Origin of the sequence: Saccharopolyspora phatthalungensis (genome assembly GCF_014203395.1) — a bacterium.
In the GTDB taxonomy this organism is placed as follows: domain Bacteria; phylum Actinomycetota; class Actinomycetes; order Mycobacteriales; family Pseudonocardiaceae; genus Saccharopolyspora; species Saccharopolyspora phatthalungensis.
This window is the reverse complement of sequence record NZ_JACHIW010000002.1, coordinates 913074-970744: the sequence shown is the minus strand read 5'-3', so window position 1 is coordinate 970744 and position 57671 is coordinate 913074. Positions and strand designations below refer to the sequence as shown.

The following is a 57671-nucleotide window of genomic DNA, read 5'->3' as shown; positions in this document are numbered from 1 at the left end:
TCCAGCAGCATCCTCTGGGCGATGCGGCCGGAGTAGCGCAGGAACGCGTGCTTGGTAAGCGCGCTCAGCACGCCTGCGCCCGCGTAGCCGGCGATGATCCATGCCAGGGGTGCCCAGTCACCGGCGTGTGCCGCCGGCAGGCCGATGTCGATGCCGGCGGCGATGAGCAGGGGAGTGATAACGCCCAGGGCGTTCTCCACCAGGGCCAGCGTCATAGCCGCCGCGACGCGGCCCCGGTAGGGCCGGACCAAGCGGACGAGCAGATCCCGTGAGCCGCGCTCGGGGGTGCTCAAGCGACCACCCCCGGCGTGCTCGTCTCGGCGAACAGCTTCCGGTAAAGCGGCTGGGTGCTCAGCAGTTCCTCGTGCGGGGCGCAGGCCACGATCCGGCCGCCGTCCAGGAGCGCCACCCGGTCGGCGCGCATGGCCGAACCCGGCCTGTCGGTCACGACGAGAGTGGTCACGCCTGCGGTGGCCGCGTCCCACGCGCTCGCCACTTCGTGCGCCGTGGTTGCGTCCAGCGCGGAGAGCGGCATGTCGAGGACGAGCACTACCGGGTCGGCCAGCAGCGCACGGGCCATGGCGAGTCGCTGCCGCTGGCCGCCGGACAAATTGCCGCCCTGCTCGCCGAGGGGAGCATCGAGTCCTCCGGGCAGATCGCGGACGAAGTCATCGGCGCGGACCACCCGCAGCGCGGCCCACACCTGGTCATCGCCGAGCGGCTGGCGGGCGCCCAGGCCCACGTTGTCCCGCACCGAGGCATCGAACAACAGCGGCTCGTCGAAGACGTGGATCACCGTTGACCGCAGCGTGTCCTCGTCGAGTGCGCGCAGGTCGACCCCGTCGAGAGTCACCCGCCCCGCGGTGGGGTCGGCCAGCCGCGAGGCCAGCGCGGTCAGCGTCGACTTGCCGGAGCCGGTCGGGCCGGTCAACGCCACCGTCTCGCCGGGACGCAGGTGCAGGTCTACCCCGCACAACACCTCCGCGTCCTGTCCCTCCGGCCGGTAGCGCACGGCGGTGAAGCGCAACTCGCCCCGTGGCGGACCCGGCAGCGCAGCCCCGGGATCCGGCGCGGGAATCGAATTCCGGACATCGCGGATCTTCCAGTACCGGTCGCCTGCCGCCGCTGCGGTGTTGGCGTCGGCGATGAGCCAACCGAGGGTATCGGCGGGCCAGCGCAGGTAGGTGGTGGCCGTGATCGCGGCGACCAGGGTGCCCATGCTCAGGGTTCCACTGACCACGCCGTGCGCCCCGACAGCCAGCAGACCGGCGACGGCGAGTTCGGGCAGCGCAACGATGACAGCCCACAGCAGCGCCATCTGGTCGAGCTTGCGAACCTCTGCGCCCCGCAGCGCACGCGCCAGCGCGTCGAACCTGGCTGCCATCGCCGGGCCCCGGCCGAACGCCCTGATCAGCCGCGCTCCCAGCACCGACTCCTCGACCGCGGTGGCCACCTCGCCGTCGAGGTACTGCGCGGAGCCGGCGGCCGCACGCAGCCGGGATTCGCAGATCACGGTCACCACGACCATCGGGCCGAAGGCGATCAGCACGACCAGCGCCAGCCGCGGCGACAGCACGACCAGCAGCACCACACCGACGACCAGGGCGAACACGTTGACCACCAGGTAGATCGCCGAAAACGCGGCAAAGCGGCCGATTTCGGCGATGTCACCGACCGCACGAGAGATCAGTTGTCCGCCGCTGTGGCGCTCGTGGAAGGACATCGGAAGCCGGTGCAGATGGCGTAGCAGATCCGCACGCATCCCGGTTTCCAGCTCGGTCGCCGGGCGCACGACCAGCCGCCTGCGCGCGGCCACGAGCAGGCCCTCGCCGACACCGACGACCGCCATCGCCGCGACCACCCAGACAAGACCGGACCAGTCGCCGTCGGCGAGCGGACCGTCGATGGCCTGCCGCAGCAGCAGCGGCAGCGTGAGGCCCGCCGCTGTGGCACTCGCCGCCGCCAGTCCCGCCGCGATCATGCGGACTCGATTGGGCCGCAGGTAGTGGGCGCAACGCCACAGCACGGCGGCGGTGCTGGTGGTTCGCCTGCCTTCAGGCATCGGACTTCTCCCGGCCTAGGTGGCTGGTGTTTTGGGTTGCTAAGGATCGGGGTGTGTCGGTGTTCCGTCGGGGTGATCGTTTGGCAGGATGTCGGGGGTGACGTTGGGACGCGCGCCGCGGCAGGGTGATCTGCTGCGATCGACGGTGGATTACTGTGAGGGCCGGGTCGCGGCGGGTTCGATTTATGGGGTGTTGCATCGGGAGTGCTTCAGTCTGTTCCCGGATGAGATGTTCGCGGATCTGTTCACCGATGTGGGTCGCCGGTCGGTGCCGCCGATGATCGTGGCGGTGGTGATGGTGTTGCAGCGTGTCGAGGGCCTGTCGGATCGGGAGGCGGTGGAGCGGTTCGCATTTGACACGCGCTGGAAGTACGCCGCCGGTGGCCTGGATTTCGACTATCCGGGGTTCGTGCACACCGTGCTGGTGGACATGCGGGCCCGGTTGGCCCGCTCGGCTCGGCCGGACCGGATCTTCGAGACGGTGCTGGATGTCGCGCGTCAGGCGGGTCTGGTCGGGTGCAGGAGGGTGCTGGACTCGACCCCGTTGTATGACGCGGTCGCGACGATGGACACCATCACCCTGATCCGCTCGGCGATCCGTGGTCTGCTGGCCACCGCTGAGGCCGGACTGGCCGCCCGGTTGCGGGCGGTGCTCACCTCCGGAGATGACTACGCCGGAGCGGGCAAACCCCTGATCGACTGGGACGACCAGGCCGCCCGGGAGGCGTTGATCGACTCCCGGGCCCGGGACGGGTTCGCGATGCTGACCCTGATGGAAGGCCAGAAGTGGACCAAGTGCGTGGATGAGGCCGCGCGCCTGCTGGCCACGGTGCTGGGCCAGGACCTGACCGAAGACAGCGACGGGGTGTTCCGGATCGCCCGCCGGGTCGCCCCGGACCGGGTCATCTCCACCGTCGATCCCGAAACCCGCCATGGCCACAAAACGCAGGCCCGCGGTTTCGACGGCTACAAAGGACATCTCGCCATCGACCCCGACAGTGAGATCGTCACCGCCACCGAAGTCACCCCCGGCAACAGCGGCGACGCCGAGACCGCCGAGACCCTCCTGTCCGACATCCTGCCCTCCGAAGCCGAAGCCGAAGCCGAAGCCGAAGCCGAAGCCGAAGCCGGGGATGAGGGTCAGGCCGCGGTATATGGGGATGCGGCCTATGGGGCGGGGGAATTGCTGGAAAGGCTGGACGAGAATGGGATCCACAATGGGCTCAAGGTGCAACCGCCGGCTGCGGTGAAAGGCCATTTTCCCAAGGACCGTTTCGATATCGACCTTGAGCAGCAGACCGTGACCTGCCCGGCCGGGCATACCGCACCCATTCGCGCCCGTGAGCGTCACGCTGGGGCGGCCAACTTCGGCGTCGTGTGCGCCACCTGCCCGCTGGCCGCACAGTGCACCACCGCCAAGACCGGCCGCACCATCACCATCAGCCCCCACGAAGCCGCACTGGCCGCCGGTCGTGCCCGCCAGACCGACCCCGCCTGGAAGGCTGACTACCGCGCCACCAGGCCCAAAGTCGAACGCAAGATCGGCCACCTGATGCGCCACCGCCACGGCGGACGACGGGCCCGTGTCCGAGGACTGCGGAAAGTGGCCGCTGATTTCTCGCTGCTGGCCGCCGCGGTCAACCTCGCTCGACTGGGCGTGCTCGGGATAACCCGCAAGGCAGGCGGATGGGCCGTGACGACCGCCTGACCAGACCAACGCCCAGCCCATCACCAACACCACACGTCCTCCCCACCGATAACCGGCACACGCGACACACAAACCCACCGACCACACTCGAAAACGATCGGCAATCACACCCACCGCCCGCCACGCTAAGACCAGAGCAAACACCTCAAAACCCCGTTCGACACCAGCCACCTAGCACGCGTTCGTAGTGCTCCAGTGCGCGCTCGACGCTGCCTCGCAGGCCGAAGGACTCCGCCAACCACGGCCGTCCCGCGCGCACCTCGGCGCGCACGGCATCGGTGTCGGAGAAGACTCGGCCGACGGCCTGCGCCAGCGCCGCGACGTCACCGTTGGGCACCGCGAGGTCCGGGGTCACTCGGCCGACGGTGTCGCACAGGCCGCCAACGGCGTAGCAGGCGACCGGGGTGCCCGCGAGCATGGCTTCGATGGCGCTACCGCCCAGTTCCTCGTGCCGCGACGGCATGACCACCACGTCGGCCGCCGCCATGACCGCCGGAATTTTCTGGTTGGGCAGGAAACCGGTGAAGATGAACCGCTCGGACAAGCCGTGGTCGGCGACCATGCGACGCATGCGGTCCCGCTGCGGCCCGTCGCCCACGACCGCGAACACCACCCGGGCGTCGGCGGTCGACGAAGCGTCGATCATCGTGGCCACGCGCACGAAGTCCGACCAGCCCTTCTCGTGCGCGATGCGACCGACGAACGCCACCACCCTGCCAGAGGAGCCCGCACTCGTCCTGGCGCGGAAGGCCGCCGCCGCAAGTGGATCCGGCGTCGCCTCGGCGAGGTCCACGGCGTCGGGCACCACGTCCAGCCAGTCGCGGGCGAGGCCGGAACGGCTGGCGACCAGGTCCGCGGTGCGCTCGGTCAGCGTGCACACTCCGGCCGCGCCGCGCAGCGTCCGCCGCTCGACCTCCCGGATGATGCCGTGCTGCCACCGGTCCATCGCCGACATCGGTTGGTAGACCGCAAGACGCGAGCAATGCAGCGCGACGGAGTACGGCACGCCGAGGACACGAGAAGCCAGCGGCCCGGCCAGCAAGGCCCACAGCTGCCCGTCGGCGTGCACCTGGATCAGGTCGGGCCGCCAGGTTCGGCGCAATCGCACGCACTCGGCCAGGGCGGCGGCCAACCACGCCTGGTTGAGCCCGACCAGCCCGGTCAGCTCGGAACGGATCCGCGGCAGCGGCGCCCGGGTGATCCGCACGGTGAGCCCGGGGCGGTCCTCCCGGACCCGGGGCAACCCGGGAAAACCGACGGTGAGGACCTGCTGGCGCACGCCGCGCTCCGCCAGTGCCCGCGACAGCCGTAGGATCTGCACCTGCATGCCGCCCACCGAGTCGAACTCGGCGGGCCAGCTGTCGACGCAGTCGTGGTGGAAGAACGGGGTCAGCCGGAGCACGCGCATCGGGATTAGACTCCAGCCGCCGAGGCCGGCGTCGCGGTCCGGGAGGCGATGCCGTCCACCGCCGCGTCGGCGAGACCCACGGGGACCTCGGTCAGCGGGTGGCCCTCCGTCCACAGTGGCTTGCCGGGGGCGGACAGCAGCACCATGGCGCACGTGTCCGCGGCCAAGGAGAGGTAGCCGCGCTTGTTGTCGAACCGGAGCCAGCGCTTCACGTTCGCAATGTCCACATCGGACGTGATCGTCGTCGGCACGCCGATGCGGCCGATCAGATCGTGATGCAGATCCACCAGGTCATCGCCCGCGCCTCCCAGATCGCGCGATATCCCGGCGGCGGCGAGCATTCCCAGCGCCACACCCGCGCCGTGGGCGACGGTCCCGGCGGCGGCGTGCTCGATTGCATGCCCGATGGTGTGCCCGTACTCCAGCACGAGCCCGGTGCCGCGCTCGAACTTGTCCGCCACGGTCACCTGGGCCTTGGCGGCGATGCTCTCCCCGATCAGCCAAGCCATGACCTCGTCGGGATAGCGACCGTCGGGGCGCAGGTTGTCGGCCAGGTAGTCGATCATCGCCGGGCGGATGGCGAGGGCGTTCTTGACCACCTCGGCCGCGCCGGAGCGGACTTCCCTGGCGGGCAGGGTGCGCAGCAGCGCGGTGTCGGCGAGGACCTCCACCGGCGCGTAGAAGGTGCCGATGAGGTTCTTGCCCACCCCCGCGTTGACCGTCTGTTTGAGCGAGAGCACCGAGTCGAGCATCGCCACGACCGTGGTGGGAACCTGCACCAGCCGCAGTCCCCGGAACATCAGCGCGGCCAGCAGGCCGGCCATGTTGCCGGTGACGCCGCCGCCCAGCGCGACCACCACGCTGCGCCGGTCGAGCCCGTACCGCAGCGCCTGCTCGGCGAGCGCGGTCAGCGTGGTCAGGTTCTTTCCCGCCTCCCCGCACGGGTGGGTGAGCAGATGGGTGGGTGCCGCCGCCCGGTCGAGCCGCGCGGCCAGGTCGTGCCCGTACAGTTCGGTGACGGTGGTGTCGGCCATCAGCAGCACGCGGCTGGGCAGCAGCGCGGCGATGTGCTCGATGATCCGGTCCATGCAGTCGGTGCCGAGCCGGAACGGGTAATCGACATCGCCTAGCGAGATGGTGGTGACTTGCATTGTTTCCCCTGTCGAGGTCTGGGTGGCGAAGCGGTGTCTCACCCCACGAGTGCGGGAGTGTGCCGCAGAACCTTGTCGAATGCGGCGGCGATATCGTCCACATCGGACTCGTCACCGAGCAACGCCGCGTGATGGAGGGTGACCAGGCCGCGGCACACCCGATCGCAGACGGGGAGCCGGAAGCGGGACCGGTCGAGCTTGCGCCGGTGCTCTTCACCGAGGGAGTAGCGAGGCCGGCCCTCCGGTGCGTAGAGTCGGTTGGCGGGTAGCGGCGCATACGCCGGGCTCGCCGGGAATCCCAGCTCCGCGGTGATCGCGGCGGTCACCGCGGCGATGTCCGCTCCCGCGAGCAGTTCCTGGGGGATCTCTACAGCATAGGTGTAGTAGGTGCGTTCCGTGGTGGGGGAGGACGTGCTCTGCGGCCGCAGGCCCAGCGCGGACAGGCGCCGGTCCAGCAGGGCCGCATTGGCCGCGCGCAACGCGTTCTCCCCGTCGAGTTCGGGCAGTTGGGTAAGCAGGACGGCCGCCTGGAACTCCGACAGGCAACGGTTGCTGCCCATCAGCTCGCCGGTTTCGACCAGCTCCATGGCTCCCGGTGCCGGCGGGCGCGCGGAATAGCAGCGCCCGTCCGCCCGAAGGTGCTCCATCCGACGAGCCAGCGCGGCATCGGAGGTGATCGCCGCACCGCCCTCACCGCTGGTGAGTACCTTGCTGTTCTGCATGCTGAACGTGCCGACATCGCCGAAGGCGCCAACCTTTCGGCCGGCGTATGACGCGCCGTGGGCCTGCGCGCAGTCTTCGATGATCGGAATGCCCCGCCGTCGCGCCACCGAGAGCAACCCGGACAGGTCGGCTACGGCCGAGTACAGATGGACGATGCAGATCGCCTTCGTGCGCTCGGTAACCGCGTCCTCGGCCGCGGCGGGGTCCAGGCACAGCGTGTCGGGCTCGATGTCGGCGAAAACCGGGACCGCGTTGACGCCCACCACCGTGGACGCCGACGCCACCCAGGAGACTCCGGGAACGATCACCTCGTCGCCCGCGCCGACGCCACACGCCTCAAGGGCCAGCATCAGACTCGCGGTCCCGCTCGCGGCCGGGACGCAGTACTCGACCCCGTGGTAGGCGGCGAACTCGGCGGCGAACCGTCGCTCGAAGGAGTCCACGCCGCGGTACGGGCCGCTGATCGCCCACCGGCCGGAGCCCAGGACGGTGTCCAACGCCGCCGCCGTGCCCGGGGCGGATCGGGGCCATACCGGCCATGGTCGGGTGCGGAGCGCGGGCCCGCCGTGCACAGCCAGCGCCGTGTCGACGGAGTTGGTTGCGGGCATGATGAACTCCCGGTTCACATTCGTGGCCGCTGGGTAAGCGGCGGCGGTGTGCAGCTGCTCGCGGGCGGCGGACGGCCGGCGCTGCACTGTCTATAGTGGAGTGTCGAAGGTGCCTGTTTCAGTCGCCGATGTTGAACACCGAGCGCGTGTTCGCATCCGCCCGGCGCAGCGCGACGTCGAGCGCGGAGTCGAAGTCATCGAGGCCGAACTCGTGACTGAGCAACGGTTCGACGCGCACGGCTCCCAGGGCGATCACGTCGATCGCCTCGGCGAACCGGCCGCCGGGGCCCATGAGTCCGCGTAAGGTGAGGCCCTTCAGCACGGCGTGGCAGGGGGTCATCGGACTGGTCTCCTCGATGCGGTAGCCGACCAGACCGACTCGGCCGGTGGGCCGGGCGATCTCCATCGCTTCCTGCACCGCGACGGGGTAACCGGAAGCCTCCAGCACCACGTCGGGCTCCAGCTCCGGGCGCTTACGTACCAGGGCAGCCAGCGAGCCCGCCGATCCGTCCGCGACGGCGATGGCGCCCATTTCCTTCGCGACGGCGCGGCGCTCCGGCACCGGGTCCGACGCGAGCGTGACCGTCGCGCCCAGATATCTGGCCACTTCCCCCAGCAGCAGGCCGATCCCGCCCGCTCCCAGTACGGCCACCCGGTCGCCGGGGCAAATGTTGATCGTGGCCGCGGCATGCAGCGCGACCGCCAGGGGTTCCACCTGGCACCCCGCACGCAGTGACACCGAGTCCGGCAGCCGGTGCAGATTTCCGGCTGGGATGGTGAGGTATTCCGCGCAGCCCCCGTCCCGAGTGAACCCCAACTCCTGCAGGTTGGCGCACAGCGATGGGCTGCTGCGCGCGCAGGGCGGACAGGCACCGCACGGCACGGTCAGGTCGCCGACCACCCGGGCACCGATCAGGTCGGCGTGGCCGGAGTCGGCGACATCGACGACGGTGCCGCTCCACTCGTGGCCGGGCACGACGGGATAGGTGAAGCCGTGCCACACGCCGCGGTAGAACGACAGATCGCTGCCGCACAACGAGTTGTAGGCAACGCGGATCAGCGCCTCTCCCGCCCCGGGGCAGGGGATGTCCTTGGTCGTCAGGCGGGCGTGCTCCGGAGCCTCGAAGACGATTGCTTTCACCAGACCCCCAGTCTTTGGCCTTGGTTCACAGCTGGAATGCGAAGATGTTTAGTAATTGTCAATAGTATCGATGTGTTCGTTGTACCTTAGTGATCGTTGCCGATCACGCAGAAGCTACCGATCGAGTGAAACTCACCGAGGGTTTTTGTTGAAGTGGAAAGGAAAAGCGGTTCGCGGGCCGTGGGTATGCGATCGGCGACCAGGGAGTTGATCAACTTTCCGGTGAAGTGGCGGTCTTTCGACCGGACGAGTGGACCAGTGCATCCGGAGCTTCGGATGGGGCATGATGGCGCTGCCCGCGCCGCGCGTCGCCTGCACGGAAGCCGCGCGCCCAGGGCACCTATGCGTGCTATGTAGCCGAAGAGATGACTGGGAGAAGGCCAGAAGTGAACCTTGGGGCGGAGTGGGAATCGGCCTACGGAGTCAAGTGCGCACGTCTGCTCGCAATTGCCTCAGACACCGAGATCGGTGCCATCGCACTGCCGGTCTTTCCGGTGAGCCCGGACCCGGCGCGGCGGTTCGCGCGGGAGAGTGAGGAACGGGAACACGCCGATCTCGTGCGGGAATATGCAAAGGACTTGCGTCAGCGTGAACCCGACCTTGCGGCGCAAGTAGCGGCCGAATGCGGGCCCGCGCCGTGGATCGTCCGCAGTTCCGGCGACGAAGACACCGACACCAACGTCAACGCGGGTGGGTACAGCAGCCTGGTCTGCCAGGACCCGGACCTGCTGGCGGATGCCGTCGCGGCCGTGGTGTTCAGCGGCTACTCGCCCGCGGCGCTGGCGCAGCAGCGGTTGATCGACCCGGCATGCCGGCCGCATCCGATCGCCGCGTTCGTCCAGCCGCTGGTCACCGCCGAAGGCAGCGCCGACCCGGGTGAGAGCCCGCTGCTCGCATCCCGGGACGTGGCGGAGATCGTTCGGTGGATTCGGCTGCTGCACCGGCGGCTTGGAATGTCCACTATGGATGTTGAATGGGTCCTGCGGACGGATGCGGGCCTGGTCTCGGGTACTTCGCTCACGCGCCTGGCCAACGGCTCGGTCGCCGGCCGACTCGCGCTCGGCTTCGGCTTCGGAGGAGCGCAGAAGGTGGTCGGCACGGGCAACAGTGTCGTGCTGCTCACGCAGGATTCGGACGGCGCCGTCCTGCCGCTGTGGGAGGGGGATCTGCTGCGACGGGTCACGGTCGATCGAATGTGGACCGTGCAGGCCAGGCCCGCGCCCGGGTTCGAGCCACGTCAGCGGGTGGAAGTCCTGACCGAGGACAGCCGCGCGCAGTGGCGGCGCGCCGACCCATTGCCGGTAGAGGTCGTGGTCTCGCCTTCGGCGGTCGTGCCGGGCGATTTCCTGTCCGCCGTCACGGTGGACGACGCGTGGTCTGCCTACCTCGCACTGGGTCCGGACGAGCGCGAGCGGGTGCGGTACGTCTTCGTCGAGCGTGGTAGCGCCGAGGAGCACGCGGGGTTGATGTTCCGCCAGTGCGAGGTGGCCGTCCTGCGCACCCGCCTCGCCGACATCCCCACCGCGGCGGGCTTCACCTTCGTCGACCCGTGGACCCAGACCTGCTACTTCGGCGATGGCGCCCCCGCCGCGGCGGCCGACCGGGTGCGGACCGAAATCCGCGAGGTGCTGACGGTGCCCGCTGGTGCCCGGCTGCTCATCGAGCGCGCCGATGTCCGCAGCACCGCTAACGGGCATCCGGTGGACGAATCGGACCTTCCGGGCGTCGCCGGGCTTCGTGCGCTGCCCGGACTTCCGCCGTTGGCACTGGCCGGAATCCTTCGCCGCAGCACGCTTCCTGGTGCGGGCTATGTGCGCGACGCCAGTGGAGTCACCTCGCCCGCGTTCACTGCCCGGCTCGCCGAGGAACTCGTGGCCAAGGGGGCGGACGAGCATGCGCTCGCCGTCGTCCTGCCCGCCCACGCGATGCCCTACGCCCGCGCGGTCCTGGCGGCCCGCGGTGGGCTCGACCCGGCGAGAGTGCTGCCACGCATAGCGGCTGCCGCGCCCGATGCCGTCGCGTCTCTGCTGACCGAGCCCGACTTGCGGATCGCGCTCGCGTTGGTCGAGGCAGAGGCGGGGCCGGTGACCGGATCCGTCTTGGGCGTGGTGGCGCAAGCCGCGCTCGCCGCGCCGGTCGAGGTGCTGTCGGCGGTCGCGCACCTGGCACGACTGGCCGACGACCTGGCCGTCTACGAAGACCAGGAGCGCGACGCGATCATCGAGCGGTTCGTCCGATCGCTACCCGCCGATCCGAGACCGGTGTGCGGGCTGGTACTGCGGTCCTCGCTGGCCCCGGCCGAGACGGTGGACCTGGCGCTGGCGACCGTCGACGATCCCGAGCTGGCGGCTGCCTACGACGCGCTCCGTACCGCCATGCACCAGTTCTCGGCTCGCGCCACGTTGTCCAGCGTGGCCGCCGCAGGGCAGACGCTCAACCGCGCCTACGACGCGGTAATCGCCATCGGACGGGGAAAACCAGAGCTCCAGCCCGTGCTCGACTTGGTGCGCTGCGACCTCGTCGAGGTCTACGACGCCGCGGCCAAGGCGGTGCTGTTGACTCTGGTCGACGACCCGGACCCGGTCCGCCACCGCATCTACCTCGACGGCCTGTCCGCGTGGCTGGATCTCGCCGAGCGGTTCGAGCTGGATGCCCGCGAGCGCAGCGCGGTAGCGGCCTTTAATGGTTTGATAGCCTGCTGGCGGTCCGAGCCTCCGGCGACCGATTACCTGATCGAGGAACACGTGCCCTGGCAGGTCGTCCTCGACGATGCCGGCACTTACCGCCCGCCCAATCCGCACCACCTGCACAACACCCTCCACCAATGGCTGCTGGCCAGGGTCTCCCGGTTCCCGGTCGATCGCGCGCCATCGCGACTGGCGGCGCTGCACGAATTCGCCGATCGATTCTGCCAGGGCGGGCCGAAGCTGCTGCGGTTCGGGGGCGAGGGGTTCGAGATCGAGATCCCGCTCTCGGTGCACAAGGCGAGCCTGGTGTTCCGGCCCGCCGTGGTCGAGGTCGAGTGGGCGGAGCAGCCGGGTGTGCCCGACGACGAACTCGCCCGGCTGGCGGCGTTCGAGTTGATCCTGAGCCGCTTCACGCAGTGGTTCCCCGATGTGGAGTTCGCGGCGGATCGCGCCTGCCAGGCCGGAACGTGGACGCTGCGTATCCGGGCCCGCAGGCCCGGCGACGGTGGCCGGCTGGGCATCGACGGGATGACCGCCGCGCTCGTCCGGCTGCGCACCCTGTTCGACACGTCCTTCGACTTCGCCTACATCCCCAACGACGACATCGCCGACCTGACCTTCGCCGATCCGCGCTGGCGCACGGTGTTCAGCGCGCTGTTCGACCTGCGGGCCGAGACCGATGACACCGACCAGTACGAGATGGTCGAGGTCCTGCCGCTCGGCACGTTCTTCACCGGGCTGTGCCTGCACCCGCGCACCCGGGCCGCCGTCCTAGCCGCCGTGGACGCCGGCCCGGCCGCGGCGGTGGACGAATTTCTCCGGCTCCGCCGGGAGTTGGATGTGCAGACCGACCCGGAGACCTGGGCGGTCGACCACTTCGGCGTGGGGCACCTCGGTGTGGCCATCGCCGCGCTGTGGCCCGTCGAAGCCTTGGCCGCGGTGCGGGATCACCCCGGAGTCGACGAGCTCGCGGCGACCGTGCTGCGCCGACGGGACTTGCGCGACCGGATCGCGAGCGACCCCGCGCTGCGGCGAGTCGCCCTGCGGCACACGCCGCACCTGGTACTGGAGGCGCGCAACGCCGAGGCCACCGGCCGTGAACTGCTGGCCGCACCCAAGGCACACCGAAGGGCCAAGCAATACCTGGTCCACCGCTATGCCGACCGCCTGGACGCGACAACACTGTCCGCCCTCGTCGCCGACCTCGAAGTGGTGCCATTCGGACACACCGACCGTCAGGAGAGCGTGCTGGCTCGCTGCGTCAAAGAGGTCGGTGACCGGCGCCGGGTCCCCATCCGCCGGTTGCTCGATGAGACCGCGCTGAGCGTCGGCTGAACGCCGCCCCGACCCTCAACCGCGGTGTGTGGCCGTCGGCTTTTCGCCGACGGCCACACACCGCGGCCACTTAATGGGGCCACTTGATGGCTTGGACAGCGATCACCAAGCGCCGCAACCGTTTTCACGCTTCCCGAAGGTTTTAGGAATTTTCCTTGAGTAGAGCCGAAAACATCGGTTGCCGCGCGCTTTTCATTCACCATTCGGCGGATCCCCCGACAATGTCTGCGATGACTATGCTCCGGTGGTGATTCCAAGGAGGATCGATGCCGGCCTCAGGATCTGATGAGAAGTCCCATCGCCACGCAGCGCCGGCATGGTTGGCGCTTATCCTCTCCGGTGCGCTTCTCGTTGTCGCGTATGGGTATTCCCTGTGCTGGGCCTTCGTCCAGGGCGTGGGTATCGATGAACCACTCCAGTACGACCTGGACATCTACCGTTCGGCGATCGCCGAACGAGCGGCTGGCAACTCCCTTTACGACTATGCCAATGCCGTGCACGACTCCTTCAACTATCCGCCGTTCGCCGCGCTGGTGCTGTGGCCGCTCTACTGGCTCGGGAAGCACCCGAGCGCCATCGTGTGGACGATCATCACGCTGGCCGCGACCACGCTCATGGCCGTGCTGCTTGAGCGTGCGGCGCGCGGTCCCTGGAGGTTCAATGGGAACTCGATCCGCCAGAAGTTCCCCGCGTTCGCGATACTGCTGGCGCTGTTGCTGGTCAGCTCCGCAAGCCTGTCGAACCTGCTCTGGGGCCAACTGGGTGCCCTGCTAACGGTGCTCGTGCTCGTGGACGTGCTCGGGCTCCTGCCGAGATCGCTCACCGGCGGGCTCGTCGGCCTTGCCGCCGCCGTCAAGCTCACGGCGCTGCTGTTCGTCCCTTACCTGCTTGTCTGCCGGCGGTATCAAGACGCCTTCCGGGCATCGTTGGTATTCGTCGCTGCCGCCGTGGTCGCCTGGGGCGTGTTCCCGGATGATTCATGGCGCTTCTGGTCGTATGAGTTGACGCATATGACCAGTCGGGTGTGGGACATCGGGCATCTTGAGAATCAGTCGCTCTACGGGCTCGTGTCCAGAGTTGGCCTCGATGCGTCCGTCACCAGTGCCGTGTTCGGTGTTCTGGCGGTTGGCGTACTGGCTTTCTGGGCGACCCAGACGCGGCGCCTTCTCACGCGTGATCCGGTGTTGTCGGCGATGGTCACGGGATGCGTGTCATTGCTGCTCTCGCCCATCACGTGGGTGCATCACATGTACTGGGTCGTCCTGCTCGGGGGCTGGCTCGTGCTGAAATATCGAAGCCTGTTGCGCCTAATCGGGGCGATGACGCTCCTGCTGATGCTACGGCCGATGGCGTGGGACGAAGTTCTCGTGCAGGACGACATTTTCGCCGTAATCAATGGCAATAGCTGGCTACTCGTGGTTGTCATCGGGATCTTCGTGGTGCCGTTGTTGATCCGGCAAGGGAAACGTGAACGCGCCGACGCCGTCGCTACCTGATCGTCCCAGCAGGGAAACGCCAACCCTGCACGGGTTCACATCTCGTCGAGGTCGATCGGCCCGGCACCCCAGACGTTTTGGTCGTGCTTCTCGTCGCTCGCCGGGCGGTAGGCGAGTTTCGACTTGACCTTGACGGGGTCCAGCGTGGGTTCCTTCTGGAGCAGCAGCGCGACCACGCCCGTTGCGCTTGTCCATGAGGTGGTAGAGGTCGATCTCCCACCCGTCCAGTTCGTTCGTCGTGTACTGCTTTCCCGCGTGATCACGGATTGGAGCGGTGTCCGCTTCCCGCTGGGTGCCTCGAACGCGATCTCGATCTCGTCCTTGCCGGCATACCAGCCGAACACGCCGAACGAGCCGTACTTCTTGTCGAAGCCGTAGTTGCAGGGAATCGACGTCTCGTCCTTGCTCACCTCGGCTTCCGCCCGGATGGGGTTCGAACCGTCGTTGCCCGTGGAGCAGCACACGATCACGCCCGCACCGCCGTCTCGAATCCCGCGAGGTCGTGCTTGTCGACGCGGTCGGCGAGGCCCTCTCGGCCGGATTCCACGTACGTGTCGTAAGCGCGCGCAAGTGACGGAGCAAGTTTTGCGTAGTCCACGGTGCCCTCCGCGGGAAGTCCGGTGTGGTGGCCCTTTCGTTCACCGTGGCCGGGCGACATTCGATTCGCTCTCCGGGAAGCCGAAATCCACCCATGCGGCGACGTTCACACGACCGGAAAAAGTCTACTGTGTACAGACGATGCGCGCGGTCGTTGGCGACTGGCCATCCTCGATCTCGGTCGGCCTCTCCATGGCGTTCGCCTGAGCCGATCCTGCCCGTTGACCACATGGTTCGACGAGCGATCCGGACGGTGGCGGGAGGGTACCGATCTTGCGCGCATGAATCCAGCGCGAAGTCGGGTTCCTTCCCTACTTAATCAAATCGGGTGATCATGAGCGTTGCGATGGGGTGATCGGAGCGGGCTGAATGCGGAACCTGAGCCACTTTCGGTCGGTTTTTCGCAGGTCATGGGTGAAATGCGCGCCATCGCATCCGGCTTCGGGTAGCGGGTCCGGAGGTTTCGCTGGGGCGCTATCGTCCTCACAGACGGCACCCCGAGTGCGGTGGGCCGGCCGTCGGAGGATTAGGGGATCGGCTCAAGTTCGGGGTCCGGTTCAAGTTCAGGGGGAGGGCAATGCGAATCCTTCGTGTGCGCAGGCTGCGGCCTGTACCACGCGACCTTGGCGCTGATCGGGAACATCGGGGCGTCCGGAGCCGGGCTCCAGGACGTGAATCATGCGCCCGTGGTGGATAGCGAATCGTGGTATTCGGGCAAGGCAAGCCGCAGGTTTTGATCTCGATCCTGGCTGCCTTGGTGGCGCTGGTGAGTGTTGATGTGTTGTCCGCGAGGAACGCGCGGGGACAATGAAATCCGCGCATGCCAATGGTTTGCGACGTACCGAAGAAAATACGTACCAACAAGGAAAATCACCGAGCGTGACCTGTTCGGGTGACCTTGATCCAGACCATCGCCAAACCCTTACCCGCTAGATAGCATACAGTTTAGTTATTCAATCTTGGGAGGAAGTCACGATGCGTAGAGTCGGTTCTGCCTTGATCGCTGGTTGCGTTGCGGTCCTCGCGATTGTTGCCACCGCAATTCCGGCCGCGGCGGCCACCGGCGAAGTCGTCGTATTCGAGAACGAATTCACCAAGCTGACGAGGTACCAGAACCCCGACGGATGCAAGAAATTGCCCGCGGCGGCGCACGTGCTGAACAACGAGACTGACCAGCCCGTCAAGATCTACGGGGATCCGTTCTGCCTTGGCCCCAGTCTGACGGTCCCGCCCGGCATGGGTTCGCACGTCGCAGCCGGTAGCGGCAGTTTCTCCGCCTGATTCGGCTGACCACCACCACGATTCCTGGCGGCGTTTCGCCGGCGTCGCCGGGAGTCGGCCCCTTTTCGTTCGGTAAGGCGGGAACGATCTTCCCGCGAGGAGTATTCAATGCCTGTTGATCTCGTCGTGGTCGGGTTAGGCTACGTCGGGCTTCCGCTTGCGCGGCGGTCCTGCTCGGCGGGATTGTCGACCGTGGGTTACGACGTTTCCGCCTCGGTGGTGGACGGCCTGAACGCCGGTCGTTCGCACATCAGCGACATCAGCGAAGCGGATATCGCCGAAATGCGATCGGCGGGCTTTCGCGCCACCTCGGATCCCTCGGCCATCCACGGTGCCGAAACGGTCGTGATCTGCGTGCCCACCGGGCTTTCGGCGGACGGTCAACCGGACCTTGGGGCGGTGCGGGCGGCGTCTCGCAGCGTGGCTGCCCACCTGCGGGCGGGCACCCTCGTGGTGCTGGAGTCGACCAGTTACCCTGGTACCACTGAAGAAATCGTGCGCCCGATCCTGGAGCGGGAGAGCGGACTGCGGGTCGGCGAGGATTTCCACCTCGCGTTCTCCCCGGAACGGATCGATCCGGGCAATGCGCACTTCGGAATCCACAACACTCCGAAGGTGGTGAGCGGCTGCACACCGCTGTGCGCCAAGCACGCCGTCGCTTTTTATGGTCGGCTGGTGGAAACGCTGGTGGTGTCGCGGGGAACTCGTGAAGCCGAGATGGCGAAGCTGCTGGAGAACACCTACCGGTACGTGAACATCGCCCTGGTCAACGAGGTCGCCCTGTTCTGCGATCAGATCGGGATCGACGTGTGGGATGTCCTGCACTGCGCCGCCACGAAGCCGTTCGGGTTCGCTCCGTTCAGTCCGGGCGCCGGGGTGGGCGGTCACTGCATCCCGGTCGATCCTCGGTACCTCGCGGCCAAAGCCGATGTCGAGGGCTTCTCGTTCCGGATGCTCTCGGCGGCCCAGGACGTGCTGTCCCGAATGCCGGAGCACGTCGTCGGCCGCGCTACGGCGCTGCTCTCCGAGCTCGGAAAACCGTTGCCCGGAGCCAGGGTCGTATTGCTCGGTGTCTCTTACAAGCCGGACGTCGCCGACACCAGGGAATCACCTGCCGCACCGGTGGCGAGGGGACTCCGGGAACGAGGCGTCGAGGTCGTCTACCACGACCCGCACGTGCCGGAGTTCGGGGTGGACGGCCTGCCAATGAGCCGCGTGGCCAGCCTGGTCGCGGCGTTGGCCGGCGCGGACCTGGCGATCTTGCTGCAAGACCATAGCTGTTTTGATATGTCGTTGCTGGCGCGAGCGGATTGCACGCTGCTGGACACCCGCGGAAAAGTGGCCGGCGCACGGGTCACGCTGCTTTAAATGTATGCCCCGGAAGTACAAATCAATTCGGGGAAATTCCGATCTTGCGACGAGCTCGACCGAGCTCGCGTGGGACGACGTCCAAGACATCCTTGGCGTCGTGTTGAGTAGTTGAATTCTGATAGGGAAGGAAATCGCGACGATGACTACTGCCATCGCCAACGACCGCCTGCTCAAGCGCTTCGAGAAGTGGGACTCCGACGCCAGCGGGACTCTCGAGCGCGGTGACTTCGAGATGGAGGCCATCAAGGTCGCCCGTGCCTTCGGCAAGGACCTCGCCTCGGCCGAGGCGAGGGCGCTGACGGATGCCTTCACCGGGCTGTTCGACTACCTGGCGCAAGAGGCGGGCACCGCAGACTCGATCTCCCGGGGCGACTTCGTCCGCGTCAACGAGAACCTGATCTTCGAGCAGGGCGAGGCGAGCTTCAACCGCGTCCTGGGCCCCGTGGTGCAGGCCATCGTTGGTCTCTGTGACAAGAACGACGACGGCCAGATCAACGCGGAGGAGTTCGCCTCCTGGCTTTCCGGGGTCGGCATGAGCCGTGCCGAGGCGCAGGACGCTTTCGCCAAGGTAGACACGAACGGCAACGGTGAGCTGTCGGTCGACGAGTTGCTCGCCGCGGTGCGAAAGTACCACTTCGGTCAGCTGGACGTCGAGCTGCTGGGCTGACATGCGTGATTAAGCGGCCGGTGGCCCCCAGCGGGGGTCACCGGCCGCGACGCATATGCCTGGTGGTGTAGGGGGTTCACGGACACGGGCCAGTACGGCACGGTACGACGCTTCTGGCGTCCGTCGTCCCACAACCGCGGTGGTACAACTGTCGTTGTTGCGCGACACGCTTGGGTGCGTTACAGGTGTGATGGTTTCCAGAATCCACCTGTTTTCCCAAATTGTGAGGAACTCTCGAATGCGGCGTCGGTGCACCGAGTGTGGTTCGTGTTTGCGCGCAGGCAATTCCGATTCGACATGTGCCCCGTGCAGCCGGACAAAGCCGGTGGTTCCGGCGGGCTTCTACGACGCGCCCGAGCTCCAGCGCGCTCTCGGGAATTACGAGTTCTGCCAGGTGTTTCGGGCCGTGCGCAAGGCCGCAGGGCTGTCGCAGCAGCGGTTCGCCGAACTCACCGGCCTCACCCAGCAGATGGTCTCGCTGGTTGAACGAGGCAAGCGAAATCTGCGGGACGTACTACTTGTCGCACGACTCGCCAACACGCTACGGATACCGCCTCATCTGTTGGGTTTTGGCACCGAATCTGGCAACCTGGACCTCAATAGGGAGGTGAGCCGAGTGGAACGCAGAGATTTCCTCTCGATCGTCCTCGGGATCACGATGAGCTCCACGCTCCATCCCGATATCGCCCGTCTGAGTGAGATGCTGCCCTCTCAGGCCGAATCGGTACCGCGACGCCGCATCGGGGTAGCCGATGCCGAAGCAATCGAGAACACGGCCGACTGGTTCCGCCAAACCGTCGGTGCACAGGGCGGCGGGTTGATCCATTCGGCCGCCCTGGCACAGCTGCAAGCGGTCCGTTCCTTCGACGACGCACTCTGCACAGAGGAGGTCCGGGCACGGGTCGACCTGGCGATCGGGTACCTGGCGTGGATCGCGGGCAAGGCATCTTGGGACATCGAAGCGCTCGATCAGACCAAGCAGCTGTTGCTTTTCGCCCTCAACCGCGCCAAGCGCGCCGAACAACACCCTCGCAGCACCGACCTGACGATCGCGGTGCTACTCGACGCCTCGTACCATGCCCTGCGAGAGGGCCACGACCCCAGCCACCAAGGGCGCTCGGCGCTGCGCCTGGTCGAACACGGCTTCAACGTCGCTAACACCAGCCTCCACGGCGCGAGCACGAGCGTACGCGCCGATCTCTACACCAATCGGGCTTTCTGCCACGCTACGCTCGGCAATGCTGACCAGTGCCACGACTCGTTGAACATGGAGGGCGAGACGTTCGCGACGATCCAGCCGGACACCGTGCCGCCCTGGCTCCGCCACATCACCGAAGCCGAAATCGCGTCGCACCGGGCGTATTCGATGCATCTGCTGGCCCGCACCCAGCCCGAGTTCGTGCCGACAGCGGTCGAACAGCTGGACGTCGTTGTCAACGATTCCGATCTCACCTACGCTCGAACGCGCGCGGTCCAACTGACGAACCTGTCCGAGCTCTACATCCGCGGCGGAGACCTCGACGCCGGCATGCGGATCGGCCAGGAAGCGATCGCGGCGGTCAACGGGCTTTCGTCACGCCGGAGCCGGAACCGTCTGCAGGCCATTGCCGACGCCGCCGAGCCGTTTGCCGCGAAATCATCAGACATGGCGCAATTGCGCACGGAAGTTCACGCCGCCGTGCACGAGACCCGGGTATAACCCAACACTGGGTTGGAGATTGGAAATCAACGTGCTGATTTCCATTGAAATCGCCCGTCTGTTGGGTTTTGGGTGATCAGGAGGCGGCGACCAGAGCCGGGTTGAAGCCGACCCGCATCTCCGGGCGCAGGCCCAGCTCGCCACCGGTGAGAAGGCGTTCGGTCCGGATGAGGATGTTGTAGTGGTTGGGGAAGTGGCAGGCGTCGAAACCCAGCACGGTGCCGATCAAGCTGTCGTCGATCCAGAACTCGTCGCCGCGATCGATGACTCCCGCGCAGCCGAGTTCGGCGAAGCCGAGGAAGCCGACGCGGTCGATGCGAGAACCCGGTGCGGTCTCCCGGTGATCGGTCGTGACCAGCTCGTGGACTTCGCCGCGGCGCACACAGCGGCTCGCATGCGGTTCGAGCGACATGCCGCGCTCGGTCCGCCGGTGCAGCAGGACTTTGACGAGGGTCCCTCGCACCGCTCGCTTGGCGCCGTCCTCGTCGTAGTTTGTCACGATCACTCCTGGACTATCGTTGTGGACCGTTGTTTGCGATAGCTCGCCTCCACCAGCTCCAAGGCGGCGAGCCCGTCGCTCGTGGTGGACCCGGTCGAGACGGTGTCGGCGAAGTCTTCGAGGATGCCGACGTACTCGTGCCACAGTGAGGATTTGAACCCCGAGTGGTGTGCCAGCATGTCGGCCCGCAGCACGGTTCCGTTGTCCAGCCGCACTTCGACGTCCTTAATTTCGCCGGGGTACGACCAGTCGAGTTCGACCGTGGCGGCGTTGCCTTCCGCCGACCGCAGCTCGATGAGAGCATGGCGGTCGATCCCCGCCTCGTCGTGCCGGACATCCGCGCCGGACACCTCGACGTCGCCGAGAAACTGGCGGACGAGGTCGAATGCGTTCGGACCGTTGTCCGCTACGCATCCGCCACCGCAGCGCTGCGGATCGAGGTACCAGGTATCCGAACCGATATGTTCCTCGATGCGTTCGAGATACCGGACACGCAAGGATTCGATGCGAGCATCAGCGGGCAGCTCCCGTCGCAGGGCGAGCACATTGTCGTTGTAGCGCCGGTGAAACGCGGTGAAAAGTGGGATTCCTCGTTCGCGAGCCAAGGCGTCCAGCTCACGCCCTTCGATGCCGGAGATGGCCAGTGGCTTCTCCACGCAGACCGGGATCCCGGCAAGCAGCGCGTCCCGGCAGACCTCGGCATGCGCGTCATTGGGAACCGTGACAACGACGGCGTCGAGGTCCGCCGCTGCCAGCATCGACCGGTGGTCGCGGTAGCAGGGGGCGTGTTCGCGGTGCGGCGCCAGTGCGGAATCGCGCACATCACACACCGCGGCCAACTCCCAGTGCGGCAACCGGGTCAATGCGGCGAGGTAGAACTTCGAGATGACTCCGAGCCCGACGATGCCGATGCGGCGTGCCGACATCAGATGGCTCCGTTGGCCGGGCCGACGACCCCGAGGTCGCAGAGTTCTTGGTAGAGGCGAATCGGGATCTGGATGCCGTCGCGCAGCCGAGTCCGGGCGCGTTCTGCCTCGTGCCAGCCCGGATAGCGCACCGGGGCCCCGTCGTCGCCCGCGGGGCAGGCCAGCAGGGTGCCGAACAGCGAGCGCACTATGTCGTGGAAATCGTCCTCGGGCCGCAACTTTTCAGGTGCGATGGCGAGGAGGAAGAATCCAATGTCGTCGTCGCGGCCATGTGGGCGACCGTCGCCATTAAGCGCTTCGGGGGCGGGGCCGAGTGCCGCTCCCGATAGTGCGGCGGCGAGCAGTTCGACGGCCAGTCCCAGGCCGAACCCCTTGTCGGCGCCGGTGCTCGGGTCGCCACCGAGCCAGCGCAGGTGGGCGTCGCCGCCGTCGAACGCGGTCGGGTCGGTCACCGCATTTCCGGCGTCGTCCTGGAGCCACCCCTCGGGAATGCGCTCGCCGCGATGCGCGTAAAGGCGGATCCGCCCGGTTGGGACCACCGTCGTGCTCATGTCCAGGACGAACGGGTAGCCGTCGAGAGCGGGTGCCGCGACGCTGAGCGGGTTGGTGCCGAGCATGGTGACGGCACCTCGGGGCGGCCGGGCGATCCGCTGGCCGCCGCAGTTGCTCGCCACCACACCGATCATGCCTTGCTCCGCGGCGCGGGCCGCATGGAACCCGGCGCAGCCGAAATGCGTCGCGTTGCGGACCGAGACCAGCCCGATGCCGTGTTGCCGGGCGCGCTCGACCGCGGAGTCCATCGCCTCGGCGGCCGACCACAGCCCGAGCGCGCGATTCGAGTCGATGACCGCACAGGCACCCAGATCCGTGACGATCCGGGGTTCCGCGACCGGGTCGACCCGCCCGGAGTCGAACAGTGGCAGGTACAGCCTTCCGAGGTTGAACACGCCGTGCGACTCCATCCCGGCCAGATCGCCGTAGCAGAGGGCGGTCGCAGCGGTGGCGGCGCGTGCTCGCGGAACCCCGCGGCGGACGAATAATTCGGCTACTGCGGAGAGGAGGTCGTGGTAGCCGACGACCACCGCCTCCGCCGCCGCGACATCGGTTCGCTGGACTGTCATGCAGGTCTCCCCATTTCGGAAAAGGTGGTGAGCAGTTCGGCCACGGTGGCGGCGAATGCCTCCAGATCCACCAGGTCGACGAACTCGCCCGACGCGTGGGCGTTGTTGTTCTCCAGGCAGCCAGGTCCGAGCACCGCGGTGAAGGTATCGGCAATGCCGTCCATCCAGATCGCGTCGCAGGTGAACGCGGGTTCCTCGGCGGGCCACCGGACAACCCCGACCGACCGCAGGATCTCTTCGGCCCACGGGTCGTGATTGTGCAAGCAGGGCATGCCGCGCTTGGTCCAGGAGAGCTGGGTGATGGCAGCCGCGTCGGCGGCGGTGCGCGCGAACTCCCTGGTGTTGCCGAACCGGTCGGCGAATTCGCGGACACCGGAGTCGACCGCTTCGGCCACCGCTTTCTCCAGCGCCGCGCCCGCTGCCGATGACGCGTACGAGAGATTGAGCAGCAGTCGTCCTCGACCGTAAACCCGGTTGTGCATGTCGCCGGTGTGCAGTCCGGCGACACATACCCGGCCATCGCGCACAGCGGAATCCAGCTCCTTGGCCAGGTGTTGCGCGAGGAAACCCAGCAGTACGGTGGCGTTGTGCCCGGCGTCTGGCCGGTCGTCGATCGAGCCCTCGCCGTCCACGGCGATGCACGCGGTCATCGAGGCGGTGGACCGCGGAAGGTACCGCAACCCGGTCGGCTCGCAGAAAACGTTGACGCGGCCGAAGAAACCGGCCTCGACCAGTGGCCGTGTCCCGTACGTCCCCAGCGCGCCGCCTTCCTCACCCGACACGGCCTGGATCAGCACCGCTACCTCGCGGCCGATCGCGCTGTTCGCCGTTGCGGCCGCTCGCACCCCGGCCAGCAGAGCCACCGCGGGCCCCTTGGCATCCACCGCCCCGCGCCCGGTGAATCGGGAGCCGTCGAAACCGACGGATTCGAGCCCGGCAACCGTGTCGAGATGCACGTTGAACATCACCGTCGACTCACGCGGCAGTTCCGGGCCCAGGCGAAGCACCAGGCTCGGCTGCTGTGCCAGGAACTCGCGTTCTTCAGCGGCGACGCGCACCGCCGTCGGCACATCGTCGCGAAGCATCGAATCGACAGCGGGAGCAGCATGGTGCACGACCCGCATGCCGAACGCCCCGGCGGCAGCCGCGTAAGCGCGCTGTGCCTGCCACAGCTGCGGGGGGCCATCGTCCGGTCCCGCCTCCAGCGGACCGACGGTCGGAGTCCGCAGCAGTCGCAGCAGGAGTTCGTGGTCAGTTTCGCGCAGTAGGGCGGGGTGCCTCATCGGCCGGTACCGCAACCGGACAGCTTGGGCAGCACCGCATGGTCCAGCAGGCGGCTCAGCCGTTGACCGGCTCGGATGAACAGCGTTGCCGCATCGCCGACGGCTTGCAGGTTCTCATGGGGCCGTGTCGCCAGGTGGGGTTCCAGGGACAGCACGCCCGAGTATCCGGCGGCCAGCAGGAGTCGAAGGCATTCGGCTACCCGAGCGTCGCCGTCACCGGGCAGCGTGTACGCGGTTCCTTCCGGTGTGGACACGGCATCCTTGACGTGCACGTGAGCCACGTGCGGAAGAATCTTCACCAGCAGATCGGATGCGTCGTAGCCGTGTGGCACCCCGTTGCCCGTGTCGAACAACAACTTCAGCGCGGGACTGCCGACTTCATCGAGCAGGCGCAGCATCCGGTCGGCGCTATGGCCGGCCCACCCGGCGCAGTTCTCGTGCAGCAGCGTGACGCCCAACTGCTCGGCGCGGCGGGACAGCGCGGCGATCCTTTCGAGCACTCGCCCGGCCCAGTCAGCCTCCGTCAGGCCGTCATTCGGATAGGACATGATCCTGATGTACCGGCAATCCAGCGCGGCGCACTGGTCGGCAAGCGTGTCCAGCTCGGCCAGCTCCTCGTCGAACGGCACGCTGATCGGCCGGGCCCAGTTACCGATCCGGGAAGCCAGGCCCACCACCTCGATCTGTTCCGCCCGCAGCCGGTCGGCGACCCTCCGGAAGGCATCGGGATCGAGGTCGCCCATCGCCGTGGCGTCCACGGCGCGAAGTTCCACCGCGCGCCAATCAAGGGCGCGGATCGCGGCCACCTGTCCTTCGAAGTCGACGGCCGCCTCATCGCCGATTCCGGCGAGCCGCCTCACCGGGAAGCGCAGTTCACTGTGCATGCTCAACCTCTCCGGGCGATCGCGGTGCGGCACCGCAGTGCTCCTTGGCCTCGCACAACAGGCGGACCACCTCGCAGTGCAACGCGAGGTCGGATCGCCGGCCGCGATGAAAGTCCTGGTACGTGCGCCGCATGAAGGCGGTTAGCGCGTCGTCCCGGAAAACCTCGTACCGAGGCCGATCGCCTTCGACGATCAGCTGTGCGTGGTCATCGTTCTCGCTCAACGGGTAGTGGCCGGTTACCCGGCCGTTCTCGAATTCCAGGGTGATGCTGCGTTGCTGGACGGGTGAGGTGAGATCGGAGGTGATCTCGGTTCGCACGCCGGAGCCGTGTCGCAGTGCCAAATGTGCACTGCCGAGTCGCGGGCGAATGACGTCGGTACAACGCATGTCGGTGCATCGCGCGTCGAGGAGTTCGGCGGGGCCGGCCAGGTCGATCGCGACGCCGAGGGAGTGCGGTACCTCCACGTCGAAGGCAGTCGGATGTCCCTGGGTGGTCGATGACCGCAAGAAGCGTGGCTTGTGCTGGACGGCCCGGATCGAGCGCAGCGCTCCGAGCTCCCGGCCCTGCATCAGGGTGCGCAACTCGCCGGTCAGCCGCGCGGTCAACCAGTGTGAGACCACCGCGAGGTCGAGTTCGTGCCGCCGGCACAACCACAGGATCTCATCGAGTTGCCCGCGGTCGACTGCCAGCGGCTTCTCGACGAGGAACCGGCGGAACCCGTGCTCGACCAACTCGCGGAGCACGGATGTCCGCGACGACGGCGGAGTGCAGATGTGGACCACGGTGGACGACAACGGGACCAACAACGACGCGTCGCTGATCGAGTCGGCGATCGTGACGCCGGCGAGGCCGTGGCCCGCTTCTGGCCGCGGATCGCAGGCGACGGGTGTGCCGCTCAACAGCGGGCCCTCCGGTGCGCTGGCCATTCGCGAGAGGACTTTCAGGTGGAGCCCTGCGCCGGATCGGCCTAAGCCGATCACGAGGGGTTGCAGCAATTTTTCTCCGTCAGCGGGTCGTGCGGCCGTCGCCGTGCGCCGACGCCGGGCGTGGTCCACGGTGTGGTCCACGGTGTGGTCCAAAGGGGACGACTTCAGCAAAAGATCATCCTAATCGGCGACAACCTATCGGGGGCGGGGGAGAGCGCGTCAAGTGATCCGAACGGGTTATAACCGCAAAGAGTGAAAAAAGATCATGTACGGCCTCCTGGCTTTCGCAATCGAGTCGTCGTCGGCTAACTTCGCGCAGCGTGAACTCCGGCCAACGGAATTTGGGGGTGTGGCAGCAGTGTCGCTCGAACGAGTGCCTGGCGGGACAGGGGCGGCAATACCAGGATTCACCCGAGAGGGGAGATCCGGGGAGGTTCCGTTCTTTTCCCAGGCGGCGACCTTCGAGCGGCTGTGGCCGGTGATCGAGGCCAACCTGACGGCCGTCTTCGACAACGGGAAGTTCTCGCATGGTCGGCAGGTCGCCGAGTTAGAACGAGCGCTCGCCGAATACACCGGCGCCGCCCATGTCATTGGCGTGAACAGCGGCACTGACGCGCTGGTGTTGTTGCTCCGAGCCAGCGGGATTCGGCCAGGTGACGGCGTTCTCGTCCCGGCCTATTCATTTGTGGCCACGGCCACGTCCGTGGTGCTCGCGGGCGGTCGGCCGCAGTTCGTCGACATCGATCCCGTGAGCTATGCGTTGCATCCGGACGCGCTGGCCTCCGCCGTCACCGCCGGCAGCCGTTTCGTCATGCCGGTGCACCTGTTCTGCCGGATGGCCGACATGACGGCGATCTCCGCGGTGGCCGACCGGCATCAACTGACGCTGGTCGAGGACAGCGCCGAGGGAATAGGCATGTGGCAGAAAGGTGCTCACGCCGGGCTGCACGGTGTGGGCGGCGTGCTGTCGTTCTTCCCCAGCAAGACCCTGGGCGCCATCGGCGATGCCGGCGCCGTGCTGACCAACGACCCGACGGTCGCGGAACTGGTCTCCGGTCTACGCCACCACGGCAGGTTCGCTCCTACGCTCGACAACTTCCCCGGCATTTCCACCGAGACCGGGATGTGCGGGACCAACAGCAAGATGGACGACATCCAGGCCGCCGTCCTGCTCGCCAAGCTGACCGAACTGGACCGCGACATCGCGCGGCGCGCGGAACTGGCCAAGGCATACCAGGAGCGGCTTCGGGGCGTGCCCGGCATCGTGCGCCTGCCCGAGACGGTGGACCGGCGATCGGATGCGGCGGACGTCTTCTACGTCTACCTCGTCGAGGTCGACCGCCGCGATGAACTAGTCGAACACCTTGCGCGACAAGGTGTCGGCACCGAGGTCTACTATCCGACGCCGCTGCACCTGCAGCCCTGCTTCGCCGAACTCGGCTACCGCCGGGGCGATTTCCCGAACGCCGAGGCGGCCAGCCAACGCGCCGTCGCCCTGCCCCTCTACCCGGACCTCGACGTCACGGAGCTCGATCGGGTCTGCGAAGCGATCCGCGAGTTCTACCTGGGGAGGGCGAAGTGAGTTCCGGACACCAGATCCCGTTCTTCCCACCGGATCTGTTCGAGGGCGACCGCAAGGTCATGATCGACCTGATCCGGGAGATCGGCACCGGACCCGCGCAGCGGTTCATCCTCGGCGACCACACCGCGCGTTTCGAGCAGTTGCTGCGCGATTCCCTCGGTGCGGCCGACGTCGTCGCGTGCGGCAGCGGGACCTCCGCACTCGGACTGGTGCTGGCGGCGATGGGGGTGCGCGGGGGCGACGAAGTGGTGGTGCCCGCCTTCGGGTGCGCGCCCTTGGCCGCCTCCGTGGTGAACCTCGGGGCGACACCGGTGTTCGCCGACATCCACCCGCACAAGATGGTCGTCGACCCGGACGAGGTGGACCGGCGGATCACCGACCGGACCAAGGCGATCCTACCCGCGCACATGTTCTCGATCATGGCCGACATGCCGCGGTTCACCGAACTCGCGCAGCGCCGCGGCGTCCGGCTCGTCGAGGACTCCGCGGTCGCGCAGGGCGCGGTGCTCGGCGGCACACCGGCGGGCATGTGGGGCGAGGCGGGCGTCTTCTCGTTCGTGCAGGTGAAGTCGTTCGGGATGCCGGGCGAAGGCGGTGCGATCGTCACGCGTGACCCCGAAATCGGGCGGCGGGTGCGGATGCTGCGCAATCACGGGCAGGACGGCAAGCAGCGCTTCGTGCACCACGTCGTGGGGCACAACAGCAGGTTTGACGAGATCCAGGCGGCGTTCCAGACCTACCGCTTCGACGGTTTCGCCGAGCGGTTGCAGCGGCGCGCGGCAATCGCCGATTACTACACCGAGCGATTCGCACCGCTGGCCGAACGAGGTGTGGTGCCGCCGCCACCGGACCGGGATGGCCGCTGCTACTACGTGTATTCGTTGCAGGTCGAGCGGCGCGACGAGTTGCGGCAACACCTGCTGGAGCGCGGCATCAGCACCCATGTCTACTACCCGTCGCCGCTGCCGGCGCAGCGCGCGTTCGCCCGGTTCGCGGGGCCGGGTGATCGGTGGCCGAACGCGGAGCGGGCCAGCGGCCGGATCCTCGCGTTGCCGATTTACCCGCATCTGACCGACTCGCAAGTCGAGTACATCACGGCTGCCGTTGGCGAATTCGCCCGCAGCTAGTCGCCGGGGCCCGAAGCCGATCGGGCCCGCGGTGCCAATTAATCCGAAGGAGACTGTGTGCAAGCCATGACTGGGGAAGCGGCCTGTCCGACCGATGAGGAGGTCGCGGCGGAATGGGCTCGCCGGGCTGAGCGCAACGGTCTGGCGCGCGTGATGCGCGCTTCGCAGCCTGCCGAGCTCAACGCCGGGACCACCGGTGTGACCCGCGGCATCGTCGACGAATACCTGCGACTCGTGGCCGCGGACCTGCGGCGGCCGGTGGCCACCGCGCTGGAGGTCGGTTGCGGAGTCGGCAGGTTGACCCCCACCCTGGCCACCCACGCGGACCGCGTCACCGCGATCGACATGACGCCGCAGATGCTCGACAACGCCCGGCGAAACTGCGCTGACCTGACCAATGTGGACTTCATGTTGGCCCGGGCGGAAGATATTACCTGGCAGGCAAGCATGTTCGACGTCGGCGTCTCGGTGTGGGTGCTGATGCACCTGCTGGACGATGAGCAGTTGGCGAAGGTGTGCACGTCGCTGGCCGAGTCGCTCCGGTATCTCGTGCTGATCGAGTACAGCGGCGCCCAGATTCCGGTCAGCCGGTGGTCGCGGCTGCGCACGCTGGAGGACTACCTCGCAGTGTTGCCCGGTGCACAGGTCCTCCAGGAACGATCCCTGGACTACGGCGGCGACGCATCGACCGCGGCGCTGATCCGCTTCCCGGATCACGCATGACCGCCCGCAGAGCCGAAGGAGCGCCGCGATGACGAGCAGCACCGATACCCTAACGCCGACGGCAGTTCGGCCGGAGAGCAAGTTCCGCAGCTACACCAGGCTGGGCAAGCTCGACGTCTACGACTACTACCTCAGCATCCTCGTGGTCCTCTCCGCGGTCATCGTGCCCGCAGGGCGGTTCGGGCCCGCCACCGCCGCGATGCTCGTCGCGTTCCTGCTCGGCGAGATCTTCGTGATCATGGCGCTGGTCGCCTTCGACGACCTGACCGGCTTCCGGGACGGCAGTGACATCGCGAACTACGGCCCGGACAACCCGTTGCGGATGAAGCTGCGCAAGCCGCTGGTCGCCGGCACGTTGACGGCTCGCGAAGCCCTCGGCTTCGGCTGGGTCACCGCGGCCATCGGCGGGGCGTTGTGGGTCGGCGCGATCGCGCTCGGGCCGCACCGAGCCATGTGGACGGTGCTGCTGATCGCGGTGTTGTACGTGATCTCCCTGCAGTATTCCTACGGAATCAAGATCAGTTACCACGGTTTTCAGGAAGCCTTTATCGCCGCACTCGGAGTGGCGCTGGTCGTGGCGCCCTACGGCCTGGCGACGGGGACGTTCTCCTGGTTCGTGTTCGTTCAGGCACTGCTGTTCGGGGCGGGCCCGCTGATGTTCGGCGTGTATTCCAACACCAATGACGTCGAGGGCGATCGCGCCGTCGGTCGCCCCACGGTTGCGGCCCTGGTGTCGCCGAGGGGCAACGCGATCTTCGTCGGGTCGCTGTCCGCGGCAGAATTCCTGATCGGCGCGGTCGCTTCCGCGTCCGGGATCGCGCCCTGGTGGTTCGTGTTCCTGATGCTGCCGGCCACGGTCCTTCGAGCGCGCCAGTACTTCCTCGGATTCCGGCGGGACGACATCATGCGCGCCCGCAAGCTCGGGTTCGTCGTGCACCGGGTGTCCGTGGTGCTGCTGATCGCCGCGAACCTGCTCGCCGGTTGGGGTGCCGCCGCATGAGTACCGATCTCGATGTCGCGGTGGTGGGTGCCGGCGTCGCCGGGCTGACCACCGCGCACGAGCTGCACCGCGCCGGGTTGCAAGTCCGAGTTTTCGAACAGCAGGACCACGTTGGTGGCCGGATGCACAGCCTCCGGCACGACGGCTACACCATCGACGAGGGTGCCGAGCAGATCCCGCTGCACGGCTACCGCGCGACGTGGGAACTGCTCAACCGGCTGCGGGTGCCGATCACCGACGTGCCGTTGATCGGCAAGTCCATCGGGATGTGGCGCGACGGCCGTGCCCATGCCGGTGTGGCGGAGAAATCCGCTGCGTTCTCCGGGGCCGGGCTCTCGCCACGCGCCCGGCTCGACCTCGTCCGGTTCCTGGCCTGGTCGGCGCGCCACCGCGACGAGTTCGACTGTGACCACCCGGAGCGCAGCCCGCTGGGAACCGCTACCGTCAAGGAGTTCGCCGCACGCTACCACCGGGATCTGCACGACTATCTCCTGCAACCGGTCGCCGGCAGTTTCTTCGGCTGGAACACCGCGCGCTCCACGGCGGCGCCGATGGTGAGCCTGTTGCTCGCGGTGGGTGACGTGGGAACCTGGCGAACCTACCGGGACGGCATGGACCTGCTCGCCCGCCGGCTCGCCGACGGGCTCGACGTCGTCACCGGCAGTGTGGTTCGCCAGGTCGTCAGCGACCGTGGTGTCGTCCGGCTGTTCGTCGGCGGCGACGTCGTCACGGCGCGATCCGTGGTGCTGTGCGTGCCCGCCCCGATCGCGGCCCGGCTCTACGCCAACCCCTCCGGTGAAGACTCCGCGTTCCTGTCGGCGTGCACCTTCACGCCGACATTGAAGGTGAGCTGCCTGCTGGACCGGCCGCTCGCACCGGAGTCCAGCAAGCCGTTGTACGTGCTGCTCACGCCCGAAGCGGAGGACGACGCGCTGTCCGGCATCATCGTGGACCATGCCAAGCATCCCGGGCGAGCTCCGGCGGGCAAGGGCTTGCTGAGCCTGATGGCCAACGCCCGGACCATCCCGGAGCTGCTGCAAGCACCGGAGCAACAAGTCGTCGAGCGGCTCACCACGGCGGCGCGGCGTTACGTGCCCGGCCTGGAATCGGCCTGCCGAGAGCATTTCGTGCATTCCTTCGTCCACGGCCTGCCCGAAGCCACCCCAGAGGCGCTGCACCGACGCGCGCGTTTCATGGCGCGCCCCGTTGGGCCCGTGGAGTACGCGGGCGACTGGGTGATGCTGCGCCCGGCGAGCGAGGGCGCGGTGCGCTCGGGCGCACTCGCCGCAGCACGCGTCCGCAGCCGACTCCGGGCCTCCCAGCCCATCGTCGCGTAGAGAGTGCTTCAAGAGTGCTTTGCGTAGCGGTGCGGGTAGCGGCCCCCTGCGGGAGTTGCCGTCGCCGCCTGGCGGTCCAGACGCGATGGGGGATCCCCGACTTACGTAGGCACAAACCCTAGGAGATTTTCTTTTGAAACCGCATGACATGGGTGTTCTGTTCGACGAGTGCGCCGAGCTGGGCGCCGCGACGCGGGTCTATCTGGACCGGCCGTTCGACATCGCCGCGGACGCCAAGACCGACTACAGCGTTGCCGAGCTGGCCGTGCTGGTCCAGGATGCCGCGGGCTGGCTGGCCGCCGCAGGCGCCGGTCCCGGTGATCGCGTGGCGATCGTGAAGGACAACCACTGGGACTACGACCTGCTGGCCTGCGCGGCGGTGCGCATCGGTGCCGTTCCCGCGCAGCTTTCCGCCCACCTCTCCGGGGACGCGCTGGAGATCCTGCTCAAGCGTCTGGAACCCAAGCTCCTCGTCAGCACCGCCGGGCTACTGGAGCGTTGCCGACAGGTTGGGGTGGACCTCGCGTCGTTCGCTGACACGGCCGTGACGTTGGACTCCGCCGCGGTGTTGGACTGGGCCGCGCCGGGCAGCGTCGCGTTGGACGATCTGCGCGGGCATCGTGCCCCCGCCCCGGTGCGGCGGCACGACGACCAGCCACTGGTAATCAACCACACCTCGGGCACCACCGGGGTGCCCAAGCTCGTGGTGCATTCGACCCGCACGATAATCGGCAAACTCGCGCGGTTCGAGACCATTCGCTACCCGCGAATCGGGGTGCGGCGGACCGACACAGTCGTCAACGCCAGCGCGTTCGCACACGGCCGTACGTTCTGCTGGACAGCGAGCGTGATGTGCCTGGCGCCGAAGGAAGTCTCGATCATCACCCAGCAGGACCCGGACGTCGTGGACCCGGTGCTGCGGGCGCACCCGCCGACCATCATCGAAGCGATGCCCGCTTCGTTCGTCCGCTTCCGGCCGCTGACCGACCGACTGGACAACCCGTTCCGGCAGGTTCGCTTGTTCGTCAGCACCTACGACGCCATGCATCCGCCCACCATCCGGGCCTATCTGAGCGCGAGCCGGCACCGCAGCCCGTTGTGGATGCAGGGGTGGGGGCAGACCGAAACCGGACCGTTGACCTTCCGTTTCCACACCCGCCGGTCGGTGTCCGCGGCGTTGCCGCAGTCCGACACCCGCCACCTCGGGAACCCGGTGCCCATCAAGACGCGGCTGCGGGTGGTCGATCCCGACACCTTCGACCCGCTGCCGCCGGGACGGGCCGGTCTGGTCCTGGCGAAGACCGGGGCCCGCGCGCTCACCTACGTCGGAGAACCGGACCGGTGGGCGGCCAAGCAGGTGGGCAGCTGGTGGAACACCGGAGACATCGGGATCCGCAACCGCAACGGGAGCGTGCAACTGCTGGACCGTGAGGTGGACCGGACACCGCAGCTGAGTTGTCTGGCGACGGAGGACCTTCTCGAAGACCGCCTTCCGCAGGCCGTCGAGTGCATCGTGCTCGGCTGCGCGGGTGAGGAGCCGCTACCGGTCGTCGTCACCGCGGATGGCGAACTGGAGCAGGACTGCTGGGAGCAAGCGGTCCGAGGACTTCCGCGGCTCAAGTCGCCGGTGGTCCTGACCTGGGACCAGGTTCCGCGCACGGGAACCGGGAAGGTGCGGCGCGCTGCCCTACTGGAACAGCTCACCGGTCGCACCAAAACCAGCGGATCCGGCCGCTGGACCTAGCGAGTGCTTACGCCGCTGATAAAACAGACTTTAACGAAGAAGGAACATGCAATGGGACAGCCCACGGTCGAGGACATCGGTTACGTCTTCGACAACCACAATGTGCACAGCCGTGAACAGCACCGCTGCCTCGCCGCGGCTTATGACCCGATGACCCTCGAACGGCTCGCGGAGACCGGTGTGACCACCGGATGGCGGTGCCTGGAGATCGGCTCCGGCGGGGGCACCGTGGCTCGGTGGCTGGCCGAGCGCGTGGGCCCGACCGGTGAAGTGGTGGCCACCGACGTCAAGCCCGCGCACATCGCCGAGCGTCCGGGACTGGTCGTCGTCGAGCACGACGTGGTCACCGATCCGTTGCCCGACAACGCCTTCGACCTGATCGTCGCCCGCCTCGTGCTCCAGCACGTGCCGGAACGGCTCGCGGTCCTCGACAAGCTGGTGCGGGCGCTCAAACCGGGCGGCTGGCTGCAGATCGACGAGTTCGACACCTCCTACGAACCGCCGCTGCTCGCCCCGGACGCGCGAGCCGAGGAGCTGTACCGGACGTTCCTGGCCACGAAATCGGCCGTCATGCGGGCTGGCGGCGGCGATCCCGAGTGGGGACGGCGAGCCCCGGCGGCCATGCGGGCGGCGGGACTCGTCGACATCGACCCGCGACCGCGCATCCAGCTGCGGCACGCGGCGTCGGCCGGTCTCCAACTTCAGCTACACCACACCTACCACCTGCGGGACAAGCTGATCGCCGCCGGCATGACCGACCAGCAACTCGACGATGTCCGGGCCCTGATGCGGGATCCGTCGTTCCGCGCGACGTCCAGCATCATGTACTCCATCCAGGGCCGCCGTCGGCAGGAGGACCCGAGCCGGTGACGCTTTCGGTTGCACGCGTCGAATCCGCGGTCGCGGCCCAGGTCGCGGCCCGAGCACTGGATCAGGTGGACGATCCCGCCGTGCACGGCGTCGGTCGCGAGATCGACTGGGCCGGCCCGGTCGACCTCCCGCTGTCCGACGAGCACACCGTCCAGGCGGCGTGCGGCATCATGCACGTCCACGGGCGGGCGAGCGGGGCACCCGTAGCGCTGGCCGTGGACTACGCGTCCGCGACCGCAGGAGTCCTTTGCGCGCAAGGAGTTCTCGCCACGCTGATCGCACGGTACCGGGGCATGGCCGTGACCGGTGTCCGCACTTCGGTGAGCCAGGCGGCACTGCTCGCCCTCGCGCAGTACCTCGCGGCCGCGACCGCCGACGACCCGCCGGAACCCATCGAACCCGGCACGTCTGCCTTTACTTGCGCGGACGGGCGCCGATTCGAGCTGGAGACCCTGGAACCCATCCGGTGGCTGGACTTCTGGACCCGGCTCGGGGCAGAGCCCGCCGCCGTCGGTCGCGGGTGGCGGGCATTCCAGCAGCGCTTCGCCACGGCGACCTGCCCCATGCCCGACGCGCTGCGTGCGGAGGTTCGGCGGAGGCCCTTCGCGGTGGTGCATGGCGCGGCCGACGCGGCCGGGGTTGACCTGATGGGCATCCGAGACGAGCCAGACCCGCCGACGACGGCCCGGCCGTGGACGCTCGCCCCCTTCCCGGACACAGTCTCCACCGGACTCGGGCCCACTGCGGACAAGCCGCTCTCCGGCGTGCGGGTCGTCGAATCGACCCGTCGGGTGCAGGGGCCGATGGCCGGACACATCCTCCGCCTGCTCGGCGCCGACGTCGTGCGCATCGAGCCGCCGGGCGGCGACCCGATGCGCGGCATCCCCCCGATCGCGGGCACGTGTTCGGCGCGGTTCAGCGCGCTCAACGCGGGCAAAACAGTCGCGGAGATCGACATCAAGTCGGCTCCGGGACGCCGAGCCGTCCACGAGCTGGTGGCCGGAGCGGACGTCTTCCTGCACAACTGGGCTCCGGGCAAAGCGGCACAATTGCAGCTGGACGCCGATGACCTGCGCCGCACCAGCCCCGGACTGGTGTACGCGTGGTCATCGGGGTGGGGCGATGCGTTCGGGGCAGCGTCCCCGGTGGGGACCGACTTCCTGGTGCAGGCCTACACCGGCCTTGCGGCGGCGGTGTGCCCTGCCGACGAGCCACCATTGCCGTCGCTGATGACGCTCACCGACGTCTTCGGCGGCCTGATCTGCGCGCAGGGTGTGTTGGCCGCATTGCTCGACCGGATCCGCACCGGACAGGGCGGCCGGGTGGATTCGTCCCTGTTCTCCGCAGCGACCGCCATTCCCCGCCGAGCCAGGCGGGTCGAGTGGACCCCGCTGCACCGTCCCGTCCGCACCGAGGACGGGTATCTCGCATTGGGTCAGGACGCGTGCCCGGACCGGCTCGCGAGGGTGCTGGGACTGGGCGCTTCGGTCGGTCACCACGAGATCATCTCGCGGATCGGCACGAAGCCGACCGGCTGGTGGCTGGACCGGTTGCGCGACTCGGGCGTCTCGGCGATGCCCGTGTGCACCGATCTCCGCGAGCTCGCGATGGATCCGCGTTTCGGCCGGGCGATCGCCGTCGACGAGCACGCATTCGCCCGCACACCGTGGGAGTTCTGGTGAATTCTGGTTGGCAGTCGAGCAACGGAATCGAGATCCGCGACCTGGTGTCGGCCGAGGCGCGGCGTCTCTGGGTCGAACGAGGCCACTGTCCGAACCGGGATCTCTATTCGCTGTTCGTGGAGCACACCCGGAGCCACCCGGACCGGGAGGCAGTAATCGACACGGCCGGGCCGGTGGATTACGCCTCGCTCGACGAGGAGGTGCGGCGCATCGCGGCTCGGCTCGCGGACGCCGGCCTGGGCGAGCGCGATATCATCGCGATCCGGCTGCCCAACGACCGCAAAGCGGTGGCGGCCGAACTCGCGGTCGCAGCGGTCGGGGCGGTGGCGCTGCCGTACCCGCCGGGGCGGGGCAGTCGCGACACGCTGAGCCTGCTAGGCCGGTCTCGCGCCCGCGGCGCGATCTTCGCGGCTCCCTCCGACATCGCGTTGCAGGCGGACTTGCCCGACCTGAGCGCGGTTTTCACCTTCGGTGCGCGGCAGGCGGGCGCGCTGACGCTCGACGAGCCAGGCCCGGGGCACTGGGTTGCGAGGCCGGTGGCCCCGGAGGCACCTGCCCGGATCCTGGTGTCCTCCGGGTCCGAGTCCGAACCGAAAATGATCGCGTACTCGCACAATGCGATGGCCGGTGGCCGAGCCAATTACGTGCGCGCATTGCACCGGAACGGCGGCGAGACGCCCATGCGCAACCTCGCCCTGGTGCCGCTGGGGTCGTCGTTCGGATCGCTGGCAACGTCGGTCACCGTGGCTGCCCTCGGCGGCACCCTGCTGGTGGCCGACACCACCGACCCGCGCGTGGCGCTGCGCATGATCAGCGAGCACCGCCCGACCCACGTCTTCGGGGTGCCGACGATGCTCCGGCGCATCGCCGACCAGCAGCCGATACCGGGCGAAGACCTCAGCTGCCTGCGGGCCGTGGTGTCCAGCGGAGCGGCGCTCCCGGAGGTCACCGCCGAGGCGTGCCGTCGGCGCTTCGACCGGCCCGTCATCACCGTGTACGGCTCGTCCGATGGCGTCAACTGCCACACCGCGGCCACCGGCCTCGCCAAGGAAACCGGTACCGGCCTGCCGGATCCGGCGGTGGCCGACATCCGCATCCTCGGCACTGACGGCGAGCCGGTACCGGCCGGCGAAGCCGGCGAGATCTGTGCCCGAGGGCCGATGAGTCCGCAGTGTTACGTCGGGAGTCCGGAGCTCGATGCACGCTATCGGACCGCAACCGGCTGGGTGCGAACCGGCGACCGCGGGTTGCTGGACGGACACGGGCGGCTGCACGTTCTCGGTCGTCTCAAGCAGGTCGTCGTCCGCGGCGGGTACAACATCAGCCCGGCCGAGGTCGAGCAGGAACTCGGTGCGCATCCTCGTGTCGCCGAGGTCGCCTGCGTGGCCGTACCGGATGCCGACCTCGGTGAGCGCCTGTGCGCATGCGTCCGCGAGGTACCGGGCTCCCGTGCGCTGACGCTAGTGGACATCACGACGTTCCTGGAGCAAGAACGGGGACTGGAGCGACGGAAGCTTCCCGAACTGCTCGTGTGCGTGGCGGAGATGCCGCTGGGGCCCACGGGCAAGATCTGCCGACGGACGCTGACCAAGCTCGCAACCGAGCGATACCCCAATCCGACCGAACTACTTGAGGTGAGCAGAACGTGACGGTTCAACCTACTCCGCGGCTCGATTTCGGCCGCGTGACACCCGAGGCCTTCGGCGCGCTGCACGACCTGGCGTCGAGCAGCGCGGCCAAGGCCCTGGAATCGGGGCTGGATGGCCGTTTGCTGGAACTGGTCCGGCTACGCGCATCGCAGATCAATGGCTGCCGGTTCTGCATCGAACTGCACTCGCGGCAGGCGCTGGCCGGCGGCGAGGACGACGCTCGGCTGCGATCGCTCGCCGACTGGCGTGATTCCCCGCTCTTCGATGAGGACGAGCGTGCCGCACTGGCGCTGGCCGAACGTGTGACGCTGGTGCACACCCGGCCGGACGAGGACGAGGTCTACCGAGCGGCTCGGCATCGGTTCGGCGAAACGCGGCTCGCGCATCTACTGTGGACAATTACCGTCATCAACGCCTACAACCGTCTCGCCATCGCGACGACGGCGGCCTGACTTACCGCGATTTCAATGGAAATCGGCGAGCAGATCTCCATTGAAATCGACGGTTACCGGGGTCCCAACGGCGCCGGGCTGAGCAGCGGGATTCGCAGCGCCCTCGTCCTTGCGCGCCGTTGCAAGACCCTCCACTTTGATCGATGCCGTACTGTAACTTTTCAGGCTTCGACCGTCCGATCGGCGACATAGCTCGAACTCAACCGACGGTGTACCAGACCGTCGCGGTCTCGCCGACCTCCAAGGGCGGAAGGGATACGGCCCCTTCGAACACCTCGTGACCCGTCGCCGGGAGCACCGCCGGTCGCCACTCGTCCTGAACCAGCACCCCGCAACCGGCCAGCTCGGCCGCCAACTACCGCGATAGGTGAGCATACGGCGCCTCCGTTCCGGTCTCGGGCCACGCCAGCGAAGCAGCTGGCACGAGATCCAGCCGCCGTCTAGAGAAACACGGTCAGCGACGCCTTTCCCTGCGACTGCCCGAAAAAGCATTCGAAACCTGCATGAACAGGCAATCGCGGGACCACGTCGTGGCGGCCTCCTTAGTGGCTGCGAGTGGGTGCCGATCTCCAGTGCAATCGCCGTGATGAGAAAACGTCGCCTAAGGCGGACCGCATCACGGTTTCGGTGAGGCCGCTTCGGCATCCGAACATCGCGCACGATCTTGGTTAGGTGCGGAAACTAACCGGCTCGTCTCCCTAGTCAGCGGCGGCTGCGCCGGATGCCGGATGGGCTCTTGATCCACAGCCCGCCGCGGGCCGCTCGTCACCTGCGCTTATCCCGCTGTCCTATGCCGATAAGAGGCATCCGGGTGAATGCCTGAACATGTTGCCCGGTGAATTGAACGTTACGACTGTTACGAGACGTGTACTTGGCGTGGGTGAACGGGCGCAGCTTGTACTCCGGTCGGCGGAGGTCAATGATCCTCCTCTTGGTGCGTCGTGGTGTCCTTTGAGGCTTCGACCGGCCTCCAGCGCCGCTGGAAGGGCTTCGTCCAACTCGGCCGTTGATTCCTCGGCCGCTGGCTCTGTGGTCTGAGTGGGTGGTTTGCGTGTCTGTGATGGTGCCCGGGGAGGTGAGACGGCTTTTTCAGGTGCTGACCGGTGAGGACATGACGGATGCGGACGAGGATGCGTTATTCGCGGTTGTGGGGGCGTTGGAGTCGGGCGCGGCGACGGTGGAGGTGCTGGGTCCGGTGGTGCGGGATGTGGTCGGGCGGGTGCGGGTGGAGTTTTCGGGGAAGGCGGCGGACCGGTTCACCGCGCGGTTGGACAGATTTGTTCCGGCGCTGGAGGCCGGGAGCGTGGGGTTGCGGGAGTTGGCGGGCTTCGTGGAGAACCTGGCGTTACAGGTGCAGTATCTGAAGTTCGTGACGGTGGGTGGATTGCTGCTGTTGCTTGCGGAGATCGCCTGGGCGGTGGCGATGGCAGGGCCCACGGCTGGGGCGAGTATGGCGTGGTTGGCGGCACGTTTCGCGGTGATGCGGTTTCTGCTGACGCGGTGGTGGGGGCAGTTGTTCGTGCGGCTGGCGGTGGCCCAGGTGGTGGGGATGGGGTTGCAGCTGTTGGTGGAGGTGGGTGCGCAGGGTGCGCAGTTTGCGTTGGGGACGCGGAAGAAGTGGGATGGCCAGCTGACGACGATGGCGGTGGGGGTGGGGTCGTTCAGTGCGTTGCTGGCGGTGCCGCTCTCGGCGTTGGGCAATGTGGTGGGTAATGCGATTACCAAAGTGTTGGTGCGGGGTTTGGGCGACAAGATCGATGCTGAGGTGTTGGCCGCGGCTGCCAAGCATGCTGTGGAGGAGCACGCGGAGCAGTATCCGTTGTCGTCGATGGCGCGCTTTGCTGATGTGGTGTCGAAGAATATTGAGGATTTCACGGGGATGTCGGTGCGGGCGATGTGGGCGGCCCGGTTTGGTCACGGGCTGGGGGAGTCGTTGGAAGAGGGGTTGACCGAGATGTTCGGCGAGGCGGGGTATGGGGCGTTGAGTGGTCAGGGGGCGCAGTGGAATCCGTTCTCGTTCACGGCGGGGTTGTCGGAGGCGGTGGGTTCGGGTATCGGGAATCTGGCGGGGTTGGCGTTGCGGGGGCAGTTGATTCCGGCGGGCCGGGCGCGGGACGCCGCCGGCGGGGAGAAGGATTCCAGCGGGACGGACACCGACACCGACACCGACACTTCAGCGGATTTGAAGGTGGACTTCGGGTCGCAGGCGGGCGAGAAGCCCAGCTTCCGGGAAGCCCTCAGCGAAAGGTCCGGCTCGACGGGCGGCGTGCCCGATACCGAAAAAGCGCCCGATACCGAAAAAGTGGCACTGGGTAAACCGTCCGTTGTGGCAGAAGGTGAAGAAAGTGGGGCGGCCAAGAAGGATGTGCCCGACTTGTCTCCGTCCTGGGGTGTGCCTTCGTTGGGTGGCCTGGTTCATGGAGCTTCGATACCGGAACCCAGGGTTGCCCGGTCTGTCGACGGGGTGGCGACGCCCGGTGATGAGCCGAGGGGTGTGGACGCGGGTGCCGGAGCGGGGCAGGACTCTCCGGCCAGTATGTCCGAGAGGACGGACGATACCGGGGTGGTGGTGTCGTGGCGTGCTGGTGATGCAACGGCTCCGGGCGCGCTGCGGGGACAGGACACGCCGCCACCCTATAGCCCGCCTCGCGGTGACGACCTTGTCCGCAGTGGTTCACCGGTTCCCGGCGGACGTGTCATCGGTGGCGATTCCGACGCCGTAACGCCGCCGCTGGCGTACAGCCGTGCCGTCGGTGACGGCCATGGAGAGATCGCATCGTCTAATGTGGATAATCACGGCGATTACCCGAGTGCTTTAACGGGTTCTGAAGACCGGGTGACGGTTAGCGATTCACCGCAGCGTGACGGTCACGCCGACGCTGCGGAGTCTGGCATGGACAGTCCGGCCGCGCCTGCGGATGGTGTGCGGGTGGAGACCACGACACAAGTGGTCGACTCGCAGCTGGAAAAGCCGTTGCCGGGTAGCACTGATGAGCCCGATTCGTCTTCGGTCGCCGTCGTCTCGGAGACGTCTTCTCCGGTGGCTGGGACGGTTCCGCACCCCGACGGCGGGACCAACGTGCAGGGATTTGCGCGGGGTAGCGCAACCGTTCCTGGGGCGTCCGTAGGGGTGGATCCCCACGCGAGTTCTGTTGCGGGGGAAACGATCTCGGCTCGCCCGAGCGGTGGTCTGCCGGATTCGTCGATGCCGATGGATACCTCGTCGCGAATGGCCTCTTCGAGTGCCCCGATTACTGGTCGCGCCGGCCTTCCGGTGGGGTTGCCGGAGGACGCCGTGCTGGTGACGGTGCCGGCGGAGGGGCTGTCGGACGGTGGGGTTGCGGAGTTCGTGCGTGGCCGGGCCGGTGATGTGAATGCGGGTCCGGTGGTGTTGGTGTCCGGAGATCGTGCGGGTGCGGGTGTGGTGGTGTCGCCGGGGCAGGCCGCGGAGGCGGCCCGGAGTGCGGGGCGTGATGTCGTTGCGCTGATGCCGGGGCGTGATCGGAGTGGTCCACAGTGGGTGCGGTTTGGTGCGGATGGGTCCAGCCCCCGTCCGGTGGGCGGGGCGGGTTCGATTGAGGCGCCGAAGCAGGCCGGCGGGCTGCATGTTGTGGCGAACTCGTCGACTGTTATTCCTGAGGGTGCGGCGCAGAAGGCGGTTCCGGGTGCGCAGTCGGGTCCGGAGACGGCGTCGGCGGACGCTGACTTTACGGCTACCGGCACGGTGGTGTCCGAGGCGGGGCATGCCGGGGAAAGACCTGGATCGACGGCCGTGGCGGAGTGGACGGAGTCGGATCTCCGCAGGGAGGTTGAGTTGGCCCAGTCGGTGGGCGGGCCGCGTGCGGCGGCGGTGCGGATCGTGCAGGGCACGCACGATGTGGTGTACCTGGCCCGGGGCGAGTCGGGCATTTCACTGGATGAAGTGGTGGCATTGGTCGCCGCAAGGGCCGCTGCGGTTGGCCGTGCCGAGGCGGAGCGGTTTTCTCGGGAGCTGGCGGCCAAGCTTGGTACGCGGGGGACGGGTCTGGCGATCCAGGGCGGCGCGGGGCCGTATCCGCAGGCGGATGCTTCGGTGCCGGAGGGGCGTGCGCCCGTCGTGGAGGTGTCTGAGCGGGCGCGGTTGGTTTCTGAGTTGAGGATGTCGGTCGAGCGGGTGCGAAACGAGTTGGCGGCGAACAAGCCGCGGCTTCGCGAGATCAGTGCCGAGAATGGTGATTCAACCAGCGGGGCAGTGGATTCTGCGGGTGGTGTGCCGACGGAGGTTGCCGCGTCGGCCGATGTGGCCGCGCCGGAGCGGTCGCAGTTGGTTTCCGAATTGATGGCTTCGGTGGAGTCGTTGCGGCAGCTTGTGGTTGACGCTTCGGCGCCTTATGCGCCTGAATTACGTGCGCGGATGGAGTGGTGGTCGGATATCGCGCAGCAGCCCTCACTTCAGCGCATGGAGGTAGGGGCGTTGCGGAACGAGACGCAGGCTGCTGCCGCCGCTGTCGGGATGGTGCGACGGGCCCGGCGTGACGCCGCGGTGCGGGAGATGAATGCGTTGATCGAGGCGGCTGATGCGGCGTTGCTGGAAGTGACGGATCGGCAGGGGCCTGAAGCTCTCTTGGGTTTGTTCGCCATTGCCGATGAGCTACTGGGTGGTCGGGCGGCGGAGCCGCTCCGGCTTGTGATGGCGCATCAGGTGTTGCGGGCACCCGATGATCGGGCAGCTGCCGAGGCGATGCGGCAGCGGTTGCACGAATACCTGGCCGCGAGCATGAGCGTGAGTGCGGGTGCCGGCCCGGAGGCGGGTGGCGGTGGCGGCGTGTTCCCTCCGCAGCCGCGCGATGAGGTGCCGGCGGTTGAAACGGTGCGCGACGTCAACAGCATGGATGCCGGCGACGCCCTGGGGCAGGAGCGGCGTGAGCTGTTGGAGCGCCTCTACATGTTGATGGATGCGGGTGATGATGACCGGGCAAGCGGTCACGGTGCCCGGGACCGCGCGGATGCGGGAAAGCGACCGGCGCAAGGCCCAAGCCCCGGCTCTGTTGACGCGAGGGGTGCACAACGCCGTCGGTCTTGGCCCATCTTATGGCCGAAAAAGAGCGGGCCCTCTGGGGTTGGTGGTCTCCTGTCGAAGCAAACGACTTCGGAGTCCGCCACGCCCGTAGCCGAGACCGGCCCGATGACAAAGACAAAGTCGGCCGAGCCGTCGGGGAGGACCAGCGAAAATCCCACCATCGGCAAAGATGCGCCCGGCGAAACCGCCGGTGCTCGGACCAAGCCAGACGGCGACGACCCAGGCAGACCCCGGTTGCGGTTGCCCGGGTATCTCCGTCGCAGCGCATCGTTGGGCCCGGCGCGGCAGCTCAGCAGGACCGTGGGGACCGACCAGGTCGTCGCGGCAGCGGGAAGACTGTTGCCCGACGACAGCGACAAGGACGGCCTTGACGCGTTGAAACAAGCCGTGAGCAACGAAGTCGGAACCTTGCTCGGCTATGGCCGCGAGTTCCGGGTCGGTGATGCGAAGCTCTGGGTACGCGCCGAGTTCGACTGGACGCACCGGGTCGCCGCGGACGGGCCCGGCGCCGAGCAGTCGGCCACCACGATGACCGAAAGCGCCACGGGAGCCGGCACCAAGTCCGCCGGAAAACCGAACTACCGGCAGATTTTCTTCATCCCAGCGGTCCCGGGGATGATGGCTTTCGGTGCGGTCAACCTGCCGACCGGGACGGCGGTGAACAGAGCCACCGATCGTGTCGATACCAACAAGGAGTCGATGACCATCGCCTTGCCGGACAAGCATGTTTCCGGCGGCGACACCGAGTACGCCGGGACACGCGCGGTGCGCGTGCCGGTGCGGTTCCACATTTCCCGGCTGGATGACGAGGGACGTAGCAGCACTGGTGCCACGATCGTTGGTGGAGAAGGTCATCCCGGCGCCGGCCCGGTCGGCGTCGAGTTGAGCGTGCCCACCGGGTTGCGGTCGGTCGATCGCGGTCGTGCCGTGCCGGTGCCGGCTGAGCTGCCACCTTCGGTGCTGGAAGGAACCGACGTCCGGCACTTGATCCATGGCCAGTACCAGGGCAAGCCCGTGCGGATCAAGACGGCGCCGGGTCAAGTACCGGCCATCTATGACCAGGTGGCCGCGCAATTCGGCGCGCTTGGCGGCCTGGCGCGCGATGTCCTGCGACACTTCCTCAGCCAGTCCGGCATTGAACATCTTTTGCCGCGGATGGCGGTGAGCCAGCAGGAAGCGGCTGCTGGGCGTGGGTGGGTGTCGTCGGAGCCATTGCTGCCTTCTGGCAATCCGTTGAAACGGATGTTGTCCACTCGCGTGCGTTTCGTGCAGATGCGTGCCGTAGCACGGGAAGTCGCTTACCTGGAGAAGATCGACAATGCCTCGTTGGTGTCCTCCAGCAAGGGGGGCGCGACGGCGACGAGTCAGCACGGTGCGGGTCGCGAGGTAAGTGGATCGGTGGCCGGGGGGCCCGGTGTCGCGGTTGGACCGGTGATCGCCTCGGCGGCTCCTTACGTCGGGGGCAGCGTGGGACGCAGCCACGACCAGCAGTTCGCCCATGCGTCGGGACGCAGCGATGCCGCGGCGAGCAACGTCACGGTGGTGCGCTACCGCACTGTTTACGACTTGCAGGTCCGCACGCCCGGCCGCCCGCCGATCACATTCCCCGAGGCGGTGGATGCCATCCACTGGACAGTATCGCAGTTCGCCCGCGAAGCCGGTCTGATCAACGACGACAACCAGCCGCATCCGCACCGTGTGGCGGGCATTACCGGCGCGGCGTTGGCGGCCAGCGGGGCGGGAGCCAAACTCGCCCAGATCCTGCGCGATTCGGCGCGCACGATCCCGGGGCATCACCGGTGGGCATGGCGGGACACCGCATTCGTCGCCGATTTCGACGATCCGAAGCTGGCCGGGGGAATCAAGGCCAAGAAGGCCCGGCAGTTGGCGCGCGGCGAGCAGATCGACACCGCTACTTCCAGTGACCGGTTGTCGTCACCGCGGGTTGCCGAGGAGATGCTTGCCGATCAGGCCACCGTGGTCGAGTTGGTCGAACACGGCCGAGGGCACGACTACCACGCTTCGCTGGCGCTGGCGGCGGAGGTGCGTGATGTCAAGGATCTGGGCCCGATCGACGAGGCGGCCGCGACGGCGACCCTGACCGATTCCGAAACCGTGCAGCACAGCACCGGTGTGACCTGGTCGGCCGAGGCCGGCTTCGTGGCGCGCATCTACTCGGTGCTGGCCGGGGAAACGGCGGTCCTCACCAGCTACCACAAGGTCAATTTCGCGCGGGGAAAGTCCTCGGCCACCGGGGAGAACACCGAACTGTCCTTCGGCGGCGCTCGCGGGAACGAACCGACGGCCACGGGCAGGGTGGGACCCGAACCGCGCAAGCGCTTAGCTTACCGGGTCAGGTACAAGGCGTCGGGAACGCATTGGCAGGAGTGGAACACGCTCGCGAAGGGCGTGACCATCGGTAGGCCGGGCATGCACACGCCACCGGTGCGGGACCTGCGGATCGTGGACCGCACGGCTGCCGCCGAGGGCCGTGAGCCGGGCGTCGTCGATGTCGACATCGTCGTCGATCTGCCCGCATGGCAGGCGGAAAAACTGAAAACCGAGTTGATCGAAATAAAGAAGGCCGCCGTCGAACCCGTCGGGCGATCCCAGGTCCCCCACGACGACGAGACGACGCGGCGCGGGTTCTCGCGGGTCTTCGACGGTATGCCGATCGTGTCCTTGCACGGCATGAAACACCTCCGTGAATCGGCGTTCAAGCAGCTCAGGGAACTCTCCGGGCACTCAAGCTGGCAGCTCGGGGACAACGGGCGCCTGGTTGATTCCGGGATGTCGTTGGCCACGGTGCGAGGGAATCCGCGCAGCCTCAGCAAGAAGTTCCGGCTCGACGGGCTGTTCTCGCCTCGGCGCCGCCGGGACCAGCACGGTGCGGTCGAATATTCGCTCCTGCTGCGCGACCCCACGCCGGTGCTGGACGCCGAGGGCAAACCGGTCAAGGTGTGGCAGCAGCCGACGCACTCGGTGACCGGCGGGCGCAGCACCTACAGCGGGACGACCAGCACCGTCACCTTCGGCAACTCCATCGAACCCGCGATGATCCCGATCAGCGACTTTTCCGCCCAGCACGGCCCGAACACCAGCAGTCTCACCGCGCTGGGCTTCGCCGACACCACGCTGTGGGCGGGCAGTTCGTCACGCAAGCGCGGGCAGGTGGTCAGCAGCAGCCACACGCGTTCGGTGACGGGCAAGCCGCGTGAACTGCATCTGGTCGAGGTGAACGTCGAGGCCACCGTCGCCACCGAGGTCCGCACGGTGGGCAAGATCGACCGAGTGGGACTGCTCGCACCGAAACCGGCGGTCCGGTCGGCGGAGCGATTCACGCTGCCACGGGCAGGCACGGTCCTGGTCACCGACGAGCAGTTGCAGGAGATCAGGACCAAGCAAGCCGAGGTGGACGCGCAGCGCGCCCGCAACGCCGCCGGAGGATGGGCGAGCCCGGTGAAACCTCCCAGCCCGTCGGCGGATGTGGTGCCGGTGCCGGCCGGGCACGCGCTGGCCGCGCCGTCGTGGAGTGGTGGGGTCACCGAGGCGGTCGACTTGACCGACCGAATTCCGCTGTTGCACGAGAAAGTGTCCCGCAGTCTCGGCGCGGAGCAGGCCGATCGGTTGCTGCCGAGTTCCGCACGGGATACCGCGCACGACAATTACCGCGAGGTGGAGCGCTTCCTGTCCAATGTGCAGGCCAAGATGGGCGATGCGGCCAACGGCGGGGCCAGCACGCCGTTGCGGTTGGAGGACAGGTTCAGCGGACGCACCTACGAGCTCCACGTGGGCGCCAAGCTGCGCTCGGAGCCGGTCGCCGAGGGGATCACGCACGGCGAACTGGTCACAGGAAGTGCGGCGTCCATCCTGTCAAGCAGCACCCGACGGGCCCGCCGGGTGCTCCTCGAAACGTTCGGCGCGCTGATCCCCGCGGTTCACATCGACGGATCCGGACCCTCGGGGCCCGTTTCGGACAGCGGCGAACCAGGCCCGTTCCACGGACCCCTCTATGTCAAGGCGGGCCTGGGAATCGCATACGGCGCCGCATGGTTGAAGCAAGTCCGCACCCGGACGCGTACTGCCGCCGAGAACTACACGAACTCGGAGCGGGTGTCGGGAGCGTTGGCGTCGCATCGTGCCGAGGTGTTGTTCGACGTGCGTCTCGAGCGGCATGGGCAGCGGATAGCGGAGGCCCCGGACGTGCGCACCGTCGGGGTGCGCACCGCGGTGGAGGACACAGTGCCCGCCGAGGTCGCTGCGCGGCCCCGCACCGCCACGCTCGCCGACCGCCCGGTGTCGGAGGCTGCGGATGAGGCGGTGCGGCGCTGGCGCTCCGGCGGCAACGCCGAGAAGTTGCCCGCTCCCGGGCAGTTCCGGGCGGTGGAGTTCACCGGCAAGGTTGAGGACCTGGTCGCTGCGGCCGAACGGGCCATCACCGCCGCCGGGGGCGGGGTGAACGCGGATGTGCGCCGGGCGCTGCGAGCGTGGTTCTCCCCGCACCGGTTGGAGGCGCTGCTGGGCAGGCTGGCCGACCCGCACGCGCAGGCTTTGCTGGTCGACCTGCCACCCCAACTCGGCGTCGACGTGGCCGTGCACCTCCGGATCCCCGACCGGGGCACACTCACCTCGACCAGCGGGCGCATCAGCATGGGCGGGTCGATGGCGACTCCGGAGACCGAATATGACGAGGTCAGTACGGGTGGTCGGCATGTTCTTTCGATGGTGCCCCTGATCGCCGGCGGCGTGTCGCATCCGAAGGCATCCGATGACCACGAGAAGAGCGATAAGGCGTTCGCGTCGGCTGGTGGGTGGAACCTTCCGCTGTTTGCCCTGGGTACGCGCGAGTACGAGGGCGGGCAGTCGCTCTGGAGCGAAAGCGCCGGCAAGAAGCTTCCGGACAAGACCGCGGATTCTCCGCTTAAGGGCATTACGAGCACCTGGATGCACGGCGCGGAGTTCCGCATCGTCGCCAGCCCGGGTAAGTACAGCGTCGGCAAGCAGACCGCAGTCGTCGATGCCGGGTTCGAGGCAGGCTACGTGATCCGCCGCGGTGACCGCGGCATCGAGCTGCCCGCCGCGCTGGTGTCCGCCACGAAGGAATTCGCCGAACGGGGAGCGAAGTGGACCGATGCCATCGATCAGGAGCGCGCCGCTCGCGTCACCCTGTCGCAGGCAACGGCAGCCGAATTGCAGGCGAAGGTCGCGGTCGCCGAACAGGAGCGGCGCGAGGCGACGGCGCGGAAACTGGTAGCGAAACAACGCTGGAGTGAGGCGATGGCGCGGGAGCAGGCCGCGCAGCGGGCGTGGTGGCAGGCCAAGCGGACCTATGAACTAGAGCTCGCCATCGCCCGCACCGAACCCACTCTCGCAGGTGCCCCCGCTGACGCGCGCGTGACAGTCGGCGAGGACGCTCCGTCGAGGGTGCGCGCCCGCCACGCCTTGTACCCGGTAATGGACAAGGTCCTAGAGGCGAGACGACAGGGCTACCAGCCTCGCGTGCGTTACGTCGTGCACGGCGATCTCAACGCACGCGACGACAACGAATCGCAAGCCAAGAAAGACTTCTCCTACGTCGCGAATGAACTGAAGGACAAGCTCCGCATCGCGCAGTGGAACATCCCGGAGGACAACCGGTTCGGGCCCAGCGATGTCGGACTCGTCGCGACGCCGCAGTTCCTGCCCGCCGAGGGACCCACCCGGGTCGAGATCTGGATCGACGTGCGGGCCCGGCGAGCCGACCTGGCGGCAGCGCGTGAGATCACGGCCACGGGCACGGCAGGGGCGAAGGACAAACGGATCCCGGTCCCGCCGAGCCTGCAATCGCCGTTTACCGTATACCCGTTGGCTGATTGGGGCCTTGCCGGTGGTGGATTGCCGGTCGGCCCAGGTCAACCGGGACTGCGCGGCCTCGGCACCGGACCGGCTGTAGGCGCCTGACGCGAGGGCATGGTACTGCCCGGACGCCGACGCCGGCCTCGCGGGCCATCATGCTCGGTGTTGCGGACATGCGAACGGTAGCCGCCGTCGTCCGGGATCCGGCGGATTTTCCTGATGTTCGGGTGTTCGCGGGCATGGGTGCTCCGCGCGATGCCCGAAACCCGTGGTGAACGGGATCGTCGGTTGGGTCTTCGGCGGACTGATCACGGTGCGGTTGGGTACATGCGGGCAAGATCGTGGCGGCGTTGGGGAAACCGGCTTTGAGTGTCAGTGTCGGGAAACGCATACTCGGTGGACTAGTTGTGGGCACGGGCGACGGGGAGCCATGAGGGATCTTGCCGAGCGCGCGCGTGTTTGGCTGCACGAAACCCGTGGGTCTCGTGTGGTGCTCAGCGATGAGGCACCGGCCCTCACGACTGAGCGGGCGGTGCTGTTCGGGCGCCGTTATGCCGGGTCCCTTGAGCCGATGCCGGTCGCGACGATCTGTGCACCCAGGGATGGCGGAGATAGCTTTCGGGACGCCGGTCCGGTTGATGAGGAGCTCAACCTGTCGCGGTCTGAGTGGCGTCTGTGGGTTTGGCGGGTCAGCGCGCGTAAATGCCTTGTCGCGACAGATGCCGCAGTGAACGGTTGGCCGCCTTCGGCTTTGCCGCGGGATCCGGTAACCGAGGTGCCGGGTTGGTGGGACCGGATGTCGGCGGATCATTTTCCCGGTGCCGAAGTGGTGAGCGGCTCGGCATGCGGCGAGGTGGCGGAGTTCATTGTGGAGGGCGGAGAGGGTACCCGTGTGATGGTGTGGTTGCGTCGTCAGCTCGGTGGGCGTGAGCTGACCGGCCACCTGTCGTACGCCGACTACGCCGACGGCGATGTTGTTTTCCTCGACGGTGTTCCGGCCACGGTCGCCGGTGTCCGGGCGCACCGGCATTGGGCTGGGGTGTTGCGGAAGGTCGAGACCTTTCCCGTAGGCTCGGTTGCCCTGATCTGGATAGGTAGGAAGGATTGCCGGGTAAGGCAAAGCGTTGCCCACCTGTTGGCGGTGGTGCGCGACGATGGCGGGGTTCGGCTTGTCGATCCGACGGAGTGGCGTGGTAAGCCGTTGATCGACCCGACTCCGTTCGAGCTGCGGGTCATCCGGTTCCTGGCGCACCAGCGTCGTGCCGCTTGGCCACGCGCCGGCGAGGTCACTAAGCCAAGAGCATGACATGCGGGTGCGGTCGTGGCGGCGGGCGACCATGAGGCAGTCGACGGTTGCCCGGTGCGTCCCCAAGCGACTGCGCCGGAGGCGCGGCATGAACTATTTCGAGTGTGAGCTGATGAGGTGATTGCGAATGTCCTTGCTGGTGCCGGAGGAGGTGAGACGGCTTTTTCAGGTGCTGACCGGTGAGGACATGACGGATGCGGATGAGGATGCTTTGTTCGCGGTGGCGGGGGCGTTGGAGTCGGGCGCGGCGACGGTGGAGGAGCTGGGTCCGGTGGTGCGGGAGGTGGTGGGTCGGGTACGGGGCGGGTTCTCGGGCAAGGCGGCGGACCGGTTCGCGGACCGGTTGGAGGCGTTTTCTCCGGTGTTGGAGGCGGGTGGTGTGGGGTTGCGGGAGTTGGCGGGGTTTGTGCGGAATCTGGCGTTGCAGGTGCAGTATTTGAAGTTCGCGACGGTGGGCGGGTTGGTGTTGCTGTTGGGGGAGGTGGCGTGGGCGGTGGCGATGGCGGGGCTGACGGGTGGGGCGAGTATGGCGTGGTTGGCGGCACGTTTCGCGGTGATGCGGTTTCTGCTGACGCGGTGGTGGGGGCAGTTGTTCGTGCGGCTGGCGGTGGCCCAGGTGGTGGGGATCGGGTTGCAGCTGTTGGTGGAGGTCGGCGCGCAGGGTGCGCAATTCGCGTTGGGGACGCGGAAGAAGTGGGATGGCCAGCTGACGACGATGGCGGTGGGGGTGGGGTCGTTCAGCGCGTTGCTGGCGGTGCCGCTCTCGGCGTTGGGCAATGTGGTGGGTAATGCGATTACCAAAGTGTTGGTGCGGGGTTTGGGCGACAAGATCGATGCTGAGGTGTTGGCCGCGGCTGCCAAGCATGCTGTGGAGGAGCACGCGGAGCAGTATTCGTTGTCGTCGATGGCGCGCTTTGCTGATGTGGTGTCGAAGAATATTGAGGATTTCACGGGGATGTCGGTGCGGGCGATGTGGGCGGCCCGGTTTGGTCACGGGCTGGGGGAGTCGTTGGAAGAGGGGTTGACCGAGATGTTCGGCGAGGCGGGGTATGGGGCGTTGAGTGGTCAGGGGGCGCAGTGGAATCCGTTCTCGTTCACGGCGGGGTTGTCGGAGGCGGTGGGTTCGGGTATCGGGAATCTGGCGGGGTTGGCGTTGCGGGGGCAGTTGATTCCGGCGGGCGGGGCGCGGGACGCCGCCGGCGGGGAGAAGGATTCCAGCGGTACGGACACCGACACCGGCACTTCAGCGGATTTGAAGGTGGACTTCGGGTCGCAGGCGGGCGAGAAGCCCGGCTTCGCGGAGACCGTCAGCGACAAGCACCTGTCGCGGAACGGCCTGCCCGGCGCTGACTCTGGGTCTGGGGCTGACTCTGGGTCTTGGGCGGGCTCTGGGTCTGGGGAGAACTCTGGGGTGACGGCCGCCGGTTTCGCAACGGTGGTCACCGACCCAGTACCGGGTCTGGTGGGGGCGAATATTACGGCCACGTCGGCTTTCCAGACTGGCAAGGAGAATTCGGCCGACTTGTCCCGGGCCGCAGGTACGAAATCGCCGGGTCGCGCGGCTCAAAAGACATCGGTGCCGAAGCTCACGGTTACCCCGTCGGCGGGTGGGTTGCGGGATGTGGATACCGGTGTCTCGGTGGGAGGTCACGCCGAGATCGGTGAGCCTGGGAAGCCGAGCGATACCGGGCCGGTGTCGTGGCATGAGGGCGATGCAACGGCCCCGGATGCGCTGCGAGGCCAGCACAGGCCGGGCACACCGCCGCCACCCTACAGCCCTGCTCACGGTAATGGCCTCGCTAGTAACGATTCACTGGTTCCCAGCGGGTTCACGGTGCGGGATTCGAGTGTCGATGCGCCGCCGGCCTACGGACCGGCCTCCGACAACGGCTACTCCGCTGTTTCATCGTCTGCTGTAGACGATCCGGCCGATTCGGCGGCGGGCTCGACGCAGGTGCCGGCGCCGGGGTCGGGTTCTTCCAGCCCCGGTGGCTCGCTCGTGTCCGATGGCGGGGTGGCGGATGCTTTCCATACCGGAAATGCCGATTCGCTGCATCGTGTTGAGCATCCCACTACGACCATGTTCGGTGCGAACGAGCTGAGCGTCCATGCCGGCGGTGCGCGGGTGCTGGAGCCCACGGTCCCGGTGGCGGATTCGCCAATGGGAAAGCCGGTGACAGATGCCACCGATGTGCTCGACATGTCCTCGGAAGTCGCGCTCTCGGCGACGAATTCTTCGGCGGCCACGGTGGTTCCGGAGGTCGATGGCAGGGCGGGACAGGTGTCTGCCGGGGGCGGTGCGACACGTCCCGGTGTGCCCGCAGCAGTGGAGCCCGGTACGGATTCTGCTGTCGGGAACGGGTATTCGTCTCGACCGGGCAGCGGTAATGAGCCGGAGTCATCGTTGGCAGTTCCGGCGGACACAGCGGAGACGGGGGGTTCGCCCTCACCCGAGTCGCGGCGCGCAGACGAGACGGCGGGGTCCGAGGCGGGTTTGCAGGGGCCCGCCGTGGAACAAGCGGATTCGGCCGGTGTGAGGGAGTGGACGGAGTCGGTTCTGCGTCGGGAAGTCGAGCGCGCCAGGGCTCTGGGTGGGCCGGGTGCCATGGCAAAGCGGATCGTGCAGGGCACGCATGATGTGGTGACGCTGGCCCGTGGGCAGTCGGATGTGTCGTTGGATGATGTGGTCGCTCTGGTTGCGGCGAGTGTCCGTGAGCACGGCCGTGCCGAGGCGGTGCGGTTTTCCCGGGAGTTGGCGGCGAAGCTGGGCACGCGGCGCACGGGTCTGGCCATCCAGGCTGGCGCGGGGCCGGATCCGCGAGCGGACGCCTCGGTGTTGGAGGATTCTGTCGGCAGTAGTGAGTTTGGTGGTGTCACTACTGAGTCTTGGCACGATGCGGGCTCGTGGTCGTTCGATCCGGGACCTGTCGGGTCGGCGGATGAGGTGACGTCGTGGGCCGTCAATCCGGGCTTTGTCGAGTCCGGCTTCGGTCTGGGGGCGTGGGCGTTTGATCAGGTGGTGGCCGAGCAGGCATTGGGGCCTGGATGGGACATGGACGAGCCGGTGTGGGGCGCCGCTGGCGGGGCAGGGACGTCGGAGGACCGTCTCGGGCCCGAGTTCTTCCAGAGAGCCGATTTCGGGTTCGCGGCGGAGCACGAGTATGTGAATCCGGCAGTGGTGTGGCCGTCGGTGTCTCTTGCCGACACTGATAGCGGTTTTGGTGCGACGGAATCGGTCGGTGCGAGCAGTAGCAGTAGCCGAGGCCGTGCCGAGGGGGCGGAGCGAGGGCCTAGCGAGGCGGATACGCCCCGGCGCCGTTTGGGCGGACAGCGGGGGAAGAGGGTGCGAGAGGCAGCGCGTGCGGAGGCACGTCGTGCTCGTGACGCGGGTGAGCCCCATACCGGTGACACGTTGGGGACGAAGTTCGGAAAGAGCGCGTCGTGGGGCAAAGCCCGGCTTGCGGAAATCCGGGATGAGGGCGGTTTGACCAGGGCGGAATTGACGCAGCGGGAACTGGAGCAGTTGCGGGAGGCGGCGCGGGTGGAGGCGCGTCGTGCTTGTGATGCGGGGCAGCCCTACACCGCTGAGCAGCTGGGCAAGAAGTTCGGAAAGGGCCGGGAGTGGGGCGCGGAGCGGCTTGCGGAAATCCGGGATGAGGGCGGTTTGACCAGGGCGGAATTGACGCAGCGGGAACTGGAGCAGTTGCGGGAGGCGGCGCGGGTGGAGGCGCGTCGTGCTTGTGATGCGGGGCAGCCCTACACCGCTGAGCAGCTGGGCAAGAGGTTCGGAAAGGGTTCGGCGTGGGGTTGGGAGCGGATCACGGAAGTCAGGAATGCGGGCGGAACGAGCCGGTCGGATTTGATCGAGCAAGGTCGCGAGCGGGAGTGGGAGGCGGCGCGTGCGGAGGCGCGTCGTGCCCGTGACGAGGGCAAGCCCTACACCAGTGAGGCGTTGGCGAAGAGATTTGGCAAGAGCAAGGACTGGGGGCGGCAACGGCTTGCCGAGATCCGGAATGAGGTTGGTGGTTCAGCCGTCCCAGCATCGGGTTCGGGGGGTGATGTGGCAAGGGAGCGCGTCTCGTCACCGGATGTGGCGGCGGTTGAGCAGGGCGCTTCTGTGCCGCTTGCGGTGGCGGAGTGGACCGAGTCGGATCTCCGTGCGGAGATTGCGCGGGCGCTGGCGGTTGCTGAACCGTACGACGCGGCGATGCCGATTGTGCAGGACACGCAGGACGTAGTGGCGCTGGCTCTGGGGGACGCGAAGGCGTCTCTGGATGATGTGGTGGCTCTGGTCGCGGCGAGGTTTGCCGAAAATGGACCTGATGCGGCGGTGCGGTTTTCCCGAGAATTGGCGGCCAGACTGGGTTTTGCGGGTTCGGCGTTGACCGCCAGTGCTGGGGTGGGACCGGATCAGCAGGCGGATGCGCCGAGTTTCGGTGAATCAGCGGGCAGTGGTCAGGTGGTTGATGTGACCGCTGGGTTTGGGGATGGCGTGGACTCGTGGTGGTTCGATCCGGGTTTTGCCGACTCGGCGGATGGCGCGCGGTCGTGGGCGTTTGACCCGAGCCCTGTCGGGCCTGCTGCCGATTCGGCTTCGTGGCTGTTCGATCCGGTGACCGCCGAGCCGACATTGGACCTTGGATGGGACGCGGCTGACCGGGGCGAGACGTCGGTGAGCGCGGATGGGGGCGAGCGGGCACGGCTGGTCTCTGAGTTGAGGGTGTCGGTGGATGCTTTGCGCGGGCTGTTGGTGGATGCGCCGCTTGACTATATGCCTGAGTTGATCGAGCGGGTTGGGCTGTGGTCGGGGATGTTGGATCGGGGCGGGTTCGATGGCGCGGAGCTGGCCGGTTTGCGGAAGCGGGCGAGTGATGCGAAAACGTTGGTCGAGCGGGTGCGCAGCGAGCTGGGATCTTTCTTCGCGGCCGAGCGGTCACAGGGTGCGGCTGGCGGGTTCGGTGGCGAGTATTCGAGCCTGGATGAGACAAGGCCGTCGATGTCTGTTGCGGACACTGATGATAGTGCCGCTGTAGGAACGCATTCTCGCGGTGAAAACAGTGGCGGTGAGCGCAGCGGTACCGAGGAAGCGTCTGATGCCGGCAGGGTGCCGAGCCGGGGCGAGCCTGATCCGGCGTCGGGGGCAGTGGATGGGTCCGTCGGTCTTGGCAATACGGAGCAGGTGCGGGAAGCGGCGCGGGAGGAGGCGCGCCGGGCTCGTGACGAGGGCAAGCCCTACACGGGGGCGGCGCTGGGGAAGAAGTACGGGAAGGGCAAGGACTGGGGTCGGGCGCGGCTTGCGGAAATCGGCAATGAGGGCGGCGTGAGTCGGCGGGATCTGGAGGAGAAATTGCGGGAGGCGGGGCGGGTGGAGGCGCGTCGTGCGGGTGATGCGGGTGAACCCTACAACGGTGAGGAGTTGGGGAAGAAGTTCGGACGAAGCTCGGCGTGGGGCTGGCGTCGGCTCGGGGAGATCAAGGACGACGGCGGTGTGAGCCGGGCGGTGTTGGACGAGCAGGCGCGGGAGTCGGCGCGGGCGGACCTGCGCCGTGCTCATGCTAAAGGCCTGCGCTTTAGCGCCGCGGCGTTGGGGAAGAAGTACGGAAAGACTTCTATGTGGGGTAGGCGGAGGCTTGAGGAAGTCCACGAGCAGGACGATGCGACCCGGGCGGAATCGGCGGATCAGGTGGTACCTGCGCAGGCGCGTCTTGCCCGCGACACGGGGCGGCCGGAGCCCTACACCGGTGAGACGTTGAAGTCCGGAAAGGGCACGGTGCGGCGGCGGGCGCGGCCTGCGGGAATCCGGGATGAGGATGCCGTGTCCCGGTTGTCCGAGGCTGAGCGGGAGCGGGAGCGGCTGCGGGAGGCAGCGCGGGCGGAGGCGCGTCGGGCTCGTGACGAGGGCAATCCTTACTCTGGCGCGGCGCTGGGGGCGAAGTTCGGGAAGAGCAAGGACTGGGGCTGGCGGGTGCTGACAGAAATCAAGAATGAGACCCGGGCGATCCAGTCGGCGGAGGTGGACCAGGAGCGGTTGCGGGAGGCGCGTCGTGCGCAGGTGGATTCCGAGTCCGGTGATGACGCGATGTCGGTATCGCCTGAGTCCGGAGTTGTTGACTCTGGGGATGATGCGGGGGCGTGGTTGTTCGATACGGTGTCCGGTGAGCCGTCGTCGGAACCCGGGTGGAATGCGGGAGGCCGGTCGGTGTCCGTTGCGGACACTGACGGCGGTGTTGGCGAAACGGTTTCGATCGGTCATGGTCGGAAGCGCAGGCGTGCCGATGATGTGACCGATGAGGGTGCGGCGCGGAGACCGGCGGGGCCCGGCCAGGCGTCGGAAGGGTTGGGTGACGCCGAGGGGCCTCGCGACCTGGAGCGGTTGAGAGAGTTGGCACGGGCCGAGGCACGTCGTGCTCGTGACGCCGGCAAGCCCTACAACGGTAAGACGTTGGGGAAGAAGTACGGAATGAGCAAGGGGTGGGGCCGGGCGCGCCTTGCGGAGGTCCGGGGTGAGGTTGTTCTGAGCCGGACGGCGTTGACGGAACGGCAGCGTGAGGCGGGCCGGGCGGAGGCACGTCGGGCTCGTGACGCGGGTGCGCCTTATTCCGGCGCGGCGCTGGGAGCCAAGTTCGGGAGGGGCAAGGACTGGGGTGTGGCGAGGCTTCGTGAGATCAGCAACGAGGATGGTGATTCGGTCGGGACGTCGGGTTTTGGGGGTAGTGCGTCGATTGAAGGCGCTTCCTCGGCGGATGTGGCTGCGACCGAGGAAGCGCAGCACGTTCCCGAGTCGGTCGCTCTGGCGGAGTGGACGGAGTCGGATCTTCGCCGGGAGATTGAGCGGGCCAAGTCGGTGGCCGGGTCCCGTGATCAGGCGGTGCGGATCGTGCAGGGCACGCATGATGCCATGAAGCTGGTGCGTCGGGATGTGGGTGTCTCGCTGGACGATGTGGTGACCCTGGTCGCGGCGAGAGACGGTGGATACGGCCATGACGAGGCGGTGCGCTTCTCCCGTGAACTGGCGGTCAGGTTGGGCTCCGAGGGGTCGGGGTTGGCCATCCGGGCCGGGGCGGGGCCGGATTTTCCCGCGGGCACAACGATGTTCGAGAGTTCTGCGGGCAGTGATGTGTTTGCCAGCATCGCCGGCTGGAGTCATGCGACGGGTGCGGGGTCCTTGCGGGGCGTGTCAGAGGCGGAAATGGCTGAGCGGTCGCGGCTGCTTGCCGAGTTGGCCGGATCTGTCGGTTCGTTGCGGCGGCTTTTGGTCGGTGCGCGGGAGGATTATCTGCCTGGGCTGCGGGAGCGGGTTGAGCACTGGTCGGGGACGTTGAACAGGGGCGGGTTTGATGCTGTGGAGCTGGAGCGGTTGCGCAAACGCGCGCGTGATGCAAAGGCGTTGGTGGCGCGGTTGCGCACTGATGGGTTGGTCGAGCTTTCGGAGCCGCATGGGCGCCCGCAGCAGGTAGGCGCGCGGGTGCCTGATGCCGGTCTGGATCTGGGAGCGGGCGGCGGGTTTCATGACCCGGATGAGTTGCCGCTGATGGCCTTTGGCGAGAACGCAGCCGATCATGGCGGCACCGGAACGGATTTGACCGGTGAAAGCAGCGGCCGTAAGCGGCGTCTTGCCGATGACTCCGTCGACGAAGGTGCGGCGCGGTTGCCTTACGGGCGTGATCACGATGCCGAAACGCTTGACCGGGCGGAGTTGTCGAACGAGCAGATGCGGGAGGCGGCGCGTG

The 57671-nt window shown here is 67.6% G+C and carries 34 protein-coding genes (2 of these 34 cut by a window edge); 20 read left to right on the top strand and 14 right to left on the bottom strand.

What is annotated here, in order from left to right; all coding sequences use genetic code 11:
- Together BJ970_RS30985 and BJ970_RS30980 are read right to left on the bottom strand one after the other, a co-directional pair.
- Nucleotides 1–293 carry the beginning of an ABC transporter ATP-binding protein gene (locus tag BJ970_RS30985; protein ID WP_221468324.1) on the bottom strand. It extends 1528 nt beyond the left edge of the window, so only the first 293 of its 1821 coding nucleotides appear in the window; the start codon lies at nt 291–293; its stop codon lies off the left edge, out of view.
- Nucleotides 290–2062, bottom strand: coding sequence for an ABC transporter ATP-binding protein (locus BJ970_RS30980; RefSeq protein ID WP_184730805.1), 1773 nt, complete (start codon nt 2060–2062; stop codon nt 290–292). The genes BJ970_RS30985 and BJ970_RS30980 overlap by 4 nt, the downstream gene beginning before the upstream one ends.
- Before the next feature lie 97 nt (nt 2063–2159).
- Between BJ970_RS30980 and BJ970_RS30975 the strand changes: the two genes are divergently transcribed.
- Complete coding sequence (locus tag BJ970_RS30975; RefSeq protein ID WP_446689105.1) at nt 2160–3770, top strand: IS1182 family transposase; 1611 nt, start codon at nt 2160–2162, stop codon at nt 3768–3770.
- A gap of 145 nt (nt 3771–3915) precedes the next feature.
- Here BJ970_RS30975 and BJ970_RS30970 read toward each other — a convergent pair whose 3' ends face one another.
- Genes BJ970_RS30970 through BJ970_RS30955 form a run of 4 tightly spaced genes read right to left on the bottom strand, consistent with a single transcriptional unit; the run spans nt 3916 to nt 8801 of the window.
- Entirely contained in the window at nt 3916–5178 is a 1263-nt protein-coding gene (locus tag BJ970_RS30970; RefSeq protein ID WP_184730801.1) for a glycosyltransferase family 4 protein, read from the bottom strand.
- Between the two features lie 5 nt (nt 5179–5183).
- The gene (locus tag BJ970_RS30965) at nt 5184–6329 is read right to left on the bottom strand and encodes a 2-deoxy-scyllo-inosose synthase (protein ID WP_184730800.1); all 1146 of its coding nucleotides are present in this window, start codon (nt 6327–6329) and stop codon (nt 5184–5186) included.
- Between the two features lie 38 nt (nt 6330–6367).
- Nucleotides 6368–7747 carry a DegT/DnrJ/EryC1/StrS family aminotransferase gene (locus BJ970_RS30960; protein WP_221468323.1) on the bottom strand — a complete coding sequence of 460 codons (1380 nt, stop codon included), beginning with the start codon at nt 7745–7747 and terminating at the stop codon, nt 6368–6370.
- 31 nt (nt 7748–7778) lie between these two features.
- A complete protein-coding gene (locus BJ970_RS30955) occupies nt 7779–8801 on the bottom strand; it encodes a zinc-dependent alcohol dehydrogenase (protein WP_184730798.1) in 1023 nt (340 codons plus the stop codon).
- A gap of 386 nt (nt 8802–9187) precedes the next feature.
- On the opposite strand from BJ970_RS30955, the gene BJ970_RS30950 reads away from it, so the two are divergent.
- Both BJ970_RS30950 and BJ970_RS30945 read left to right on the top strand, forming a co-directional pair.
- Nucleotides 9188–12823, top strand: coding sequence for a hypothetical protein (locus tag BJ970_RS30950; protein ID WP_184730796.1), 3636 nt, complete (start codon nt 9188–9190; stop codon nt 12821–12823).
- Between the two features lie 266 nt (nt 12824–13089).
- A complete protein-coding gene (locus BJ970_RS30945) occupies nt 13090–14319 on the top strand; it encodes a glycosyltransferase 87 family protein (protein WP_184730794.1) in 1230 nt (409 codons plus the stop codon).
- A gap of 35 nt (nt 14320–14354) precedes the next feature.
- Here BJ970_RS30945 and BJ970_RS30940 read toward each other — a convergent pair whose 3' ends face one another.
- Entirely contained in the window at nt 14355–14789 is a 435-nt protein-coding gene (locus BJ970_RS30940; protein ID WP_184730792.1) for a hypothetical protein, read from the bottom strand.
- A complete protein-coding gene (locus tag BJ970_RS39155; RefSeq protein WP_281399651.1) occupies nt 14786–14917 on the bottom strand; it encodes a hypothetical protein in 132 nt (43 codons plus the stop codon). Before BJ970_RS39155 ends, BJ970_RS30940 begins: the two co-directional genes overlap by 4 nt.
- A gap of 974 nt (nt 14918–15891) precedes the next feature.
- Here BJ970_RS39155 and BJ970_RS30935 point away from each other — a divergent pair.
- From BJ970_RS30935 to BJ970_RS30920, 4 genes are all read left to right on the top strand, one after another.
- Nucleotides 15892–16197: a hypothetical protein gene (locus BJ970_RS30935; protein ID WP_184730790.1), complete on the top strand. Its 306-nt coding sequence runs from the start codon at nt 15892–15894 to the stop codon at nt 16195–16197.
- Between the two features lie 108 nt (nt 16198–16305).
- Nucleotides 16306–17565 (top strand): nucleotide sugar dehydrogenase, encoded by a 1260-nt coding sequence (locus BJ970_RS30930; RefSeq protein WP_184730788.1) that lies wholly within the window; start codon nt 16306–16308, stop codon nt 17563–17565.
- A gap of 142 nt (nt 17566–17707) precedes the next feature.
- Nucleotides 17708–18235: an EF-hand domain-containing protein gene (locus BJ970_RS30925; protein WP_184730786.1), complete on the top strand. Its 528-nt coding sequence runs from the start codon at nt 17708–17710 to the stop codon at nt 18233–18235.
- 325 nt (nt 18236–18560) lie between these two features.
- Complete coding sequence (locus BJ970_RS30920; protein WP_184730784.1) at nt 18561–19934, top strand: helix-turn-helix domain-containing protein; 1374 nt, start codon at nt 18561–18563, stop codon at nt 19932–19934.
- 76 nt (nt 19935–20010) lie between these two features.
- Here BJ970_RS30920 and BJ970_RS30915 read toward each other — a convergent pair whose 3' ends face one another.
- The 6 genes from BJ970_RS30915 to BJ970_RS30890 are packed head-to-tail and all read right to left on the bottom strand — an operon-like array spanning nt 20011 to nt 25629.
- Nucleotides 20011–20433 (bottom strand): DUF6917 domain-containing protein, encoded by a 423-nt coding sequence (locus BJ970_RS30915; protein ID WP_184730782.1) that lies wholly within the window; start codon nt 20431–20433, stop codon nt 20011–20013.
- A 2-nt stretch (nt 20434–20435) separates the two neighbouring features.
- On the bottom strand, nt 20436–21359 hold the full coding sequence (locus BJ970_RS30910) for a Gfo/Idh/MocA family protein (protein ID WP_184730780.1): 924 nt from the start codon (nt 21357–21359) through the stop codon (nt 20436–20438).
- Nucleotides 21359–22480 (bottom strand): Ldh family oxidoreductase, encoded by a 1122-nt coding sequence (locus BJ970_RS30905; RefSeq protein WP_184730778.1) that lies wholly within the window; start codon nt 22478–22480, stop codon nt 21359–21361. The genes BJ970_RS30910 and BJ970_RS30905 overlap by 1 nt, the downstream gene beginning before the upstream one ends.
- Entirely contained in the window at nt 22477–23763 is a 1287-nt protein-coding gene (locus tag BJ970_RS30900; RefSeq protein ID WP_184730777.1) for a M20/M25/M40 family metallo-hydrolase, read from the bottom strand. Before BJ970_RS30900 ends, BJ970_RS30905 begins: the two co-directional genes overlap by 4 nt.
- On the bottom strand, nt 23760–24647 hold the full coding sequence (locus tag BJ970_RS30895) for a sugar phosphate isomerase/epimerase family protein (RefSeq protein ID WP_184730774.1): 888 nt from the start codon (nt 24645–24647) through the stop codon (nt 23760–23762). Before BJ970_RS30895 ends, BJ970_RS30900 begins: the two co-directional genes overlap by 4 nt.
- Nucleotides 24637–25629: a Gfo/Idh/MocA family protein gene (locus tag BJ970_RS30890; RefSeq protein WP_376775184.1), complete on the bottom strand. Its 993-nt coding sequence runs from the start codon at nt 25627–25629 to the stop codon at nt 24637–24639. The genes BJ970_RS30895 and BJ970_RS30890 overlap by 11 nt, the downstream gene beginning before the upstream one ends.
- Before the next feature lie 343 nt (nt 25630–25972).
- Here BJ970_RS30890 and BJ970_RS30885 point away from each other — a divergent pair, with 343 nt between their 5' ends.
- The 13 genes from BJ970_RS30885 to BJ970_RS30825 form a co-directional block, all read left to right on the top strand.
- Nucleotides 25973–27157 carry a DegT/DnrJ/EryC1/StrS family aminotransferase gene (locus BJ970_RS30885; protein WP_312864628.1) on the top strand — a complete coding sequence of 395 codons (1185 nt, stop codon included), beginning with the start codon at nt 25973–25975 and terminating at the stop codon, nt 27155–27157.
- Nucleotides 27154–28284 carry a DegT/DnrJ/EryC1/StrS family aminotransferase gene (locus tag BJ970_RS30880; RefSeq protein ID WP_312864559.1) on the top strand — a complete coding sequence of 377 codons (1131 nt, stop codon included), beginning with the start codon at nt 27154–27156 and terminating at the stop codon, nt 28282–28284. Before BJ970_RS30885 ends, BJ970_RS30880 begins: the two co-directional genes overlap by 4 nt.
- Before the next feature lie 66 nt (nt 28285–28350).
- On the top strand, nt 28351–29007 hold the full coding sequence (locus tag BJ970_RS30875) for a class I SAM-dependent methyltransferase (protein WP_184732486.1): 657 nt from the start codon (nt 28351–28353) through the stop codon (nt 29005–29007).
- 28 nt (nt 29008–29035) lie between these two features.
- Nucleotides 29036–30007 carry a UbiA family prenyltransferase gene (locus tag BJ970_RS30870; protein ID WP_184730767.1) on the top strand — a complete coding sequence of 324 codons (972 nt, stop codon included), beginning with the start codon at nt 29036–29038 and terminating at the stop codon, nt 30005–30007.
- On the top strand, nt 30004–31344 hold the full coding sequence (locus BJ970_RS30865; protein ID WP_184730765.1) for an NAD(P)/FAD-dependent oxidoreductase: 1341 nt from the start codon (nt 30004–30006) through the stop codon (nt 31342–31344). Before BJ970_RS30870 ends, BJ970_RS30865 begins: the two co-directional genes overlap by 4 nt.
- A 148-nt stretch (nt 31345–31492) precedes the next feature.
- Entirely contained in the window at nt 31493–33088 is a 1596-nt protein-coding gene (locus BJ970_RS30860) for an AMP-binding protein (protein WP_184730763.1), read from the top strand.
- A gap of 51 nt (nt 33089–33139) precedes the next feature.
- Entirely contained in the window at nt 33140–33958 is an 819-nt protein-coding gene (locus BJ970_RS30855) for a class I SAM-dependent methyltransferase (protein ID WP_184730761.1), read from the top strand.
- Nucleotides 33955–35640 carry a CoA transferase gene (locus BJ970_RS30850; protein WP_184730759.1) on the top strand — a complete coding sequence of 562 codons (1686 nt, stop codon included), beginning with the start codon at nt 33955–33957 and terminating at the stop codon, nt 35638–35640. Before BJ970_RS30855 ends, BJ970_RS30850 begins: the two co-directional genes overlap by 4 nt.
- The gene (locus tag BJ970_RS30845; protein ID WP_184730757.1) at nt 35637–37289 is read left to right on the top strand and encodes a class I adenylate-forming enzyme family protein; all 1653 of its coding nucleotides are present in this window, start codon (nt 35637–35639) and stop codon (nt 37287–37289) included. The genes BJ970_RS30850 and BJ970_RS30845 overlap by 4 nt, the downstream gene beginning before the upstream one ends.
- Nucleotides 37286–37741: a carboxymuconolactone decarboxylase family protein gene (locus BJ970_RS30840; RefSeq protein WP_184730755.1), complete on the top strand. Its 456-nt coding sequence runs from the start codon at nt 37286–37288 to the stop codon at nt 37739–37741. Before BJ970_RS30845 ends, BJ970_RS30840 begins: the two co-directional genes overlap by 4 nt.
- 1060 nt (nt 37742–38801) lie before the next feature.
- Nucleotides 38802–48740: a WXG100-like domain-containing protein gene (locus BJ970_RS30835; protein ID WP_446689109.1), complete on the top strand. Its 9939-nt coding sequence runs from the start codon at nt 38802–38804 to the stop codon at nt 48738–48740.
- 325 nt (nt 48741–49065) lie between these two features.
- A complete protein-coding gene (locus BJ970_RS30830) occupies nt 49066–49941 on the top strand; it encodes a toxin glutamine deamidase domain-containing protein (protein WP_184730751.1) in 876 nt (291 codons plus the stop codon).
- A 127-nt stretch (nt 49942–50068) separates the two neighbouring features.
- On the top strand, nt 50069–57671 hold the 5' portion of the coding sequence (locus BJ970_RS30825; RefSeq protein ID WP_184730749.1) for a WXG100-like domain-containing protein. It continues 3875 nt past the right edge of the window; 7603 of the gene's 11478 nt are visible here — the first part of the coding sequence; the start codon lies at nt 50069–50071; its stop codon lies off the right edge, out of view.

Excerpts from the sequence above, each read along its gene's own strand:
- BJ970_RS30980 (WP_184730805.1), bottom strand. The coding sequence starts at position 2,062 with ATGCCTGAAGGCAGGCGAACCACCAGCACCGCCGCCGTGCTGTGGCGT.
- BJ970_RS30970 (WP_184730801.1), bottom strand. The coding sequence starts at position 5,178 with ATGCGCGTGCTCCGGCTGACCCCGTTCTTCCACCACGACTGCGTCGAC.
- BJ970_RS30965 (WP_184730800.1), bottom strand. The coding sequence starts at position 6,329 with ATGCAAGTCACCACCATCTCGCTAGGCGATGTCGATTACCCGTTCCGG.
- BJ970_RS30945 (WP_184730794.1), top strand. The coding sequence starts at position 13,090 with ATGCCGGCCTCAGGATCTGATGAGAAGTCCCATCGCCACGCAGCGCCG.
- BJ970_RS30935 (WP_184730790.1), top strand. The coding sequence starts at position 15,892 with ATGCGTAGAGTCGGTTCTGCCTTGATCGCTGGTTGCGTTGCGGTCCTC.
- BJ970_RS30930 (WP_184730788.1), top strand. The coding sequence starts at position 16,306 with ATGCCTGTTGATCTCGTCGTGGTCGGGTTAGGCTACGTCGGGCTTCCG.
- BJ970_RS30925 (WP_184730786.1), top strand. The coding sequence starts at position 17,708 with ATGACTACTGCCATCGCCAACGACCGCCTGCTCAAGCGCTTCGAGAAG.
- BJ970_RS30910 (WP_184730780.1), bottom strand. The coding sequence starts at position 21,359 with ATGTCGGCACGCCGCATCGGCATCGTCGGGCTCGGAGTCATCTCGAAG.
- BJ970_RS30905 (WP_184730778.1), bottom strand. The coding sequence starts at position 22,480 with ATGACAGTCCAGCGAACCGATGTCGCGGCGGCGGAGGCGGTGGTCGTC.
- BJ970_RS30900 (WP_184730777.1), bottom strand. The coding sequence starts at position 23,763 with ATGAGGCACCCCGCCCTACTGCGCGAAACTGACCACGAACTCCTGCTG.
- BJ970_RS30895 (WP_184730774.1), bottom strand. The coding sequence starts at position 24,647 with ATGCACAGTGAACTGCGCTTCCCGGTGAGGCGGCTCGCCGGAATCGGC.
- BJ970_RS30875 (WP_184732486.1), top strand. The coding sequence starts at position 28,351 with ATGACTGGGGAAGCGGCCTGTCCGACCGATGAGGAGGTCGCGGCGGAA.
- BJ970_RS30870 (WP_184730767.1), top strand. The coding sequence starts at position 29,036 with ATGACGAGCAGCACCGATACCCTAACGCCGACGGCAGTTCGGCCGGAG.
- BJ970_RS30865 (WP_184730765.1), top strand. The coding sequence starts at position 30,004 with ATGAGTACCGATCTCGATGTCGCGGTGGTGGGTGCCGGCGTCGCCGGG.
- BJ970_RS30860 (WP_184730763.1), top strand. The coding sequence starts at position 31,493 with ATGGGTGTTCTGTTCGACGAGTGCGCCGAGCTGGGCGCCGCGACGCGG.
- BJ970_RS30855 (WP_184730761.1), top strand. The coding sequence starts at position 33,140 with ATGGGACAGCCCACGGTCGAGGACATCGGTTACGTCTTCGACAACCAC.
- BJ970_RS30835 (WP_446689109.1), top strand. The coding sequence starts at position 38,802 with ATGGTGCCCGGGGAGGTGAGACGGCTTTTTCAGGTGCTGACCGGTGAG.
- BJ970_RS30830 (WP_184730751.1), top strand. The coding sequence starts at position 49,066 with ATGAGGGATCTTGCCGAGCGCGCGCGTGTTTGGCTGCACGAAACCCGT.